47 protein-coding genes (1 of these 47 running past the window's edge) are annotated in these 57,671 nt (G+C 71.9%); 13 read left to right on the top strand and 34 right to left on the bottom strand.

Going from position 1 to position 57,671, the window contains the following annotated elements:
• Positions 1–1,388, top strand: partial view of an MFS transporter gene (locus ACYU96_RS14495; RefSeq protein WP_460754804.1) — the 3' portion only. 109 nt of this gene lie to the left of the window's left edge; only the last 1,388 of its 1,497 coding nucleotides appear in the window; its start codon lies off the left edge, out of view; the stop codon is at positions 1,386–1,388.
• 59 nt (positions 1,389–1,447) lie between these two features.
• The gene (locus ACYU96_RS14490) at positions 1,448–2,632 is read left to right on the top strand and encodes an IS701 family transposase (RefSeq protein ID WP_460754801.1); all 1,185 of its coding nucleotides are present in this window, start codon (positions 1,448–1,450) and stop codon (positions 2,630–2,632) included.
• A gap of 321 nt (positions 2,633–2,953) precedes the next feature.
• On the opposite strand, the gene ACYU96_RS14485 is transcribed toward ACYU96_RS14490, so the two are convergent.
• Positions 2,954–4,900, bottom strand: a complete 1,947-nt coding sequence (locus tag ACYU96_RS14485) for a right-handed parallel beta-helix repeat-containing protein (RefSeq protein ID WP_460754798.1) — start codon at positions 4,898–4,900, stop codon at positions 2,954–2,956.
• 240 nt (positions 4,901–5,140) lie between these two features.
• Complete coding sequence (locus ACYU96_RS14480) at positions 5,141–5,374, bottom strand: PfkB family carbohydrate kinase (protein ID WP_460754796.1); 234 nt, start codon at positions 5,372–5,374, stop codon at positions 5,141–5,143.
• Between the two features lie 15 nt (positions 5,375–5,389).
• Between ACYU96_RS14480 and ACYU96_RS14475 the strand changes: the two genes are divergently transcribed.
• Positions 5,390–5,608, top strand: a complete 219-nt coding sequence (locus ACYU96_RS14475) for a hypothetical protein (protein WP_460754794.1) — start codon at positions 5,390–5,392, stop codon at positions 5,606–5,608.
• 47 nt (positions 5,609–5,655) lie between these two features.
• On the opposite strand, the gene ACYU96_RS14470 is transcribed toward ACYU96_RS14475, so the two are convergent.
• Positions 5,656–10,326 carry a VWD domain-containing protein gene (locus tag ACYU96_RS14470; RefSeq protein WP_460754791.1) on the bottom strand — a complete coding sequence of 1,557 codons (4,671 nt, stop codon included), beginning with the start codon at positions 10,324–10,326 and terminating at the stop codon, positions 5,656–5,658.
• A gap of 189 nt (positions 10,327–10,515) precedes the next feature.
• Between ACYU96_RS14470 and ACYU96_RS14465 the strand changes: the two genes are divergently transcribed.
• Positions 10,516–11,658, top strand: coding sequence for a hypothetical protein (locus tag ACYU96_RS14465; protein ID WP_460754789.1), 1,143 nt, complete (start codon positions 10,516–10,518; stop codon positions 11,656–11,658).
• A 638-nt stretch (positions 11,659–12,296) separates the two neighbouring features.
• Here ACYU96_RS14465 and ACYU96_RS14460 read toward each other — a convergent pair.
• From ACYU96_RS14460 to ACYU96_RS14410, 11 genes are all read right to left on the bottom strand, one after another.
• On the bottom strand, positions 12,297–12,779 hold the full coding sequence (locus tag ACYU96_RS14460; RefSeq protein ID WP_460754860.1) for a tyrosine-type recombinase/integrase: 483 nt from the start codon (positions 12,777–12,779) through the stop codon (positions 12,297–12,299).
• An 18-nt stretch (positions 12,780–12,797) separates the two neighbouring features.
• A complete protein-coding gene (locus tag ACYU96_RS14455) occupies positions 12,798–13,250 on the bottom strand; it encodes a hypothetical protein (protein ID WP_460754786.1) in 453 nt (150 codons plus the stop codon).
• Positions 13,168–13,599, bottom strand: coding sequence for a hypothetical protein (locus tag ACYU96_RS14450; protein ID WP_460754784.1), 432 nt, complete (start codon positions 13,597–13,599; stop codon positions 13,168–13,170). Before ACYU96_RS14450 ends, ACYU96_RS14455 begins: the two co-directional genes overlap by 83 nt.
• Before the next feature lie 255 nt (positions 13,600–13,854).
• Complete coding sequence (locus ACYU96_RS14445) at positions 13,855–14,238, bottom strand: metal-sulfur cluster assembly factor (RefSeq protein WP_460754782.1); 384 nt, start codon at positions 14,236–14,238, stop codon at positions 13,855–13,857.
• A 10-nt stretch (positions 14,239–14,248) separates the two neighbouring features.
• A complete protein-coding gene (gene sufU, locus ACYU96_RS14440; protein WP_460754779.1) occupies positions 14,249–14,740 on the bottom strand; it encodes a Fe-S cluster assembly sulfur transfer protein SufU in 492 nt (163 codons plus the stop codon).
• Between the two features lie 49 nt (positions 14,741–14,789).
• Positions 14,790–16,130, bottom strand: a complete 1,341-nt coding sequence (locus ACYU96_RS14435; protein WP_460754777.1) for a SufS family cysteine desulfurase — start codon at positions 16,128–16,130, stop codon at positions 14,790–14,792.
• Between the two features lie 134 nt (positions 16,131–16,264).
• Entirely contained in the window at positions 16,265–17,035 is a 771-nt protein-coding gene (gene sufC / locus ACYU96_RS14430) for a Fe-S cluster assembly ATPase SufC (protein ID WP_460754774.1), read from the bottom strand.
• A 101-nt stretch (positions 17,036–17,136) separates the two neighbouring features.
• The gene (locus tag ACYU96_RS14425; protein WP_460754772.1) at positions 17,137–17,481 is read right to left on the bottom strand and encodes a non-heme iron oxygenase ferredoxin subunit; all 345 of its coding nucleotides are present in this window, start codon (positions 17,479–17,481) and stop codon (positions 17,137–17,139) included.
• Positions 17,482–17,488: 7 nt separating this feature from the next.
• Positions 17,489–18,739, bottom strand: coding sequence for a Fe-S cluster assembly protein SufD (gene sufD / locus ACYU96_RS14420; RefSeq protein ID WP_460754769.1), 1,251 nt, complete (start codon positions 18,737–18,739; stop codon positions 17,489–17,491).
• Between the two features lies 1 nt (position 18,740).
• On the bottom strand, positions 18,741–20,171 hold the full coding sequence (gene sufB, locus ACYU96_RS14415) for a Fe-S cluster assembly protein SufB (protein ID WP_460754768.1): 1,431 nt from the start codon (positions 20,169–20,171) through the stop codon (positions 18,741–18,743).
• Positions 20,168–21,010 (bottom strand): helix-turn-helix transcriptional regulator, encoded by an 843-nt coding sequence (locus ACYU96_RS14410; RefSeq protein ID WP_460754765.1) that lies wholly within the window; start codon positions 21,008–21,010, stop codon positions 20,168–20,170. Before ACYU96_RS14410 ends, sufB begins: the two co-directional genes overlap by 4 nt.
• 243 nt (positions 21,011–21,253) lie before the next feature.
• On the opposite strand from ACYU96_RS14410, the gene ACYU96_RS14405 reads away from it, so the two are divergent.
• The 6 genes from ACYU96_RS14405 (at position 21,254) to ACYU96_RS14380 (ending at position 29,823) form a co-directional block, all read left to right on the top strand.
• On the top strand, positions 21,254–22,303 hold the full coding sequence (locus ACYU96_RS14405; RefSeq protein ID WP_460754763.1) for an ABC transporter ATP-binding protein: 1,050 nt from the start codon (positions 21,254–21,256) through the stop codon (positions 22,301–22,303).
• Complete coding sequence (locus ACYU96_RS14400; RefSeq protein ID WP_460754760.1) at positions 22,300–23,100, top strand: ABC transporter permease; 801 nt, start codon at positions 22,300–22,302, stop codon at positions 23,098–23,100. The genes ACYU96_RS14405 and ACYU96_RS14400 overlap by 4 nt, the downstream gene beginning before the upstream one ends.
• 226 nt (positions 23,101–23,326) lie before the next feature.
• Complete coding sequence (locus tag ACYU96_RS14395; RefSeq protein ID WP_460754758.1) at positions 23,327–24,961, top strand: S8 family peptidase; 1,635 nt, start codon at positions 23,327–23,329, stop codon at positions 24,959–24,961.
• A gap of 138 nt (positions 24,962–25,099) precedes the next feature.
• Complete coding sequence (locus tag ACYU96_RS14390) at positions 25,100–26,065, top strand: COX15/CtaA family protein (RefSeq protein ID WP_460754755.1); 966 nt, start codon at positions 25,100–25,102, stop codon at positions 26,063–26,065.
• Positions 26,066–26,197: 132 nt separating this feature from the next.
• Positions 26,198–27,160: a hypothetical protein gene (locus ACYU96_RS14385; protein ID WP_460754753.1), complete on the top strand. Its 963-nt coding sequence runs from the start codon at positions 26,198–26,200 to the stop codon at positions 27,158–27,160.
• A gap of 275 nt (positions 27,161–27,435) precedes the next feature.
• The gene (locus ACYU96_RS14380) at positions 27,436–29,823 is read left to right on the top strand and encodes a glycoside hydrolase family 48 protein (protein ID WP_460754750.1); all 2,388 of its coding nucleotides are present in this window, start codon (positions 27,436–27,438) and stop codon (positions 29,821–29,823) included.
• Between the two features lie 81 nt (positions 29,824–29,904).
• Here the strand turns inward: ACYU96_RS14380 and ACYU96_RS14375 are convergent, their stop codons facing one another.
• From ACYU96_RS14375 to ACYU96_RS14325, 11 genes are all read right to left on the bottom strand, one after another.
• Positions 29,905–30,891 carry a hypothetical protein gene (locus ACYU96_RS14375; protein ID WP_460754748.1) on the bottom strand — a complete coding sequence of 329 codons (987 nt, stop codon included), beginning with the start codon at positions 30,889–30,891 and terminating at the stop codon, positions 29,905–29,907.
• Positions 30,892–30,970: 79 nt separating this feature from the next.
• Positions 30,971–31,600 (bottom strand): NUDIX domain-containing protein, encoded by a 630-nt coding sequence (locus ACYU96_RS14370; RefSeq protein WP_460754857.1) that lies wholly within the window; start codon positions 31,598–31,600, stop codon positions 30,971–30,973.
• Between the two features lie 208 nt (positions 31,601–31,808).
• A complete protein-coding gene (locus tag ACYU96_RS14365; RefSeq protein WP_460754744.1) occupies positions 31,809–33,485 on the bottom strand; it encodes a CTP synthase in 1,677 nt (558 codons plus the stop codon).
• An 88-nt stretch (positions 33,486–33,573) separates the two neighbouring features.
• Complete coding sequence (murJ, locus tag ACYU96_RS14360; RefSeq protein WP_460754742.1) at positions 33,574–35,277, bottom strand: murein biosynthesis integral membrane protein MurJ; 1,704 nt, start codon at positions 35,275–35,277, stop codon at positions 33,574–33,576.
• On the bottom strand, positions 35,274–36,161 hold the full coding sequence (locus ACYU96_RS14355; protein WP_460754739.1) for a hypothetical protein: 888 nt from the start codon (positions 36,159–36,161) through the stop codon (positions 35,274–35,276). The genes murJ and ACYU96_RS14355 overlap by 4 nt, the downstream gene beginning before the upstream one ends.
• A 15-nt stretch (positions 36,162–36,176) precedes the next feature.
• Positions 36,177–37,166, bottom strand: coding sequence for a copper transporter (locus ACYU96_RS14350; RefSeq protein ID WP_460754737.1), 990 nt, complete (start codon positions 37,164–37,166; stop codon positions 36,177–36,179).
• A 93-nt stretch (positions 37,167–37,259) separates the two neighbouring features.
• The gene (gene steA, locus ACYU96_RS14345) at positions 37,260–38,459 is read right to left on the bottom strand and encodes a putative cytokinetic ring protein SteA (protein ID WP_460754734.1); all 1,200 of its coding nucleotides are present in this window, start codon (positions 38,457–38,459) and stop codon (positions 37,260–37,262) included.
• Positions 38,460–38,464: 5 nt separating this feature from the next.
• The gene (recN, locus tag ACYU96_RS14340) at positions 38,465–40,258 is read right to left on the bottom strand and encodes a DNA repair protein RecN (RefSeq protein ID WP_460754731.1); all 1,794 of its coding nucleotides are present in this window, start codon (positions 40,256–40,258) and stop codon (positions 38,465–38,467) included.
• Between the two features lies 1 nt (position 40,259).
• Complete coding sequence (locus ACYU96_RS14335; protein WP_460754728.1) at positions 40,260–41,189, bottom strand: NAD kinase; 930 nt, start codon at positions 41,187–41,189, stop codon at positions 40,260–40,262.
• Positions 41,186–42,037 carry a TlyA family RNA methyltransferase gene (locus ACYU96_RS14330; protein WP_460754726.1) on the bottom strand — a complete coding sequence of 284 codons (852 nt, stop codon included), beginning with the start codon at positions 42,035–42,037 and terminating at the stop codon, positions 41,186–41,188. The genes ACYU96_RS14335 and ACYU96_RS14330 overlap by 4 nt, the downstream gene beginning before the upstream one ends.
• A 14-nt stretch (positions 42,038–42,051) precedes the next feature.
• Positions 42,052–42,294 (bottom strand): hypothetical protein, encoded by a 243-nt coding sequence (locus ACYU96_RS14325; RefSeq protein ID WP_460754723.1) that lies wholly within the window; start codon positions 42,292–42,294, stop codon positions 42,052–42,054.
• Between the two features lie 540 nt (positions 42,295–42,834).
• Between ACYU96_RS14325 and ACYU96_RS14320 the strand changes: the two genes are divergently transcribed.
• Positions 42,835–43,185, top strand: a complete 351-nt coding sequence (locus ACYU96_RS14320; protein ID WP_460754720.1) for a hypothetical protein — start codon at positions 42,835–42,837, stop codon at positions 43,183–43,185.
• Positions 43,186–43,241: 56 nt separating this feature from the next.
• Here ACYU96_RS14320 and ACYU96_RS14315 read toward each other — a convergent pair whose 3' ends face one another.
• Positions 43,242–44,243 carry an HAD-IIA family hydrolase gene (locus ACYU96_RS14315; RefSeq protein WP_460754718.1) on the bottom strand — a complete coding sequence of 334 codons (1,002 nt, stop codon included), beginning with the start codon at positions 44,241–44,243 and terminating at the stop codon, positions 43,242–43,244.
• Positions 44,240–45,454, bottom strand: coding sequence for a hypothetical protein (locus tag ACYU96_RS14310; protein ID WP_460754715.1), 1,215 nt, complete (start codon positions 45,452–45,454; stop codon positions 44,240–44,242). Before ACYU96_RS14310 ends, ACYU96_RS14315 begins: the two co-directional genes overlap by 4 nt.
• Before the next feature lie 78 nt (positions 45,455–45,532).
• On the opposite strand from ACYU96_RS14310, the gene ACYU96_RS14305 reads away from it, so the two are divergent.
• Complete coding sequence (locus tag ACYU96_RS14305; RefSeq protein WP_460754712.1) at positions 45,533–46,840, top strand: hypothetical protein; 1,308 nt, start codon at positions 45,533–45,535, stop codon at positions 46,838–46,840.
• A 226-nt stretch (positions 46,841–47,066) separates the two neighbouring features.
• On the opposite strand, the gene ACYU96_RS14300 is transcribed toward ACYU96_RS14305, so the two are convergent.
• From ACYU96_RS14300 to ACYU96_RS14270, 7 genes are all read right to left on the bottom strand, one after another.
• Positions 47,067–48,881, bottom strand: a complete 1,815-nt coding sequence (locus ACYU96_RS14300) for an L-lactate permease (RefSeq protein WP_460754709.1) — start codon at positions 48,879–48,881, stop codon at positions 47,067–47,069.
• Positions 48,882–49,100: 219 nt separating this feature from the next.
• On the bottom strand, positions 49,101–50,471 hold the full coding sequence (locus ACYU96_RS14295; protein WP_460754705.1) for a heterodisulfide reductase-related iron-sulfur binding cluster: 1,371 nt from the start codon (positions 50,469–50,471) through the stop codon (positions 49,101–49,103).
• Positions 50,471–51,886, bottom strand: a complete 1,416-nt coding sequence (locus ACYU96_RS14290; protein WP_460754702.1) for an FAD-binding oxidoreductase — start codon at positions 51,884–51,886, stop codon at positions 50,471–50,473. Before ACYU96_RS14290 ends, ACYU96_RS14295 begins: the two co-directional genes overlap by 1 nt.
• On the bottom strand, positions 51,886–53,400 hold the full coding sequence (locus ACYU96_RS14285; protein ID WP_460754699.1) for an FAD-linked oxidase C-terminal domain-containing protein: 1,515 nt from the start codon (positions 53,398–53,400) through the stop codon (positions 51,886–51,888). Before ACYU96_RS14285 ends, ACYU96_RS14290 begins: the two co-directional genes overlap by 1 nt.
• A gap of 77 nt (positions 53,401–53,477) precedes the next feature.
• Complete coding sequence (gene aceB, locus ACYU96_RS14280; protein WP_460754696.1) at positions 53,478–55,064, bottom strand: malate synthase A; 1,587 nt, start codon at positions 55,062–55,064, stop codon at positions 53,478–53,480.
• A 58-nt stretch (positions 55,065–55,122) separates the two neighbouring features.
• Positions 55,123–55,875 (bottom strand): IclR family transcriptional regulator, encoded by a 753-nt coding sequence (locus ACYU96_RS14275; protein ID WP_460754693.1) that lies wholly within the window; start codon positions 55,873–55,875, stop codon positions 55,123–55,125.
• Positions 55,876–56,008: 133 nt separating this feature from the next.
• Positions 56,009–56,419 (bottom strand): MerR family transcriptional regulator, encoded by a 411-nt coding sequence (locus ACYU96_RS14270; protein ID WP_460754691.1) that lies wholly within the window; start codon positions 56,417–56,419, stop codon positions 56,009–56,011.
• A gap of 64 nt (positions 56,420–56,483) precedes the next feature.
• On the opposite strand from ACYU96_RS14270, the gene ACYU96_RS14265 reads away from it, so the two are divergent.
• Complete coding sequence (locus ACYU96_RS14265) at positions 56,484–57,473, top strand: aldo/keto reductase (protein WP_460754688.1); 990 nt, start codon at positions 56,484–56,486, stop codon at positions 57,471–57,473.
• Positions 57,474–57,671 lie beyond the last annotated feature (198 nt).

Genomic DNA, 57,671 nt, shown 5'->3' with positions numbered 1-57,671 from the left:
ACGAGGGCATCCAGCCGACGACGGACCAGAGCCTCTGGATCCTCGACATCTACGGGTTCGTCGTCGGCTCGCTCCTGATCACCTTCGGCAACGTGGGTGACCGGTTCGGGCGGCGTCGTCTCCTGCTCATCGGGGCGTCGGTCTTCGGGCTCGGGTCGTTGTGCGGTTCGTTCGCCCCGACTCCCGAGATCCTCATCGCCTCCCGAGCGCTGATGGCACTCGGGGGCGCGACCCTGCTCCCGTCCGCGCTGGCCGTCATCAGCGAGCTCTTCGAGAACCCCGTCCAGCGGGCCAGGGCCATCGGCATCTTCGCCGCGACGTTCGCCGCCGGGTTCGTCATCGGTCCGATCGTCGGCGGGCTTCTGCTGAGCCGCTTCTGGTGGGGCTCCGTGTTCCTCATCAATATCCCCGTCGTCGTGGTCTTCCTCTGCCTGGCACCCACGCTCCTCAAGGAGGTCAAGGGAACCCGTCCCGGGAAGATCGACATCCCCAGCGTGCTGCTCTCGGCCGTCGGGCTGCTCCTGGCGATCTACGGGATCAAGCACGCCGCGACCTACGGCCTCGATCTCCTGAGCGGAGCGCTGGTGGTCGCCGGGACCGGCTTGGTCGTCGTGTTCGTCCGGCGACAGCGACGCCTCCCCCGGCCGCTGCTCGAGATCGGTCTCTTCAAGCAGCACGTCTTCGCGGTGGCCATTCTCACCGGACTGCTGTCGCTGTTCGTCTGGTCCGCCGCGGCGTACCTGAGCATGACGTATCTCCAGTCGGTGCTGGGGCACTCGGTTCTCGTCTCGGCCACCCTGGCGGTCCCAGGTGCCGTCGTCCTCACCCTGTCGAGCGTGCTGACCCCGCGTCTGGTCGAGCGGATCGGGGCGCGGAGCGCACTGATCCTGTGCCACTTCTCGATGGCGGCAGGCATGGCGTTGCTGCTGTTCACGAACGAGACCACGGGTGTGCTCTTCTACATCGCCTCGACCGCCGTCGCCGGGATCGGGTTCGGCATCTCGTTCAGCCTCGTCGCGGACACCGCCGTGGGCGCCGTGCCGGAGTCGCGCGCCGGAGCCGCCGGCGCCATCGCCGAGACGAGCAACGAGATCGGCAACGCCCTCGGGATCGCGCTGCTCGGTTCGCTCCTGACGGTGGTCTTCCGGATGACGTTCCCGGGGGACGCGACAGGCATCGCCGAGTTCATCGAGGAGAGCGGGACCACCTCACCGGCGTTCGCGACGGCACAGGCCGCCTTCCTCGACGGGTACCACGTGGTCGCTGCGCTGGCCGGCATCATCTGTGTCGCTCTCGGGCTCCTGGCCGTCCGCTGGATCCCCCGGGACGCCGGCGCCCAGGACGACCCGGCGGCGTCGCAGCAGTCGGTCGACACCGTGAACACCTGACGCCTTCTCGTCCGTCCTGCTGGGAACCCACGATCCGTCGCGTCCTGAGGAGCAAGTCCGTGTCCGATCTGATGAGGCGACCCGCGTATCCGGCCGTGCCCGCCCCCCGCGCCGCGGACGACCGGCACGAGCAGGTTCTGGGCGACCTGGGGCCGGAGGTGTTCGTGTCGCTCGCACGAAGCGACCAGCGCTGCAAGGCCATGCAGTACGTTCGCGCCCTGCTCGCGACGCCGGGGCGCAAGTCCGTGCGCAACATCGCTCGTTCCATCGGTGGCGCGGCAGCCGCCCAGCGCCTGCACCACTTCGTCAACAGCTCTCCCTGGGACTGGCGGCCGGTGCGCCAAGCGATGGCTCGCCATCTGGTGGGCGTCGCGGCACCGCAGGCCTGGGTGATCCGACAGGCCGTGTTCCCCAAGGCGGGAACCAGTTCGGTGGGCGTGGGACGCAGCTACGACCCGGTCCAGGGAAAAGTTCTCAACGCGCAACGGGCATTCGGCGTCTGGTTCGCCTCGGCCACGATGTGCAGCCCGGTCGACTGGCACCTGCTCCTGCCACGACAGCACGTCCCGGCAGCCGACCGGGGCCGCTACGGTCCGGACGGCGCCGTGGCCGAGAGTCTCGCGGAGACTGCCGTGCGCCTGTACGCCGCCACCACCACGGGTCTTCCCCGGCATCCGGTGATCATGGACGCTCGTGGGGTCGAGGCCGAGCTCCTCATCCACGAGCTGTGGGAGCGTGAGTTGCCGTTCCTGCTCCGGATCGACGACGCGCACCGGTTCCGACCCGAGCGCGACGCCCGTCCCGAGCCGGCGCACCTGCTGCTCGCCGCCCGAGACCACCTGCGGCGTCCCGTCACCGCATCACCGGCTCTGCGGCCGGAGACGACGGCCGCCGTCGCGGCCACCCTCCAGGTCCGGGCCGCGGGCGGGAGCCGTCCGGCACGGGCCTCCGGTCCTCTCATCCTGCTCGGGCTCGGACCCCTGGGTGGTCCCTGGCCGGCCAGCGTCTGGGTCACGAACCTGGCCGAGACCTCGCCCGCGGAACTCTATGGGTCGACCCTGCTCGCCGACAGCGTCGACGACGCGTTCATGGAGGCCTGCGTGACCTCCGGACTGCGTGACTTCGCCGGGCGGTCGTTCGGCGGGTGGCACCGGCACGTCACCCTCGCGTCGACCGCGCACACCATCACCACCCTGACCCGTCTCCGGCAGCCGCCCGGGCCTCCGCCGGCCCGGTGGCGGTAGGTCCGGACGCCGAGCCCCCAGTTCCCGGGCGGCGACCTCGTCCTCACGCCGTGGCCGAGCAGATCCGGGACCTGGGGTGCGGCAGCGGATCTCGCGGGCCCCCGCAGTCTTGATCGTGACCACGTGCGCAGACCTCGCACGACCAGCCAAGCGCAAGCCAGAGTCAGTCACTCGTGAGACGAAGATCCTCGGGGCTTCCTCCCGAATGGTGGACACGTCACGGTACTAACCAGCAACCAGCACTGTAGCGGCGATGTGAGCGTTCTCGAGATCGACAGGGGTGCGAGAGCCGGACCACAGACTGCGATCTCGGGGCAGCGGCTACTCGAAGGCCACCTCGGCGCTGTCGTCGATGCGGGTGTTCTCGCCGTTGCCGTGAATCACGTTCTCCACGAGGCGGAGGCCTTCTCCAGCGTCGACACGAATGCCTGCGGTGTTGGCGACCACGAGGTTTCGCGTGACCAGCACATCGGTGGGGATGCCCGCTGCATGACCGTTGTCGCCTGGGTCGACAGCCAGATGGATGCCCCAGAAGGTTTCCGCGTGATTGGCGAGCACGATGTTATGGCGTACCACCGTGCCCGGAGCGTTGCGAATCTCTATGCCGGACCGTACGTGCCCACCACGCCCCTTGGTGACGGTGTTGTGCTCAACCAGGGTGCCCGGCGTGCCGAGCATCAGCAGGATTCCTTCGCGGTTGTTCTTCAGCACGTTGCCGTGGACCCAGTTACCGTGGCCCGCGGCGTCATGCTGCGTGGCGGTTCCACCGGTGTTGCCGAGGGCGATCGCGGCTGCCTGGACATCCTTGATGGTGTTGTGGCGGATCTCGTTGAGGTACTCGTCCTCGCCGTGCAGATCGATAGCGTCGAGGACGCCACCGTCGATGGCGTTGTCGGCGATGAGGTTGTTGTGCGTCCAGTACTGCAGCAGGACGGCGTGACGCAGGTGCGTCCCCTCGAACAGGTTGCCGAGGACCGTGTTGTGCCGGGAATCGTCGGTGTAGGCGTACCGGTCCTTGCCCGCTGTGCCTTGGATGGCGATGCCGTATCCGTTGCCACCGCCGGCCACGCTCGTAGCGTCACGAAAGGTACTGTCGCGCACCGTGACGTCACGGCTCTTCTCGATGCGCACACCCATCTTCTGAAAGCGTTCGACGACGATGTCTTCGAGCCGAACCTGGAGACTGGCGCGAGAGCCGAGGTTCGCCACGACGACACCGTAGGCAGGGCCTCCCCCGGCGGTGGCATCCTGATGGTCGGTGGGCAGGGGGCCGTCGTACGCGGAACTCACGGTAAGATCACTGACCTGCACATCCTGGATGCCGTAGCCGCGCAGCACCTTGCCGGACTGCGTCTGGGGCGTCAGCGCCGACCTGAGGATGGTGCGCACCCCATCCCCACGCAGGTCGATCCCGGACCGCAGTGCCACGTTGGTCGTAGGGTCGGCGGGCTCCGTGGTGAGCAGGTCGTAGGTGCCGGCTGGGAGGTAGACCTCGTCTCCGGGCTGGGCGGCGTCGAGCGCGGCGCGGATCGCGGCCGCATCGTCCCCGCTGTCCGCAGCCGGGTCTGCACCGTGGTCACGCGCGTCCACGGTGCGGCCGGTGACCGCGCCGGGCTCGGCCGGACGGTACTGCGTGCCGTCGGACTCGACCAGCCCGGGCTCGGTCCAGGGCTCCGCGTCCGGATCCGGGGTCGGCAGCAGACCGGTGAGGTCATCAACCACGGCGCCCTGCGGGTTCGGCGGATAGACGCGAACCTCGGTGACGCTGTTCCAGCCCGACGCAGTGTTCCCGTAGCCCAGGTACCGCACGTACCGGGCCTGCGTACCTGTGGTGGCGTCACCGTCAAGAGTCACCGGCTCGAGGTTCGACGACACACCCGAACTGGCCTGGTCCATGGCGGCGAGGTTCCAGGTGGTCCCGTCGGTGGAGAGCTCGACGGTGAAGTGCGACTGTCGCTCGTCGCCCTTGTGCCACGCCACACCGAGATATCCGACCGAACGAGTCTCACCGAGGTCAAGCTGGAGCCACTGGGGCTCGTTCGGGTCAGCGGGGAGGGACGACCAGCGCGTAGCAGGGTCGTCGTCGATCGCGAACTCTGGCAGGTTGCCGTCGCTGCTCAGAGCACGGGCGGCGTGGACGGGCCAGTGTTGGGGCGCGTCGACGACATCGGACTGGACGAAGTAGGCCGACGCGGACGGGAGTGACAGCGCTACGACGGGGCCGCCGAGAAGACTGAGCAAGAGGGCTGTGGCGGACCCCACCGCCACACCTCGTGCAACGATTCGCCATTGGATCATGAAGGAACTGTCCCACTACAGTGCCGAAATGGCAAGAATCTAGATCGAACTGATGCATCGATACACCACATCACGCCGACGACGCTGCCGACGTGTCCGGTCAGCGGGTGACAGGTTCTACGCTGAAGAGCCGGGTGAGGTCGGCGTGCCGAGGAAGGACCTCCCAGTCGCCGTCGCCCGTGCAGGCGGAGGCGCCAACGGTGGTCGCGGTCACCAGGGCGGTCGGCACGTCATGGCCGGCCACGGCGTCGGCGAGGAACCAGCCACGAACAGGTCACCGGTACAGACCGTTTCACGGACGTCGACCGGTACACCCGCCGCTGAGAAGTCACCGTCCTCGCTCGCCGTGACAGCGCCGTCCGCACCGCGCTTGACGACGGCGATCTGGGCACCCGGCTCCCGCAGTTCTCGAGCGGCCGTCGGGACTCGCTCACCATCGGACACGACGGATCACGCTCCGTGCAGCGGTCCCTGCGCCGGGTACCGGTGCTGCCGCCCGAGACGATCCGCACCCTCCCCTTCGGCACCGGTCTCGTCCTGCTGCGCTCGACGCCGCCGATCCTGGCCCGCTTGCGGTCGTGGACCAAGCGTGAGGACGCCGACCGGCTCGCAGCAGGTCGAGCCGCGGCCGAGGTCAGGCTCGGCGGCGTTGGCGCCGATGATGAGGGGAACGCATGAACCGGCGCTGATCAGCCGGTATCGACTCCAGTCAGCCAGTGCGCTCGTCAGATCGGTCGTAGTGCCGTGGGCGCGGCAGTTGCGGCTGTCTGGCTGAGGGTGAAGGAGTAGGTGCCGTCATCGGTGGTTGTGGCTCCGAAGTCGATGGAGTAGTCACCCGGCGGGAGCGTCAGAGTTTTGCCGACTACGCCTGAGGCGACGATATCTCCGGTGGCGTGGTCGACGACCTGGTAGGGACATGGGATGCCGTGGTACTGGTATTGAAGCGTGGTCTCGCTGGTGAGGGTAAAGGTGTACTGGTCGATCGAGGCGATCGTCTCCAGGTTGCCGGCGCCTTCCTCGGGCACGCCGTTGGAGACGGTCGTTCCCAGTTCGTAGGCGAAGACCTGCGGAGCCGGGACCTCGAAGAAGCGGAAGGAGTAGGTGCCATCGTCGCCAGTGCCGAACTCCATGGTGTAGTCCCCTGCCGGGAGGGTGACCTGGTTGTGCGCCCCACCGCGGAAGGCGACCTGCCCATCGGCCTGGTCGATGATCTTGTAGCTGAACGGGAGCTGCGGGCTGATGTATTCGTACTGGAGTGTGGTCTCCTCGGTGAGGGTGAACGAGTACCGGTCGATGGAGGAGACAGTCTCGAGGTTCCCTGCTCCTGCGGCTGGGACGCCGTCGGAGACGGTGGTGCCGAGTTCGTAGGCGAAGGTTTGGGGTGCGGGGATCTCGAAGATCTGGAGGGTGTAGGTCAGCTTGAGCCCGGGTCCAAGCTGGATCACATAGTCGCCGGTGGTCAGCTCGATGCGCTGGTCGATGTTGGATTCGAGCACGACATCCCCGGTCTGTGCCTCGGTGATGACGTAGTCGGTCAGGAACGGGACGTCGATCTGGTATTCGCCCGCCGTGGTGACGCTGAAGTTGTATCGGTCGATCGACGCGACCGTTTCCAGATTCCCCGCGCCCTCGGCCGGGACGCCGTTGGACACCACAGTTCCGAGTTCGTAGTCGAAGGTCTGGGGCTCGGGCACATCGAAGAGGGTGAACCCGTAGGATCCGGCGTATCCGGTGGCCTCGAAGGCGTACTCGTCCGGTGGGAGGGTGAACTGCTGGTCGCCATACCCCTCGGCCATGACGTTTCCCGAACTGAGTGACATCAAGCGGTGGTCAGCGTATCCGGCGGTCCGGTCGTACTGGATCTTGGCGGGCTCGGTGAGGGTGAAGGTGAAGCGGTCAACAGATGCGATCGTCTCCAGCGTTCCTGCCCCTGGACCAGGATCGCCGTCCGTCACAGCGTTGCCGATGGCGTATACGAATGTCTCCGGTTCAGGTACTTCGAAGAGGGTGAATGAGTAGGTGCCCTGGTCGTTGCCGTGACCGACTTCGAAGGCGTAGTCGCCAGCCGGCAGGGTGAACTGCCGATCCCAGGTGCCCTCCATGACGACGTCGCCTGTGACGGCGTCGATGATGCGGTAGTCGAAGAGCTTGAAGACCTCCTGCTCGTACTGCAGCGTGGTCTCATCTGACAGCGTGAACTCGTAGCGGTCGACCGAGGCGCTCGTCTCCAGGTTTCCCGCTCCGGCCGCGGGTTGCCCGTCCGTGACGGTCTCGCCCACCGTGTAGGCGAACGTCTCTGGTGCCGGGACTGGGAACAGGTTGAAGGAGTAGGGGCCCTGCTCGTCACGCTGACCGATTTCCAGGGCGTAGGAGCCGGCTGGGAGCGTGAAGTCGCTGTCGGTGTAGCCATCGCCGACGGCGTCGCCCGTGGCGGTGTCGATGATCCGGTAGCTCATATACGAGCGGAGTCGCTCGTAGTGCAGTGAGGTCTCCTCGGTGAGGGTGAACGTGTACCGGTCGACCGAGGAGATAGTCTCCAGGTTCCCCGCCCCGGCTGCGGGCGCTCCGTCGGTGACGACGTCGCCCGGCGTGTAGGGGAACGACTGTGCTTCGGGCGCCGTGAACAAGTCGAAGCCGTAGCTCCCGGCGCGCGGTTCGCCGTAGGAGCGCCAGGGCGAGACACGCAGTTCGTACTGACCTGCGGACAGTTCTGCGGTCGTGGTCGAGGCGTAGCAGTGGCTCCGGTCGAAGACTTCCTGGCCGGTTGCGGTCTCGATGAGGGTGAAGCTGGCCGTCGCCGTGCACGCGTTCGGGGTGAAGGTCAGGCGGTCGCCCTCACCGACATCGAACACGTAGTGGTCAGCCCCTCCGGCTGAGGAGAACCCGCCCGGGGCCCCTGGTTCGACGCTCAGTGGGAGACCCGCAGTGGTGACGGCTGGTGCGGGCACATCGAGGGCGAAGTCGATGTTGTCCACCCCCACGGCCGTTCCCTGCACGCCTCGGAATCCGGCAGGCTCCATGTCGACCGACAGCGAGGACTGGGCGTGGGCGAGGTGAGCCGACGCGCGGAAGCTCGAGTACGACACCCCGTCGCCAGTCTCGCCTTCGGCCAGCGGCGTGAACGTCCACGCGGAGTCAGCGGGAACCACCGGTGTCCCGTTGTCAAGGTCAACCGCAGCGCTTTCCTGGCCATCGATCTCCAGAACGAGTGACTGCTCGTCCGTGTCTTGCGCGACCGGTCCCATCACATATAGGTCGAAGGCAATGTCCACACCGTCATGTCGTGGCACGCTCGATACGTGTGCCCGGTAGCCGGGAGTGTCGAACACCGGGCCCACGATCGTGGTGGAGCCGACCGTCATGTACGACCGTGCCGAGAAGTTCGAGCCGACAGCCGACTCGAAGGTCTCAGCAAGCAGTCCGTTCTCGAATGAGCGTTGAGACGGGGAATACGGAACGGTGGTCACCAGCGCCGAATCGGCCGCGAAGGACCCGTCCGCGGTCAGAATCACATCCAGGACGCACGCATCGAATGCTGGGCCGGGCAGCACCTCAGCGGCGGTGCAGGTATCGGTAGCCGCGTCGATCGCCGAGTCTGAGAAGTCTGACAGGTCAACGTACTGCTCCGGGAAATCCGGGTCCGCGACTGTATCGGGCGACTCACCCGGGCCGTAGCTGAACAGCGTCGTCTCATCGGTCACCCGCCACGAGTCTGCGAACGGACCATGCAGCGTCTCAGGGGAGGGATTTTCCCCCGCCGGCGTTCCATCGCCATAGACCAGGTCATCGGACGGGTCACCGTTGTTGTTTCCCAGCAGACCGTCCGTCTCCAGACCTTCCGAAGCGAAGACCCGCAGGTTTCGGCCCTTCATCTGCACGATCACGCCCTCGTTCTGGCCGGCGATTACGACGGAGTAGGTCGAGTCATCGCGCACGACCGCTGCCCCGCTGTCCAGTAGCAGAGTTCCGCCATCAGCCGAAAGGGAGACCTCCTGTCCATTGATGTGGACGGTGCCCGAGTCGATCTCGACGTGGTCGTCGGCGATCTCGAAGGCGATCGCGTCCAGCAAGGACACCGAGCCGCCCAGCGGCACATACCTCGCCTGGAAGTTGAGGCCGAGCTCGGGTACCTGCATCAGCTCGAACTCACCCACCGACATCAGGTCGTACGCTCTGCCGTCGAGGGTCACCGTGTGCGGGTCGCCCCAGATCGCCCATGCGCCCAAACCAAGCGCGGCAAGTGCAGCCGCGATCCCTGCAGCCACACCCACCGACATGGCTCCCCCCTCAGCGGCAACCGCCGCGCCCAGGAAGGCGACACAACCTCCCGCCGTACCGGCGCAGAAAGCAACGACGGCGAGGGCAACGACGACAAGCCCGGCGGCAACCGCCGCGCTCACCCAGATCGTTTCCTCATCCGGCACGGGAACAGGCGGGAGCTCGGGCCACGCCGGCAGGTCGTTCAGCTCAGGGTGCCCCTCAAGGAAGTGCTCCCAGAAGTCATCCTTCCCGTCGCCGTCCGCGTCGCGGCCCGGTGCAGGAACGATGCACCCGTCCGCACAGAACTGTGGGATCTCCTCCGGGATGCCTTCGGGCTCCTCAACCTCTTCGCCTCCCTCGTTGCCGCCATCGTCATCGTCGTCACAGTCCCTGACCTTCCGATCAGTCATTTTGAAGAGAAGGACCCCCGCCTGCCCGGGGTAGACGTCGTACCTGTCGATCACCTCGCGCGTCACCCCAGACGCAGCGCAGTCGCTCTCCAGGACCCTGAAAGAGTCCCGGTAGCCCGCCAGGTTCTTCGCAAGGAACGTGCGGTTGTTGGCGCCCCGCGGGAAGTCACGCTCATATCGTTGGACCTGGTCGTTCGCGTCCGCCTCAGCCGCCGCCTTCTTGACCTCGACGACCTCAAGTGGGCCGTTCGGGTCGTCCCGGTCGTAGACGACGACATCCGGTCGCCCGCCCATCGCCGCGCCAGCGGGTTTGGAGTACTTCACCTCCCACTGGATGTCCGGTGAAATCCCTCCGACCGTGGCCGGCTTCCCGTATACCCCGGCGTCGTTCAAGCGCTGGATGTACCTCGCCTGCGCGATCGCCTCATCCTGAGTCCCCGATCCCTTCTTGCACTCCGTCCGGCCGTACAGTGCATCCGGGAGGGCGGCCTTCGCGGAGTTGAAGCAAGTGGCCAAGAGCTGGCCCCTGCTGCGCCGCATCAGCTCAGCAACGCATCGCTTGCCGCTCACCGGCACGATCGACGCATCGTTCGGCGGGCAGTCCACCGCGGTGGCAGCCTCAGCAGAGGCGCCGTTGAGCATCCGGGAGATCGCAGCCTCCTCAGCCGACGTCAACCCGTCGTCGCGTTCGACCGCCGGGCTGACCTGAGCGGACGTGACCACCACGGCCACAGCAGCCAAGCCAGTGACAAACCCTCGCAGGGCAGGAACCAGACGCAAGACGATCTCCCGACATGTACGGCTTGCAGCGATTTGAGCAGACCGTAACAGTCACGCTAGACGCTGCGAAAGGATGAAATCGGGCATGCCGCGTCAGGCTGGACCCGTCCCACCAGATCAGGTTCGATGGGCCACATGGGCGTAGACGTGCACTGGGATTCCATCGATCGGGCCTGGAACGACGACCCTGTGGAGTTCTCCTTCGAGTTCCAGCCCTCCCCTGCGGGGCCCCGGCCGGCGAACCTTGACCCCTTCCTCGCCTGTTCAGATCTGATCGAGGAGCTCAACGACGAGGCCGAGGACCAGTGGGAGGACGACGCACCGTTTGTGGAGGACACCGCCGACACGCCGACAGGCGGCGTCATCGCCTTGATGAACACCGCCGGCGAAGGCGTAGAGATACGAACCTGGCTCACCCGATACGCTCAACGCCTGACCGATCAAGGATGGACCGGCCAGATTCGCGGAACCCACAACCCCCAGCCCCCAGCCTGGAGCAACCAGCCAGAGCAGATCGGGCACGCCCTAGGAGCCCTTCTCCGGCTCAACCCGCACCCCGGCAGCGGCACCTTCCCCTATGGAAGCGATGTAGCTGCCGAGGACCATGCCGCCCTGATCGACGTCGCGGACCTGGTCGACGCCCGCTCCCCCGCACCTCTTGCCTACATCGGCAGGGGCATATTCAGGTCGCCCGCCCCGCAAACACACCGCGGCGCCGCGTGGATCGATGCTGCCGCACGCGCCCCATTCACTAGCCTGACCTGGATCAACGAACTCACACTCTCCGTCGCCAGAGCGCGACTCACCCCGGGCGCCAGAGCGTCCATCACCCTCGCCTCAGCGACCGAACCCTGGCGAGCACGACTCGACGTCCTCACCCAGATCCTCACCCTGCTCGGCCCCCGCCTCGAATACGGCGTGACCCGCACCTGCCATCCGCTCTCAGGCCCGTCCGAGGCACCTCCAGCGGTCCGGTCCGGCGAGAACGTCTCGACCGAGGACCTGGACATCGCCCGCAACTACGTCCTGGACGCCGCCGGCATCCAGGTCCTGACCGGAACCCACCTGGCCAAGACCCGCGACCTGTCCGCGTGGACCCTCACCGATCTGGGGAACGACCGCCACTTGGTCCAGCACCCCGACCCGGAAGCCTGGTACGCCAACGAGCTCCCCGACCCCGGCGTCCAGGCCGCCGCACGACACGACTTCGGCGACCTCATCCTCACCGAGGAGACCTTCAAGGCGCTCCGCCCTCCGACAAGGCAGCAACCCCGATAGTGGCAGCTGAGCAGGACCGGTCGAGCAGAAGGTAGCGATCGGTCGCTGATGCCGACGCAGGAGTCACACCTGACGTGTAGGAGCGCTGGCCTACAGCCGGTGCGTGACCGTCAGGAGTGTCGCGATGGCCCTCGCCCCCACGGCTGCGGCCGGTCGTCTGACCTGCGGTCGTTGGCTGCACAGGCCTGCAGATGGCGTCGTCCGCGTCTGCGGCTGCTGCGATGTCAACGCGAACTACATCGTTCGACGGACCAACAAGCTTGCCTTCCGCCATCGGTCCGACAACGGCACGCCCCGAAGCGGGCCAATCGTCCTCAGATGCGTCCTGCCCTGCGCCGCCCGCGCCGCCGAGACGGCGTGAACGGGGCCGTCATGGACGAGAACCTGTCCCCACGCCACGACTCCGAGGCGGAAGCATCGGGCTGATCCGACGCCAGCGCCCCGGATGCCGAGAGCCTTCTGGACGCCTACCTGGCGAATGCTTTCGCGCACCCTGGTGACGTAGCAGCCCTGCACGACGACGGCGACGAGGATTTCGACGACGTCGGGAACGCCCCCATTGTCATCGTCGCAGTTCTCCCCGGCGGCGCGGGCGGCCGCCCTCACCTCGCAGGTGTACTCGCGACGCCCAGCGCAGGTCACTGGAGTCCCCGTGGGCCGCAGCCCTGCCGACCATTCGCCGCCCCATCGTCGCGGGTCTCGGCTGCACGGCGCAGGCGCCGCTCGGCCAGTTCGTCCTGGAACACTGTCCCGATCTTCTCGGCGAGCGCGTGCCGTCGCTCCTCGTCCCCGACGTGCTGGTAGTGCAGCACGATCGTCGGGTTGGCATGCCCAGCGATCGCCAACAGTTCCGCGACCGTCGCCCCGGTACGCGCGGCCCACGTCAAGGCCGTATGCCGCAGGTCATGAATGTGCAGGCCGTCCAGCCCGACCTGCTCACGAACGACCTGCCAGTTCCGCTCCACCACCGACGCATGCAGCGCCCCGCTACGCTTCGCAGGGAACACCATCCCGTCCTCCCCACGCCCGGCGAACTTGGTCAAGTGCTCCCTCAGGATCGGCACCACGAACGACGGGATCGGCACATCTCGGACCGACTTCTTCGTCTTCGGCTCGCCGATCTCGTTGTACCGCCCCGCCTATTTGTTGTTGGCCGCGGTGCCTCGCACCTTCACCACCGCCCGGGCCGGATCGGACAGGTCGAGGTGGCGACGGCGCAACGCGCGCAGCTCCCCGTTGCGCAGTCCCGTGGTCACCGCCAGCGGGACCATCGCCTGCAGATAGTCGGGCAGCAGTTCCGTCAGGCGCCACATCTGCTCCGGCGTGAGCACCACCGGCTCGTGGATCGCCTCGTACTGCAGCCCCCGCTTCACCTTCGCCGGTGACGCGTCCAGCAGCTCGTGTTCGACTGCGTCGTTCAAGATGGAGGACAGCACCTGATAAGCCGAGAACAGGACTCCCCGCCCGTCGTTGTTGCCCTTGTACCCGTTCGCCTTCCGGACCTTCGCCTCAGCATCCGCTGTCGCCGCCAGGCGCGTGTACCAGTTCGCCACGTCCAACCGGGTCAGCTCCGCCAGCGGGATGTGGCCCAACTCCGGCAGGATCCGCTTCTCCAGCGACCGCTTGTACCGAGTTCGTCGACGGCCGCAGCTTCTTGTTCGCCACCGACCGCTCGGCCCACGCCGCCAGCGTGATCGCCCGCCGCTCCGCCCGCCGCGCCTCGCGCTCCCGCACCTTCGGCGGCTTCCACTCGCCCCGATCGATGAGGATGCGCTCATCGTTGAGCCACGCCTCGGCCGCCATCTTGTCGCCGAACGACCGACCGTGCTTCTCCGTGTCCGGGCCGACATACCGAGCCCGCCAGCTCGTGATCGCGCCGGTCACAGCACTCTTGCGCGACTCCAGCAGGCCGAACGTACGACGGGGGTTCTTGCTGGCCATCGGTGGGTCCTCTCCGCCCACCAAGGTGTCCCCGCCACGCCACCGTCCCCCGTGGGACTTCGAGACACCCACACATGGCCGGGAAACGCCCCGCCACCTGCGGGAGCATCCCCGATCCCGTGGGACTCCAGTGGGACTTCGGATGGCCCCAAGAGGCCACCCGAGTCCACTCCGGTCCCGCAGGACCAACAGAGAACCAGCAGGTCAGACGGCATCCCCCCAGCTCAGGAACCTACCGCCCGACCCCACCACCTCTCAGACGTTGAACCCCAACATCCGCAGCTGCTCTTTCCCCTCGTCCGTGATCTTCTCCGGACCCCACGGCGGCATCCACACCCAGTTGATGCGGTGGCCGGTCACGATGCCCTCCAGGGCCTGCGCGGACTGGTCCTCGATCACGTCGGTGAGCGGGCAGGCCGCGGACGTGAGGGTCATGTCGATGTTGGCGAAGCTGTTCTGGTCGAGCTGGACGCCGTAGATGAGGCCCAGGTCGACGACGTTGATCCCCAGCTCCGGGTCGATGACGTCGCGCAGCGCCTCCTCGACGTCGGCGACGTTCACGGGCGCGCCGCCCGCGGCCGGTGCCGCCTCGGTCTCCGGAGCCTGCTGCTCGACGTCGGTCGTGGTTCCCTCGGTCATGTCTGTCACCTCAGTCGTTGGTGGCCGACGCGCCGCTGCGCACCAGCGAGTCCTTGAGCGCTGCCCAGCCGAGCAGCGCGCACTTGATCCGGGCGGGGTACTTCGACACCCCGGTGAAGGCGGTGGCGTCGCCGAGGTCGTCCTCGGCGGTCTCGTCGCCGAGCCCCTTGCCGCGGGAGCCCATCAGGTCGTGGAACAGCGCGTCGAGGCGCGTGACCTCGTCCAGCGGCTGGTCGCTGACCAGGTCCGTCATCACGGACACGGATGCCTGCGAGATGGAGCAGCCCTGTCCCTCCCAGGAGACGCCGGCCACGCGCGCGGGCACGCCGTCGGCCCCGGGCACGACGTCGACCCGGAGGGTGACCTCGTCCCCGCAGGTGGGGTTCACCTGGTGCGACTCCCCGTGCAGGTGGTCGCCGCCGACGGCGACGAGCCCCCGGCCCACGGGATGCTTCGCGTGGTCCAGGATCACCTGTTGGTACATCTGCTCGAGCGAGCTCACGCCTGCCCCTTTCCGAAGTTCTCGTCCACCGTAGCGCGCGGCCCGGTCGTCATTCCGCTCCGAAGAACGCGCGGACCCCCGCCAACGCTTCCCGGAACGCCTCGACCTCGTCGAGCGTGGTGTACACCGACGCCGAGGCGCGCGCCGTGGCGGCGATCCCGAACCGGCGGTGCAGCGGCTGCGCGCAGTGGTGCCCGACCCGCACGGCGATGCCGGCGTCGTCCAGCACCTGCCCGACGTCGTGCGCGTGCACGCCGTCCACCACGAACGACACGGCCGCGACACGGTCCGGCAGCCCCGCCTCCGGGCCCGCGGAGTCTCCGAGCAGCCCGACCGACGCCGGGCCGACCACCCGCACGCCCGCCAGGTCCGCGATCTTCAGCAGCTCCGTGGCCAGCTCGGCCTCGTGCGCGGCGACCGCGTCCATGCCGAGCTCGCGCAGGTAGTCCGCGGCGGCGCCGAAGCCGACGGCCTGCGCCACCATCTGCGTGCCGGCCTCGAACTTCAGCGGCGGCGGGGCGAACGTCGTGGCCTCCATGGTCACGACCTCCACCATGGACCCGCCCGTCGTCACGGGCGGCAGCGCCTCCAGCAGCTCGTGCCGCCCGTACAGCGCGCCCACGCCCGTGGGCCCGAGCGTCTTGTGCGCGGAGAAGACCGCGAAGTCGACGTCGAGCGCGTGGAGGTCGACCGGCCGGTGCGGCACCGACTGACAGGCGTCCAGCACCGTCAGCGCGCCCACCGCGCGCGCGGCCGCCACGATCCGGGCGACCGGTGTCACGGCGCCGGTCACGTTGGACACGTGGGCGAAGGCCACCACCTTGGTGCGCTCGTTGACGAGCCCGTCAAGGCCGCTCAGGTCGAGGCGGCCGTCCTCCCCCACCGGGATCCAGCGGAGCGTGGCGCCCGTGCGGGCGCTGAGCTCCTGCCACGGCACGAGGTTCGAGTGGTGCTCGGCCTCGGTCACGAGGATCTCGTCGCCCGGGCCGAGCCGGAACCGCTCGGCCGCGGGACCCCCGCGCCCGAGCGTGGCGTGCTGCATGCCCGTGGCCACGAGGTTGATCCCCATCGTGGCGCCGGGCGTCCACACGATCTCGTCGGCGCGGACCCCCACCAGGGCCGCGACCTGCTCGCGCGCGTGCTCGAACGCCTCGGTGGCCTCTTCCGCGAGCGCGTGGGCGCCGCGGTGCACGGCAGCGTTGCGCTGCTCGTAGAAGTCGACCTCGGTGTCCAGCACCACCTGCGGTTTCTGGGAGGTGGCCGCCGAGTCGAGATAGACCAGCGGCCTCCCGTCCCGCACGGTCCGCCCGAGCAGCGGAAAGTCCGCCCGGACGGCGATCAGCTCGGCGGGCGTGAAGGTGCGCCCGACCCCAACTTCAGTGCTGCTCATGACCTCTCCTCGACACCGCTGGTCTCCCGGCGGGATCCCCGCCGACTGGTGCGGTCGGTCCTTCTGTGGGTGATCGGCAGTTTGAACTGCCGATCACCCACAGAAGGACCGACCGCGACGTCGTCCGGCCGCCGTCAGACGGAAGCCGGGGCCGCCGCGCCGACGTACTTGTCGTAGCCCTCTTCCTCCAGGCGGTCCGCGAGCTCCGGGCCGCCCTCCTCGGCGATGCGGCCGTCGACGAAGACGTGCACGAAGTCCGGCTTGATGTAGCGCAGGATGCGCGTGTAGTGCGTGATGAGCAGCACGCCGATGTCCGTGTTGTCCTTGGCGCGGTTCACGCCCTCGGACACGATGCGCAGCGCGTCGACGTCGAGACCGGAGTCGGTCTCGTCGAGGATCGCGAAGTGCGGCTTGAAGAGCTCCATCTGCAGGATCTCGTGGCGCTTCTTCTCGCCGCCGGAGAAGCCCTCGTTCACGGAGCGCTCGGCGAAGGCGGAGTCGATGCGCAGGTTGCCCATCGCGTCCTTGACCTCCTTGCCCCAGGTGCGGAGCTTGGGGGCCTCGCCGTCGATGGCGGTCTTGGCGGTGCGCAGGAAGTTCGCCACGGACACGCCCGGCACCTCGACCGGGTACTGCATGGCGAGGAACAGGCCGGCGCGGGCGCGCTCGTCGACGCTCATGGCGAGGACGTCCTCACCGTCCAGCGTGACGGTGCCGGAGGTCACCCGGTACTTCGGGTGGCCGGCGATCGCGGAGGCGAGCGTGGACTTGCCGGAGCCGTTGGGGCCCATGATGGCGTGGGTCTGGCCGGACTCGATGGTCAGGTCGACGCCCCGCAGGATGGGCTTGGGGCCTTCCTTGGTCTCGACGCTGACGTGCAGGTCGCGGATCTCGAGGGTGGACATCTGTGTTCTCCAGGTTCTGACGGAAGCTTGTGTGCTGACGGCGGCGGTCGCAGCGGGGGCTGCGGGCCGCGATGCGCTCTTGCCGGTGCTCGCGCGGCGGTTCAGGCCGGTGTCTTCTGCTCGTCGATGTCGACGAGCACCTTGTCGCCCTCGACGTTCACGGGGTAGACGGGCACCGGGCGGATGGCGGGCAGCTGGACGGGCTGGCCGGTGCGCGCGTCGAACTGCGAGCCGTGCAGCCAGCACTCGACGAGGCAGCCCTCGACCTCGCCGTCGGACAGCGACACCTGCCCGTGGGAGCAGATGTCGCTGAGGGCGTGGTAGTCGCCGTCGGCGTCCCGGACGAGGGCGACGGGGACAGGCGCCCCGTCGACGCCGTCGAGTTCGACGAGCATGGCCTCCTCGGGGGCCAGGTCGTCGGTGAGGCACGCGGTCTGGAAGGTCACCGGCGGATCACTCCACCTCTGCGGCGCCTGCCGCCTCGCCCGTGATGACGCTCATGGACTTCTCGAGCTCGGACTCGATGGAGGCGATGAGGCGCTCCTCGACGGACTCGACGCCGATCTCCTGGATGAGCTCGGCGAAGAAGCCGCGCACCACGAGGCGGCGCGCGTCGGTCTCGGGGATGCCGCGAGCCATCAGGTAGAAGAGCTGCTCGTCGTCGAACCGGCCGGTCGCGGACGCGTGGCCCGCGCCGTCGATCTCGCCGGTCTCGATCTCGAGGTTCGGCACGGAGTCCGCCCGCGCCCCGTCGCTGAGGACGAGGTTGCGGTTGAGCTCGTACGTGTCGGTGCCCTCGGCCTCGGCACGGATGAGCACGTCGCCCACCCACACGGCGTGCGCGCCCTCGCCCTGCAGCGCGCCCTTGTAGGTGACGCGGGACTTGCAGCGCGGGACCGCGTGGTCCACGAAGAGCCGGTGCTCCTGGTGCTGGTCGGCGTCGGCGAAGTACAGGCCGACCATCTCGACCTCGCCGCCCTCGCCCGTGAACTCGGCGTCAGGGGTGACGCGCACGACGTCGCCGCCGAACGTCACCACGACGTGCTTGAGCTTCGCGTCGCGGCCGATGCGGGCCCGGTGGCTGGAGGTGTGCACGGCGCCGTCGGCCCAGTCCTGGACGGAGACGACGGTGAGCTGCGCGCCGTCGGCGACGTCGATCTCGACCGTCTGGTTGAGCGTGGCGACGCCGGCGTGGTCGATGACGACGACGGCCTCGGCGTGGTGCTCGGCACGGACCAGCACGTGGGCGGCAGAGGCGGTGCCCGCTCCGGTGCCGTCGAACCGGACGGAGGTGACGTCGGAGGCGACGGCCTCGGCCGGCACGGTCACGACGGTGGCCTGCTCGAACGCGGTCCAGGCGGTGACGCCGGTGCGGTCGCCGGGCTTGCCGGCGCGCCCGAGGCGGGCGTCGTCGCGCCCGACGGTCTCGGTCTTCACCTCGGGAGCGGCGTCCACGGTCACCCGCACGCCGGAGCCGTCCGCGCCGGCGGTCGCGAGACCGCCGTCGAACAGCGGCTGGATGCGGGCGACCGGAGAGAAGCGCCACTCCTCCTCGCGCCCGGTGGGCACGGGGATGTCGTCCGGGGAGAACGAGGTGAGGCGCTCGGCGCGGGAGCCCTGGGGCTTGGCGCCGAGGCCGTGGGCATGGGCGCCGTCGGCCACCGCGCGGGAGTGGTCCGTGGTCAGATCAGTGGTAGCAGTCATGTCAGCCGACGGAACCTTCCATCTGGAGCTCGATGAGGCGGTTGAGCTCGAGCGCGTACTCCATGGGCAGCTCGCGCGCGATGGGCTCGACGAACCCGCGCACGATCATCGCCATGGCCTCGGTCTCGTCCATGCCCCGGGACATCAGGTAGAACAGCTGGTCCTCGCTCACGCGGGACACGGTGGCCTCGTGGCCCATGGACACGTCGTCCTCGCGCACGTCCACGTAGGGGTACGTGTCGCTGCGGGAGATCTGGTCCACCAGCAGCGCGTCGCACAGCACGTTGGACGCGCTGGCGCTGGCACCCTCCAGGACCTGCACGAGGCCGCGGTAGGACGTGCGACCGCCGCCGCGCGCCACGGACTTGGACACGATGGACGACGACGTGTGCGGCGCGGCGTGCACCATCTTCGCGCCGGCGTCCTGGTGCTGGCCCTCGCCCGCGAAGGCGATGGACAGCGTCTCGCCGCGGGCGTGCTCGCCCAGCAGGTAGATCGCCGGGTACTTCATGGTGACCTTGGAGCCGATGTTGCCGTCGACCCACTCCATCTGGGCGCCCTCGGCGGCCGTGGCGCGCTTGGTGACCAGGTTGTACACGTTGTTCGACCAGTTCTGGATCGTCGTGTAGCGCACACGGGCGTTCTTCTTCACGACGATCTCGACGACGGCCGAGTGCAGCGAGTCGGACTGGTAGATCGGCGCGGTGCAGCCCTCGACGTAGTGCACGTAGGAGCCCTCGTCCGCGATGATCAGCGTCCGCTCGAACTGGCCCATGTTCTCCGTGTTGATGCGGAAGTAGGCCTGCAGCGGGATCTCGACGTGCACGCCCGGCGGCACGTAGACGAACGAGCCGCCCGACCACACGGCCGAGTTCAGCGCGGAGAACTTGTTGTCACCGGCGGGGATGACGGTGCCGAAGTACTCCTGGAAGAGCTCCGGGTAGTCCCGCAGACCCGTGTCGGTGTCGACGAAGATGACGCCCTGCTGCTCCAGGTCCTCGCGGATCTGGTGGTACACGACCTCGGACTCGTACTGTGCGGCGACCCCGGCCACGAGGCGCTGCTTCTCCGCCTCCGGGATGCCGAGCTTGTCGTAGGTCTGCTTGATGTCGTCGGGCAGGTCCTCCCAGGAGGTGGCCTGCTTCTCCGTGGAGCGCACGAAGTACTTGATCGCGTCGAAGTCGATGCCCGACAGGTCCGAGCCCCACGACGGCATCGGCTTCTTGTCGAACAGGCGCAGCGCCTTCAGGCGCTGCTTGAGCATCCACTCGGGCTCCTTCTTCAGCGCCGAGATGTTGCGGACGACGTCCTCGTTCAGGCCACGCCTCGCGGCCTCGCCGGCCGCGTCGCTGTCGCGCCAGCCGTACTCGTAGCCGCCGATCGAGGCGATGATCTCCTCGTCGGTGCGCTGATCCTGTGTCGGTGCACTCATCGTGTTCCTTCGGTGGTGGGGATCGCTGGCAGGGGGATGTTCGTGGTGCAGGCGTGCGCTCCGCCCGCGATGGTCGCCAGGCGCTGCACGTGCGTCCCGAGCAGCTCGGTGAACGCGCGCGCCTCGGCCTCGCACAGCTCGCCGTGCTCCTCCGCCAGGTGCTGCACGGGACAGTGCCCCTGGCAGAGCTGGACGGCGGGCACGACACCGCCGACCGCGGCCGCGGTGGGGTCGTCCGCGCCGGGGACGTCCCCGGACAGTGTCGCCGCTGCGGGCACGGGCCGCACGGAGGCGGCGTATCCGTCCTCGCTCAGCAGCGCCGCGAGCCGGGCCGCCCGTCCGGCGACGCCGGACCGGCCGCCGTCGGTGGCGCCGGCCTCGGCGGCGTCGAGCCGCTGGGCGTACCGGCGCACGACGGCGTCGTAGCGCTCGCGCGCGAAGGCCGCCACGGCGGCGTCACCGCCCTGGGCACGCAGGTGGCGTAGCAGGTCGGCGGCGATCTCGTGGTAGCCGCCGGCCAGCTCGGACTGCCCGCCGTGGGTGACGACGTAGTGCCGCGCGGGCCGGCCACGACGTGCCGGGCCGGGCTGGCCCTCGTGGACCTCGATGCGCCCCTCCTCCTCCAGGAGGGTGAGGTGGCGGCGCACCGCCGGGGCGGTGAGCCCGAGGGCGGAGGCCAGGTGCGCGGCGGTGACGGGTCCGTCGGAGGCGACGAGCTGGAGCACGTGGCGCCGGGTGGTCCCGTCCGTCTCGTGCGGGTGCCCGGGGTGCGCGGCCGGCGTGGGCCGCACGGCGGCGGGTCGCCGCCCGACGGCGGGCGCGGGTACCTGTGTGGTCATGTCACCTCCCGGGTGGTCAGGCCGACTGTCGTGCCGGCTCCCGGCAACGTGGCCGGTGCGGTGCGCGGGTGGTGGGGCCTTTCGGTACCCCGGTCCAGCTCGTCGCAACGCTTTAGGGAACATCCTTGTTCCCTAAATGGCGCTTGGCAAGGAAGGTGAACCTCAGAAGGGTCCGGATCGAGGCGAAGATCACATCAACCGCCGGACGCCGGCGGCCCCGGGGGCACGTCCTAGGATGGCCCGGTGACCGTCTCCCCGCCCGCGCCCGGTGGCCACGCCGCCGTCGAGGTCCGTGGCCTCGTCAAACGGTACGCAGGGCGGGCCGTGGTCGAGCACCTCGACCTGACGGCGCACGCCGGCGCCGTCACCGCCGTGCTCGGCCCCAACGGGGCCGGCAAGACCACCACCGTCGAGTGCTGCGAGGGGCTGCGCGCGCCCGACGGCGGCACGGTGCGCGTCCTCGGCCTCGACCCGACCGCCGACGCCACCGCCCTGCGGCCCCGGGTGGGCGTCATGCTGCAGGACGGCGGGCTGCCCTCCGGGGCGCGCGCCGGCGAGGTGCTGCGGCACGTCGCCGCGATGTACGCCGCCCCGCGCGACATCGGCGAGCTGTCCGCGCGCCTCGGCATCGGCAGCTTCGCCCGCACCGGGGTGCGGCGGCTGTCCGGCGGCCAGCGGCAGCGGCTCGCGCTGGCGTGCGCCGTGGTCGGGCGCGGCCAGGTGGTGTTCCTCGACGAGCCCAGCGCGGGCATGGACCCGCAGTCCCGCCGCGCCGTGTGGGACCTGGTCCGGGAGCTGCGCGCGGACGGCGTCGCCGTCGTCCTGACCACCCACCTCATGGACGAGGCGGCCGACCTCGCCGACCAGGTCCACGTCGTCGACCACGGCCGCGTCATCGCCGCCGGGACCGTCCCGGAGCTCCTCGCGCACGACGACCCGCACGGTCCGACGACGGCCGCCCGGGTGCGCGTCGAGGCCCGGCCAGGGCTCGACGCGGACGGGCTGGCCAAGACGCTCGACATGGTGAGCGAGTCCTCCGGCCGACCGGTGGGCGAGACCGCGGGCCCCGCGAGCCCGGCCGCCGCCCCGGCGGCCGGACCGGCCGGGGCCCGCTGGCGCGTCGCCGAGAGCGAGCCCGGCGTCTACGTGGCGGACGGGCCCGTGGACCCTGCCGCGCTCGCCGCCGTCACCGCCTGGCTGGCCGACGCCGGCGCGCTCGCCCGGTCCGTCACGACCGGCGGGCGCACCCTGGAGGACGTGTTCCTCGACCTGACCGGAAGGCACCTGCGGTGAACGACACCCCCCGCCCGGCCGGAACCGCACGGACCTCGACCGCCACCACCCGACCCGCTGCCGCGCCGCAGGCACGACGCGTGCTGGCGCAGGCCGCGTTCGAGGCCCGGACGCTGCTGCGCAACGGCGAGCAGCTGCTCGTGTCGCTGATCCTGCCGGTGCTCGTCCTCGTCGGGATGGCCACGGCGCCGTTCATCGGCATCGCCACCGCCGACGTGACCCGCATCGACTTCGCCACCCCGGGGGTGCTGGCGCTCGCCGTCGTGTCGAGCGCGTTCACGTCGCAGGCCATCGCCACGGCCTTCGACCGGCGCAACGGCGTGCTGCGCCTGCTGGCCACCACGCCGCTCGGGCGGGGCGGGCTGCTCGCGGGCAAGGCGCTGGCCGTGCTCGCGGTGCTCGGCGTGCAGGTGGTGGTGCTGAGCGTGGTGGCGGTCATGCTCGGCTGGTCGCCCCACCCCGCGGGGATCGTCCCGGCGGGGCTCGCCCTGCTGCTCGGGTGCGCGTGCTTCACGGCGCTGGCGATGCTGCTGGCCGGGACCGTGCGCGCCGAGGGCGTGCTGGCGGTGGCCAACCTCGTGTGGATCCTGCTCGTGGTGGGCGGCGGGCTCGTCGTCCCGCCGGACCGGCTCGGGCCGCTCGGCCCGCTCGCCGCGGTGCTGCCGTCCGGCGCGCTGGGCGAGGCGGTGCGTGGTGCGCTGCTCGACGGCGGCCTGCCGGGTGGCCCGCTGCTCGTGCTGGCCGGCTGGACCGTGGCGGCCTCGCTCGCCACGGCGCGCTGGTTCCGCTGGAACTGACCGCACGGCACGCCGTCGGCGACGACCGCACAGGGCCGGTTCCACCGAGCCGACGGACAGATCTTTTTTCATCCCATACGCGGCCGTTATGACCTATTTGTAAACGGGCAATCCCGCCATAGCCCTACGATTTCCCTTGATGTAAACCTATGCTTCTTTTGACCGATGCGGGACCTCACGGCACCGCATACCGATTCCGGAGAACCCGGACACCGGGAGGCATACCATGAAGCGCGTCACCCCACACGACGTCAGCTCGCACCGCACCGCCCGCGCGAGACGATGGGCCGCCACCGCGGCCGGGCTCGCCGTCGTCGCCGCACCGGCGCTGGCCGCACCCAGCATCGCGAGTGCGGCAGCGCCCGTGAACGACAAGTCGCAGATCATCGCGGCCGACTCCCCCGACGCGATCGACGGCGAGTACATCGTGGTGCTCGACGAGTCCGAGGTCGGGACCCAGCAGGTCACCGGCAAGGCCCACGGCCTGGTCAAGAAGTACGGCGGCGAGGTCAAGAACTCGTACAAGACCGCGGTCCGCGGGTTCAGCGCGAAGCTGTCGCCCGGCCAGGCGAACAAGCTGAGCCAGGACCCGGCCGTCGCGTACGTCGAGCAGAACCAGGAGGTGCACGCCACCGGCACGCAGGCGCCGACCCCGTCCTGGGGCCTGGACCGCGTCGACCAGCGCGACCTCCCGCTGGACGACTCGTACACCTACCCGAACACCGGCTCGGGCGTCACGGCGTACATCATCGACACCGGCATCCTCACCACCCACCAGGACTTCGGCGGCCGCGCGACGCACGGCACCGACACGGTGGACGGCGACGGCGACGCCACCGACTGCGCCGGGCACGGCACCCACGTGGCGGGCACCGTCGGCGGGTCCTCCTACGGCGTGGCCAAGGACGTCGACCTCGTCGCGGTCCGGGTGCTCAACTGCTCCGGCTCCGGCACCTACGACGGCGTCATCGCCGGCATCGACTGGGTCACCTCCGACCACGGGGCGGGCGAGCCCGCGGTGGCGAACATGTCGCTGGGCGGCGGCTTCTCCCAGGCCGTGAACGATGCCGTGGCCACCTCCATCGCGGACGGCGTCACCTACGCGCTGGCCGCGGGCAACGACTACGGGGCCAACGCGTGCAACACCTCCCCCGCCTCGACACCGGAGGCGATCACCGTCGGCGCCACCCAGAACAACGACGCCCGCGCGTCGTACTCGAACATCGGGACCTGCCTGGACCTCTTCGCGCCGGGCACGAACATCACGTCGGCCTGGTACACGTCGTCCTCCGCGACGAACACGATCTCCGGCACCTCGATGGCGACGCCGCACGTCGCCGGCGCGGCGGCCCTCGTCGCGGCGGCCAACCCGGGGTACACGCCCCAGCAGGTCCGCGACCAGCTCGTCGCGGACGCCACCACCGGCGCCGTCTCGAACCCGGGCTCCGGGTCGCCCGACGCCCTGCTCTACGTCGGCGACGACCCCAACACGCCGCCCGACCCGGACCCCGAGCCGGAGCCCGGCTGCTCCGGGAGCAACGCCGACGACGTCGCCATCAACGACAACTCCACCTCCGAGTCGTCGATCGCCATCGCGGACTGCACGGCCCCGAGCGGCACGGCCACGGTCGACGTCGACATCGTCCACACCTGGGTCGGTGACCTCACGGTCTCGCTCGTCTCCCCCGACGGCACCGTCTACACCCTGCGAGAGCGGTCCGGCGGCAGCGCGAACGACATCGACGAGACCTACACGGCCGACGTGAGCGGCGAGGCGCCGGACGGCACCTGGGCGCTGCGCGTGCAGGACTCGGCGTCGCTGGACACCGGCTACATCGACGCCTGGAGCCTCGCGCTCTGACGTCGCGGCGCCGGGTGGCGCACCAGGACGCGCCGCGCGCCGGTGACGTCCCGCGCCCCCACCCGGCGTGACCAGCACCACGTACGACGGCGGTCGTCCGCAACCCGGGCGGCCGCCGTCGGGCACTACCGTGGTGGCGTGAACGCGCCCGACACGCTGGACACCCCCGCCGAGACGCCGGACGGCCCCGCCGCGCGAGGCGCGGGCCTCCTGGCCCGCCTGCGCCGCTGGACCCCCGCGATCCTGGTCGCGAACGTCGTCGGCCAGATCGGCATCATCGTCACCGGCGGCGCGGTCCGCCTCACCGAGTCGGGCCTGGGGTGCTCCACCTGGCCCGAGTGCGAGCCGGGGCAGTTCACCCCGGCGTTCCACGAGGCCACCACCCTGCACCCGTACATCGAGTTCGGGAACCGCACCCTGACCGGGGTGCTCGGGATCATCGCGCTGGCCGTGTTCCTGGTCATGATCTCCGACACCTCCCGGACGCGGGGCTACCGGCTGCTCGGGCTGGTCCCCGGGCTCGGCGTCATCGCGCAGGCCGTCATCGGCGGCGTGGTCGTGCTGCTGGACCTGCACCCCGGCTGGGTGTCCCTGCACTTCGGGGTGTCCGCCGTGCTGGTGGCCCTCTCGCTGTACCTGCTGCACCGCAGCGGCGAGGGAGACGGCACGCCACGCGTCGTCGTCCCGCCCGCCGCGCGCGCCCTGGCCGGGGTGCTGGGCGTGCTGACGGCCGTCGTCGTCGTGCTGGGCGTGCTGACCACGGGGGCCGGGCCGCACTCCGGGGACGCCGAGGTCGGGTACCGGCTGGCGCTCGACCCCGCCGTGATGTCGCAGTGGCACGCGGCCGCCGTGTGGGCGTTCCTGCTGGTGCTGGCCGGGTACCTGGTGGTGCTGCACCGCACCCCCGCGAGCGCCGACGGGACGGTCGGTGCGGCGCGCCGGGGGGCCTGGCTGCTGGTCGGCATCACGCTGGCGCAGGGCGCGGTCGGTTACGTGCAGTACGCCTCGGGCCTGCCCATCCTGCTGGTCGGTCTGCACATGCTGGGCGCGGGCCTGCTCGTCGCGGGGGCGGCGCGGGTCGTGCTCACGACGCGGGTCCGCTGACGCCTCCGTGCCGGGGCGGGGGCCGGATGCGGTCCCGGGGCGCGCGCCGCCCGGTTTTCCGTCCGGGATGTCCGGGTCCGCTGTAGGGTGGGAAGGACCTTGCGGGAGACAGAACCACATGCGCGGAGCACGATGACGGACACGGCCGGTCCCACCACCCCCGAGACACCCGGTGGGGGGCGTGGCGACGAGCGCCTGGCCCGTGCCGAGGAGCTCACGCAGCTCGGCCAGGACGCCGGGCCGACGCCGCAGGACTCCGGCGCGGGCGGCAGCCCCGGCCCCCGCAGCAGCTACTGGCCGGTGGTCACGGTCGTGCTCCTCTTCGCGGCGGCATGGACTCCCGTCCTGCTGACGCTGCTGCGGACCGGGATCGACCCGGACCCGTTCGCCTTCCACACGAACAACGTGTTCTGGGTGCTCACCACGGTCGGCTCGGGCGCGACGCTGACGCTCGCCGTCGCCGCGGCGGGCCTGCCCGCACGAGCCGGTGGCGCGACGGCGCTCCGGGTCGCCGCGACCGTGGTGGTCGGCGCACAGCTCGTCGTGCTCGCCGTCATCGCGGTCATCCAGATCGTCAAGGACGCCCGCGCCTCGGTGATGACCGAGACCGTCGTCACGATCGTCGCGGTCGTGCTGGCGGGCGTCGCCGTCGTCCTCGCGGTGGGGAGCGCACGGTCGGCCCGCCGTACGGACGCGGCCGGCGGCGGCTCCGCCCCGAGCCGGGCCCCGACGGTGGGGCTGGCCTGCGTGCTCGTGGGCCAGGTGGTGCTCGCCGTCGCGACCACGGCCCGGTTCCCCGACGAGACCGGCTTCTACGTCGCCACGCTCCTGATCAGCACCTTCACGTCGCTGGCCTCGCTGACCGGGCTGTGGCTCGTGTGCCGTCCGGCCCGCGGGGCCGCCTGGGCGGGTGCCGGGACCCTGTGCCTGCTGGCCGTGCTGTCGCTCGGTTCGCTGGTCAACGTGTTCGCCCTGGCCGACCTGCCGGTGTCGCACCGCGTGGTCGAGACCGCGCAGTACGTGCTGTACGCGACGGGTGCGGTGGCCGCGCTGCTCGCGGCACGCGCGACGGGACGCACGGCCCCGGCGCGCTGACGGGTCCCCGCACGCCGCCGGGGCCCCGCGCGCGCCGCTCCGGTGCGCGCGTCTCTCGGCGCTCCCCTCCGGTCGCGGACGGCATGCCGTCCGGCGCGCGAAACGCTTAGGCCCGTTGCCGCTGCGGTGCCGCAGCGCGGACCGTCGTCCCTGCGCCCGCACCGTCGCGGGCGCTGCGCCGACGGCGCAACGACCCAGGAGGGCGTGCAATGACCCGAGAATCGAACCGGAGGCGATGGCGGCGTTCCGCCGTGGCCGTCGGCACACTCGCGGCAGTGGCGTTCGCCACCGCCGGCGCGACGGCCGCGACGAGCACCGGCCCGGCGGCCGACGTCGGACAGGCTTCCACGACCGAGGAGGCCGGCGCGCTCGCCGGGCCGTACGGCGACCGCTTCCTCGAGATGTACGACAAGATCCACGATCCCGCCAACGGCTACTTCTCGCCGCAAGGCATCCCGTACCACGCGGTCGAGACGGTCATGGTCGAGGCGCCCGACTACGGGCACGAGACCACCAGCGAGGCGTACTCGTTCTGGCTGTGGCTGGAGGCGTCGTACGGGGAGCTCACGGGTGACTGGGCGCCGTTCAACGAGGCGTGGGACACGCTCGAGGCGTACATGATCCCCACCACGGAGAACCAGCCGACCAACGGCGCCTACGACGCCGGGTCGCCGGCGACCTACGCGCCGGAGCACGGGCACCCCAGCGAGTACCCGTCGCAGCTCGACAGCGGTGTGCCGGTGGGTTCCGACCCGATCGCGAGCGAGCTGAGCAGCACGTACGGCACCGACGAGATCTACGGCATGCACTGGCTCGCCGACGTCGACAACGTGTACGGCTTCGGTGCGGCGCCGGGCTCCTCGGAGCTGCTCGGCCCGGACTACGAGGGCACGAGCTACATCAACACCTTCCAGCGCGGGTCGCAGGAGTCGGTGTGGGAGACGATCCCGCAGCCGTCGATCGACGACTTCTCCTACGGCGGGCCGAACGGCTACCTCGACCTGTTCACGGACGACGAGCAGTACGCCCAGCAGTGGAAGTACACGAACGCCCCGGACGCCGACGCGCGCGCCGTGGAGGCCGTGTACTTCGCCAAGCAGTTCGCGGAGGCCCAGGGCGCCGAGGGGCAGATCTCCGGCACCGTGGACAACGCGTCGAAGATGGGTGACTACCTGCGGTACTCGCTGTTCGACAAGTACTTCAAGCAGCCCGGCTGCGAGTCGCCGTCGTGCGCGGCGGGGAACGGCAAGGACTCCGCGCACTACCTGCTGTCCTGGTACTACGCGTGGGGCGGCGCCCTAGACACGTCGGGCCCGTGGGCCTGGCGCATCGGGTCGAGCCACGCGCACTTCGGCTACCAGAACCCGATGGCGGCGTACGCGCTGTCGAACGACGAGGACCTGATCCCGGGCTCGGCGACGGCGCAGCAGGACTGGGCCGAGAGCTACGACCGGCAGATCGAGTTCTTCCAGTGGCTGCAGTCGTCCGAGGGCGGCATCGCGGGCGGCGCGACGAACTCGGTGGGCGGGGACTACTCCGCGCACCCGTCCGGCGCGTCCACGTTCTACGGCATGGCCTACGACGAGAAGCCGGTGTACCACGACCCGCCGTCGAACCAGTGGTTCGGCATGCAGGGCTGGGGCGTCGAGCGGATCGCGCAGATCTACCACGAGACCGGCGACGAGCGGGCCGAGGACATCCTGTCCAGGTGGGTGCCGTGGGCCATCTCCGAGATCACGGTCACGGAGGACTCGTGGGAGGTGCCGTCGGAGCTCAGCTGGAGCGGCCAGCCGGACACCTGGGACCCGGCGGACCCGGGCGACAACTCCGGCCTGCACGTCGAGGTCACGGGCCACGGGCAGGACGTCGGCGTGGCCGGCGCGATCGCCAAGACGCTGACCTACTACGCGGCCGCCTCGGGCGACCAGGAGGCTGCCGACACGGCAGCGGCGCTGCTCGACGCGATCTACGAGCAGAACACCGACGACCTGGGCGTGGGCACCGTGGAGACACGCAACGACTACAGCCGGTTCGACGACGTCTACGAGGGCGGCAGCGGCGACGGCATCTACGTGCCGGCCGACTGGAGCGGCACGTACCCGAACGGCGACGAGGTCTCTCCGGGCGTCTCGTTCCTGGACATCCGGTCGTTCTACGAGGACGACCCCATGTTCGCGGAGGTCCAGGAGCATCTGGACGGCGGCCCGGCGCCGGAGTTCACGTACCACCGCTTCTGGGCCCAGACCGCGGTGGCGACCGCCTTCGCGGAGTACGACCGTCTGATCGCGGACCCGCGGGACCCGGGCCCGGACCCCGACCCGACCGATGACCCCACGGACGAGCCGACGGACGACCCCACCGGTGACCCGACGGACGCCTGCGAGGCCACGCTCACGGTGACGAACTCCTGGAACGGCGGCTTCCAGGCCACGGTCCGGGTCACGGCGAACGAGGCGATCTCCGGCTGGTCGACGTCGTTCGACCTCAGCCCGGCGACGTTCACACAGGGTTGGAACGCCGAGTTCAGCACGTCAGGGTCGCAGGTGACGGCGTCCGACATCGGCTGGAACGGGACGTTCTCCGAGGGCGGATCCACGGAGTTCGGCCTCATCGGCAGCGGCTCCCCGCCGTCGTCGACCGCGGCCTCCTGCACCGCGGACTAGGAACGGCGCACCGGACCGGCAAGCGGTCCGGGCACAGCGCGGGTGGGCGACGCCTGACACGGGCGCCGCCCACCCGTGCGATCAGATCTCCGGCATCGCCGACTCGACCGGCGGGGCCACGTCGAGGTCCACCGGCGGGGGCGGGACGACGGACGCGCCACCCAGCGCGCGGGTGCCGACCACGCCCGTGGCGAAGTTCGCGTGGCACTGCGGGCAGTACCACTCGGGCGTCGGGACCGGCACGTCGAAGCCGCCGTACACGACGTCGTGCTGCAGGTGCATCTCGTCGTGGATCGCCTCGTTCCACACGATCCGCTTCGCGGTACCGCGCGCGTGGCAGGACGGGCAGGACGGCCGCATCCGGGCCCGCTGGGCACCGATGGCGTGCGGGTGCAGCAGCTCGTGGCACGGGTCGCAGACCAGGAACGTGTCGGTGATGAGCCGACCCAGGTCACGCGGGGCCGCGCTCTCCTTGCTGGCCGCGCGGGCGCCGTCGTCGTGCGGGCGCAGCTCCATGACGTCGACGAACTGCTCGCACGAGTAGCAGCGCTCCTCGTGCCGCAGGTCGGCGCCGGTGATCACGCGGTGCCCGAGCAGGCGCAGCACGTGCAGGTTCGGCGAGAGGCGGCCGGTCTCGCAGTCGCCCGCCTCGAGCGTGCCGGAGGCGCCGTTGCGGAACTGGCCCGCGATGCCGTCCAGCACCAGCCGCGCGTGCTCCTGCGGCAGCCAGCCGGACGAGCGCGCGTACGCCGAGGCACCGTTGAACAGGTCGTCCCAGAGCACGGGCTTGTCCGGCCCGAACAGCTCGTCGGCGATCCAGTCCTCGCCCTGCGTGGTGCCCATCAGCTCCACCGACGCGACGATGCCCGGGTCGGAGCCCACGACCGTCACCACCACGTCACCGCGCTGCGGGCCGTCGGCCCCGCGCGGCAGCAGGTGCTCGTTGCCACCGGTGGCGACGGCCACGGCCTCGCGCAGCCAGTCCTCCGACCAGTTCAGGTACACGGAGGGTACGAGCCACGCGGGCAACGACGAAACAGGGGGAAGCATGTCCGGTTCGCTGGTCACCGCGGAAGGGTAGCGCAGGCCCGGGCTCCGGTTAAACCCGTCCCGCGCTCCGCCGCCGCCCTCCGCCGCCGACCGAGGGTCAGTTGCGGCGGTACTCCCACGGGGACGTCACGGGGCGCAAGGTCTTCCAGGAGCTCGCCCGGCCGATCGCCGCGGCCAGGATGCCCGACACGGTCGGGCCGTTGTGCAGGCGGCCCGCCAGGGCGAGCGCCGCGGCCTCCTCCAGCGGGACGGGCATCGCGACCATGTCGGCCTCCTCCGCCTCCCGCACGTGCCGCTCGGACTCGGGCACCGACGTCAGCCCGCGTGCCAGGTAGACGCGCACCGCCTCGTTGCTGCCGCCCGGTGTGGGCAGCAGGTCCAGCAGCACGTCCCAGCGGTCCGCGCGCACGTCCGCCTCCTCGGCGAGCTCGCGCGCGGCGGCGACGTGCGGGTCCTCGCCGTCGATGTCCAGCAGGCCCGCCGGCAGCTCCCAGAGGAACGCTCCCACGGGGTGCCGGTACTGGCGCAGCAGGAGGACGTGGTCGTCGTCGTCCAGCGCCACGACGACCACCGACCCCGGATGGTTCGTGTACTCCCGCCGCACGATGCCGGCCGCCCCGAGGTCCACCTCGTCGACGGCGAGGTCGACGATGCGCCCCTGGAACGGCAGGTCGAGGCGGCGCGCCGGACGCGGTGCCACCACGTCGACGACGAGCCCGCCGGTCAGCGCACCGCCCGCCGCGTCGTCCGGCCGGTCCGGGACCGGGGACGACGCCGGGACCGGGGACGGCCCGGGGGCGTACGACGACGCGCCACCGTACTCCCCCGGGCCCGCGTACGACTCGCGGTCCGGCAGACGGATCGGCTCCGTGTGCGGGAAGCGCTCGACCGGGTCGAGCCGTTCCGTGTACTCAGTTCCCAACAGCTCCACCAACTCAGGCGCCCTGACGCTCGAGCGCAGCCGCGACGAGTCCCGCGAACAACGGGTGCGAGCGTGTGGGGCGGGACTTGAACTCCGGGTGCGCCTGGGTGGCCACGTAGTAGGGGTGGACCTCGGCCGGAAGCTCGACGAACTCCACTAGTGTACCGTCCGGGCTGGTCCCCGAGATCAGCAGGCCCGCCTCCTCGAGCCGGCCGCGGTACGCGTTGTTCACCTCGTACCGGTGGCGGTGCCGCTCGGCGACCCGCTCGGTGCCGTACGCCTTGGCGGTCACCGACCCCGGCACGAGGTGTGCGTCGTAGGAACCGAGACGCATGGTGCCGCCCAGGTCCCCCGCGCCCTCCACGATGGCCTTCTGCTCGGTCATGGTCGCGATCACGGGATGGGACGAGTCCGGCGTGAACTCGGTCGAGGACGCGTCGTCGAGCCCGAGCACGTTGCGGCCGTACTCGATGACCATCGACTGCAGGCCCAGGCAGATGCCGAGGGTGGGCACGAGGTTCTCGCGCGCCCAGCGCAGCGCCCCGACCTTGCCGTCGATGCCGCGCACGCCGAAGCCGCCCGGCACCAGCACGGCGTCGACCCCCTCGAGGGACGACTCGGCGCCCGCCGGCGTGCTGCACTCGTCCGCGGCGACCCAGCGGACGGTGACCTTGGCGTCGTTGGCGAAGCCACCGGCGCGCAACGCCTCGGTCACCGACAGGTAGGCGTCCGGCAGGTCGATGTACTTGCCCACGAGCGCCACCTCCACCGTGTGCCCGGGGCTGTGCACGCGGTCCAGGAGCTGCGCCCAGCCGTCCCAGTCGACGTCGTGGAACGGCAGGTCGAGGCGGCGCACCACGTACGCGTCGAGCCCTTCCGCGTGCAGCACGCGGGGGATGTCGTAGATGCTCGGCGCGTCGACGGCGTTGACCACGGCCTCGTTCTCGACGTCGCACATGAGCGCGATCTTGTTCTTGACCGGCTCCGGCACGACCCGGTCGGCGCGCAGCACGATCGCGTCCGGCTGGATCCCGATGCTGCGCAGCGCGACCACGGAGTGCTGGGTGGGCTTCGTCTTCAGCTCGCCGGACGGCCCGATGTACGGCACGAGCGAGACGTGCAGGAAGAACACGTTGTCGCGGCCCAGCTCGTGGCGCACCTGGCGCGCCGACTCGAGGAACGGCTGCGACTCGATGTCGCCCACGGTGCCGCCGACCTCGGTGATGATGACGTCCACGTCCTCGGACGCCTGCTCGCGCATGCGGCGCTTGATCTCGTCGGTGATGTGCGGGATGACCTGCACGGTGTCGCCGAGGTAGTCGCCGCGCCGCTCCGTCGCGATCACGTGGGAGTACACCTGGCCGGTGGTGACGTTCGAGGACGCCGGCAGCTCCACGTCGAGGAACCGCTCGTAGTGCCCGATGTCGAGGTCGGTCTCCGCGCCGTCCTCGGTGACGAACACCTCGCCGTGCTGGAACGGGTTCATCGTCCCCGGGTCGACGTTGAGGTACGGATCGAGCTTCTGCATCGTGACCCGCAGGCCCCGGGAGCGGAGGAGCCGCCCGAGCGAGGAGGCCGTGAGCCCCTTGCCGAGCGAGGATGCGACACCACCGGTGACGAAGATGTGCTTCGTCGTCGCGGAGCGGGAGCCGAGGCGGTTCAGGGGCTGTCTGTTCAGGGGATCGACCACGGAACTCCAGCCTACCCGTCATCTGCCGGTCTGCCCGGGGAAAACCTGGGAAGAACTCGGGTAGTTCATGTCACACCGGTGCCCCGCGTCAGTCGCGGGCTGCTCCCCGGCCGGGCAGCAGCCCGCGGAGCCGCGCGCGCAGGCCGGCGTCGGCCAGCGCCGCGACGGCAAGCACGAGAACGGCCGCCACCAGCCCGGCGACCAGGCCGGAACCGAGCGCGAGAAAGAAGTCGGGCAGGACGAACTCCCGCTCCCCGTCGGCGTTCACGCCGTAGGTCGGGTCGACCTTCCAGGCGCGAGGCCGCAGCAGGTAGGCGGCGATGTGCCCGGCGAAGGCGCCGAACGCGGTCCCCGCCACGAGCGCCGCCCCCGTCCGGCCCGTACCCGCGAGCGCCGTGGGCCCGAGGTGCCGGCGCACGGCGGCCAGCAGCCCGGCCCCGGCGACGGTCATGCCGAGGGTCCCGGCGGCGCCGAGGGAGCCGAGCACGAGGGCCGGTCCGGGTCCTGCCGGCCCGCCGGGGGCGGCTGGGGAGCCGAGCCAGGCCCACGCGGCGAGCAGCCCGAGCGCCATGACGCCCCAGCCGGTGGCGGTGGTGGCGACGGCGGCGCGTCCGCGGTCGACGGCGTAGAGCGCGCGGGACAGGTGCAGGACGAGCGCGTGGCCGACCAGCCCGGGCGCCATCCAGGCGAGCGCCGAGGCCATGCCGGGGGCGTCGCCGGTGACGATGAGGTCGAAGACGCGCTCGACGGCGGGCGCCGCCGCGACGAGCGCGGCGACGCCGGCCGCGGTGACGATCAGGAGGGTGCGGGTGGTGCCGGCGACGAGGTCGCGCAGCTCGTCGCGGCGTCCGGCGGCGACGTGCTCGGTGAAGTGCGGGAAGGCGCTGGTCGCGATGGGGTACGCGAGGACGGCGTACGGCAGCAGGTACACGTTGTACGCGTACAGCCAGGTGGTGTACCCGCCGAGGTCGGTGGCGACCTTCATGACGACGAGCAGCGCGACCTGCTGGGCGACGAGCGCACCGAGGCCGGCGAAGGCGAGGTGCGCGGCGCGGCGGCCCTCGCCGGCGGGGAAGCGCAGCGTGGGGCGGAGCCGGAGCCCGGTACGCAGCACGGGGACGACGAGCGGCAGGGCGAGGGCGACGACACCCGCGGTGATCCCCCAGGCGAGCCAGTCGAGCGCGCGGGCGGAGATCTCGGCGAGGTCCTGCTCTCCGGGCCGGCCGAGCTGGGCGCCGTAGCCCCAGTAGACGCCGATGACGACGAGGCTGGAGACCAGCGGGGAGAACGCGGGCCAGAAGAATCGCTTGTGCGCCTGCAGGATGCCGCCGAGCACGACGGCGATGCCGTACAGGGGCACCTGGACGGCGAACACGCGCAGGAAGGCGGCGACGACGTCGGTCAGCGCGGGGTCGTCGAGCAGCCAGGCGGCGACGGGCCGGGCGAGGAGCGCCATCAGCGCCCCGGCCGGGACGAGGACGACGAGCGTCCAGCCGAGCAGCGCGGACGCGGAGCGGGACGCCTGCTCGCGGTTCGCGGCGGTCCCCTCGGCCGTGTCCGCGCCGCGGCTGAGCGGCCCGGACACGAGCGGGACGACGGCGCCCGCGAGGGCCCCGCCGGCCGCCACCTCGAACAGGACGTTGGGCAGCAGGTTCGCGGCGTTGAAGGCGTCGGTGAGGGACCCGTTGCCGACGGCGGCCCCCTGGGCCAGCCAGCGGCCGAACCCGACGATGCGGCTCGCGAGGGTGACCAGCGTGACGAGCAGGGCTGCCCGCGCGAGGCCTGACCTCATGAAGGGTCGGCCGGCCGGCGTCCCAGCATGTCGATGCGGTCCAGCCACGGCGTGGTGCGGATCACCTGCGAGAAGCTCACCTTCTCGGACGCGAGGGTCAGGCCGACGACGCCCGCCAGTGCGGCGAGCCGCACCGCGCGGGGCGCACCGAACGCGACCTGCGAGCCGACGAGCGCGCCGAGCGCGTTCGCGCCGCCGTCGCCGAGCATGTCCTGCTCGCCGAGGTCGGCGGGGGCGGCCACGGCCCCGGCGCCGAGCAGCGCGCCGGTCATGGCGCCCGTGCCGGGCACGCCGCGCGTGACGGCCCCGGCGGCGAGGCTCGCGGCGGCCCCGGCCTTGAGCGCGCGCCCGGGACGCAGGTCGAACAGGTTCAGGAGGTTCGCGGTGCCGGCGATGAGCGCGCCGTTGATGCCGACGTCGACGGTCCGGCCGAGCGCACCGCCCCGGCGCGGGGTCCCGGCCGCGGCGGCCACCAGCCCGGCCGTGCTGATCCCCAGGATCTTGAGACCTCCGGTGGTGACCTGTCCGCGCGAGAGCGCGCCGAGGTGGCCGCGCAGTCCCTTGGTGGCGTGCTCGGGCTCCTCGGCGACGTCGTCGATCACGCCGAACGCGGCCGCCGCGGCGGTGGCGAACGCCGTCGGGCCGGCAGCGGGACCGCCCGCGGCGACCACGCCGGCCACGAGGCCGGCCGCGACGGCCGGGCCCTCCAGCAGGCTGAGGGGTTCGCCGCGGTGGTTCGTCCGGGTCCACGCCTCGGGCGTGGCGACCTTCTCGTGCACCCGCTTCAGCTCGCCCGTGCGCACCGCGGTGTCCAGCCGTCCGCGCGCCCACGCCGTCGTCGCTCCCGCCGCCAGTGCCGCGACGGCGAACCGAAATGCTCCCATGACCCGTCCTTCTGCCTACTCGTCGGGGACCGGCGGGATCACCGAGGTGTCCGACTCCGGCCCGTAGTGGTCCACGTCCCCGCGCGCGTCCGCCGCGAGCGCCAGGGGCACGGTGATCTTGCCGGGCAGCGACGCCACGTCGCTGACGGTGGTCAGCTCGCCCGCGAGGTCGTCGTCGGCCCGGACGCGGCTGACCGGCTCGTCGCCGTCGGTCGCGGGACCGGCGAGCACCACCGCTCCGGCGACCTGGCTGACGCTCCCCGCGACCGACGTCCACACGTCGCCCACGTGGCGTGGGCTCGCGGGCTCGGCGCTGGCGGTCTCCTCGCCGGCGGCCTCCTGGTCGGCGAGCTCCTCGTCGGTCATGGGCGTCTCGGCCAGGAGGACGACGTCGGTCGCGGGCCCGCTCTGCTCGTCCGCGGTCCGCAGCAGGCCGAAGGTGGCCAGCTGCTGTTGCAGGTCGAGCGCGGTGTCGCTGCGGGCGCCCGTGGAGTCCACGCCGGTGAAGGACAGCGTGACGGCGGCGGCGAGCGTGGCCACGGGGTCGTCCTCGTCGGTCTCGACGCCCGCGTCGGCGAGGGTCCCGCGCAGCCCTTCCGCGACGGTGGTCTGGGTGGACTCCTCCTCCGGGAGGGTCCACTCGAGGGGCAGCTTCGCCTGGACGACGACCTCGGCCCCGGCGGTGCCGAGCTGGTCGACGACGCCGGAGCGCACCCCGGAGGACACGTCGCCCAGGCTGACCACGGCGACCCGGCGGCCGGTGAGGGCCCCGTCCAGGAGGCGGGGTGCGGCGGCGGTCAGGAGCCCCTCGTCGGCACCCAGGCTGGCGGTCGTGTCGTCAAGCTCGGCGCGCAGCTCGTTGCGTTCCTCGCGCAGGGTGTCGACCTGCCGGGTGAGGGTCTCGCCGAGCGCCCCCTGGAGCGGCCCCGCCCCGAGGATGATCCCGACCGCGAGGGCGAGGAACACCGAGATGAGCGAGACGAGGTGGTAGCGGAAGTCGATCACGAGGGGCGAGGGTCCTTCTGTCTGTGCGCGGGCGGCAGGTAGGGGCTGCCGTCCGCCGTAGCGGAGGTGAACGGTGGACGGGCTCGGTGACGGTCAGCCGCCGAACAGGCTACCCACCCATGACCAGAGGTCGTCGAAGCGCGCGCCCAGGATGCCGAAGAACGTCTGCCCGGCCGATGTCGCGCCGAGCGCGGCCAGCACGGCGGACACGCCCGCGAGAGACAGCAGTGTGAGCTGGGTGTTGGAGATCCGGGTGCGGTACAGCCGGGAGACGCCCTTCGCGTCGATGAGCTTGCCGCCCACCCGCAGCCGGGTCAGGAACGTGGACGCCATCCCGGCGCGCCCCTTGTCGAGGAACTCGACGAGGGTGGCGTGGGTGCCGACGGCCACGATGAGCTCGGCGCCCTTGTCGTCCGCGAGGAGCATCGTGATGTCCTCGCTGGTCCCCGTCGCGGGGAAGACCACGGGGTCGACGCCGAGCTCCCGCACCCGGTCCAGGCCGGGCGCCTTGCCGTCGCGGTAGGCGTGCACCACGACCTCGGCGCCGCTGGACAGCGCGCTGTCGGAGACGGAGTCCATGTCCCCGACGATCAGGTCGGGCTTCCAGCCCTCGTCGATGATCGCGTCGGCGCCGCCGTCGACGCCGATGAGGACCGGGCGGTTCTCCTTGACGTACGAGCGCAGCATCGCGAGGTCCTCGCGGTAGTGGTAGCCGCGTACGACGATGAGCACGTGCCGGCCGGCGACCGGGGTGCGGATCTCCGGGACTCCGACGCCGTCGAGCAGCAGGTCACGCTCGCGGCGCAGGTACGTCATGGTGTTCTCGGCGAAGCGCTCGATCTCGACCGACAGTCCCTCGCGGGCGGCGGTCAGCGCCTCCTGGAGGGATGCGACGGTCTGCCGCTCGCCCTTGGCGACGACCTCGCCGGCGGCGACCACCTGGCCGTCGACGATCTCGAGCGGCGTGCGCTCCTCGAGGGCCATGACGGCGGGCCCCAGGTCGTCGATCAGGGGGATGCCGGCCTCCAGCAGGATGCTGGGGCCCGTGTTGGGGTACCGGCCGGAGATCGAGCGGGCGGCGTTCAGGACGGCGGCCGGCCGCGCGGCCACGAGCGCGTCGCCGGCGACGCGGTCGATGTCCACGTGGTCGATGACGGCGACGTCGCCCGGAGACAGGCGGCCGGTCAGCTCCTTGGTCCGCGTACCGACGCGTGCGGGTCCGGTGACAGGGCCCTCGGGGTCCGTCCGCGGCGCCTCGTCGGGCCTGCCGGTCCGGGTCAGGATGAGCTTCATCCGCCTTATCGTCCCACGACTGACGACTCCAGGAGCTCCAGGGCGTGCCGGCGCGCGGTCTCGGAGTCGTCCTGGCCCGAGAGCATCCGCGCGAGCTCGACGACACGGCCCTCGTCCGTGACCTCCCGCACACCGGTGACCGTGATCATCCCGTCGTCGGAATCGGCGTCGTCGCTGGTCGAACCACCTGTCTCGGCGGTCGACTTCGTCACCACGAGGTGGGCGTCGCCGAACGCGGCGACCTGTGCGAGGTGCGTCACGACCACCACCTGCGTGGTGCGGCCGAGCTGCGCCAGGCGGCGGCCCACCTCGACCGCGGCCCGTCCGCCGACACCGGCGTCGACCTCGTCGAACACGAACGTCCGCCGCAGCGCCGCGGCGTCGCCGTCCGTCCCGGTCTCCGCACCGCCGGAGGCCGCCTGCTTGTGCGGCGACGTGGCGAGCGCCACCTCCAGGGCGAGCATCACGCGGGACAGCTCACCGCCCGAGGCGCCCTTGCCCAGCGGGCGTGGCGGGGCACCCGGGTGCGGCACGAGCAGCATCGTGACCTGGTCCGCCCCGTACGGGCCGAGCGCCTCGGCCTCGCCGACGGTGACCTCGAGGTGCGCGCCGCCCATCGCGAGACCGTGCAGCTCGGTGGTGACGGCGTCGGCGAGCTGGGCAGCACCCGTGGTGCGCGCCTCGGTCAGCACGCCCGCCAGATGGTCCAGCTCCTCGTCCAGCTCCGCGACGCGCTGCCGCATGGACTCCAGGCGGTCGCCGCCGTCGTCCAGGTCGAGGAGCCGCAGTCCGGCGTCGCTCGCCCACTGCAGCACGTCGTCGATCGTCTCGCCGTAGCTCCGGGTCAGGCCCGTCAGCTCGGCCATGCGCGCGTGCGCGGCCTCCAGGCCTCCCGGGTCGGCCTGCAAGTCGTCCAGGTAGGCGGCGACGTCGGTGGCCAGGTCGTTGATCAGGTAGCCGACCTCGGCGAACCGGGTCGCGAGCTCGCCCAGGGCCGGGTCGGAGGGCGCCCCGCCCTCCAGGGCGCGGCGGGCGGCCTCGACCAGCGCGATCGCGTTCTGCTGCGCACCGGTCTCGTCCTCGCCGGCCATCGCCTGGTGCGCCTCGCCGGCCGCGACGCGCAGGCCCTCCGCGTTGGACAGCCGCTCGATCAGCGCCGCCAGCTCGGTGTCCTCACCGGCCTGCGGCTCCACCCGCTCGATCTCCTCGAGCCCGATGCGCAGCAGCTCGACCTCGCGCGAACGCTCGGCGGCCTTCGCCTCCGACCCGGTGATCTCCGCGAGCAGCCCGGTCCGCTCCGACCAGGCGGTCCGGTACTCGGCGAGCACCCGCTGGTGGACGGGGCCGGCGAAGTCGTCCAGCGCGTCGCGCTGCTTGGCGCTCGTGCGCAGCCGCAGCTGCTCGGCCTGACCATGGACGGTGACCAGGTCGTCCGCGATCTCCGCGAGCACGCCCTGCGGCACGGCGCGGCCGCCGAGGTGGGCGCGGGAGCGGCCGTCGGCGATGGTGCGCAGCACCACGACGGTGCCGTCGTCCTCGAGCTCGCCGCCCGCCTCGTCCACGCGTGCCCGGGCCGTCGGGTGGCCGGACACCCGGATCCTGCCCTCGACGGCGGCCCGGTCCGCGCCCGGGCGCACCGAGCGCGGGTCTGCCTTGCCGCCCATGAGCAGGTTCAGGCCCGTGAGCACCATCGTCTTGCCCGCGCCCGTCTCACCGGTGATGACGGTCAGCCCCTCGGACAGGGGCACGCGGGCGCCGCGGATGACGCCCAGGTTCTCGATAGCGATCTCCTCGAGCACGTCACTCCTCACCCCGCTCGAAAGTTTGTCCGGATGTATCAGACCGTACCGCCCGCTCGCGCCAGCCCGCGACGGGCAGGTCGAACTTCGAGACGAGCCGGTCGGTGAACGGCGCCTGGTTCAGCCGCGCGAGCCGGATCTCGCCGGACCGCTGCACGAGCACGTTCGACCCCTGCGGTACGTCGATGCGCCGCCGGCCGTCGCAGGTGAGCACGCCCGGCACGGCCGACGTCGGCAGCACCCGCACGCCGATCTCGTTGCGCGGGCCCACCACCAGGGGGCGGGCGAACAGGGCGTGCGCGCTCAGCGGGACGAACAGCACGGCGTCGACGTCCGGCCAGATCACCGGTCCGCCGCCGGAGAACGCGTGCGCCGTCGACCCGGTCGCGGTGGACATCACCACGCCGTCGCAGCCGAACGACGACAGCGGCCGCCCGTCCACGCTCACCCCGACCTCCAGCATGCGCCCGCCGAGACCCTTCTCGATCGTCACCTCGTTGAGCGCCCAGCCGGAGAGCACGTCGCCGCCGTCAGGCAGGTGCACGTCGACCCCGACGCACGCGCGCCGCTCGACCGTGTAGTCGCGCGCGGCGAGCCGCTCCACGGCCGCGTGCAGGTCCTCGCGCTCCGACTCCGCGAGGAAGCCCACGTGCCCGAGGTTCACGCCGAGCAGCGGCACGTCGGTGCCGCGGGTGAGCTCGGCGGCCCGCAGGATGGTGCCGTCCCCGCCGAGCACCATGACGAACTCGGCCTCCGCGATGCCCTCGCGCAGCCGCGTGGTGTCCATGTGGTCGCCGAAGTCCTCGGTGAGGGCGTCGTCGTGCAGCGAGGGCGAGAACCCGGCCGCCTTCAGTTCGTGCACCGCCTCGGTGGTCGCGGCGACGGCGGCGGGCCGCCCGCCGTGCGTCACGAGCAGTACGCGCCGCGTCATGCCTGCTCCCGCTCGTCGTGGTCCGGAGGTACGGGGACGACGGCGGCAGAGACCGCCGCGGCCAGCTCACGGCCGTCAGCGGCGGGGGCGCCGTCGCCGGTCGCGAGCCACACGAAGAACTCGCGGTTCCCGCTCGGGCCCGGCAACGGGCTCGGGACGATCCCGCGCAGGCGCAGCCCGGCGTGCTCGGCGGCCCGGACGACGGAGGTCACCGCGTCGGCGTGCAGCGCCGGGTCCCGCACGACGCCACCCCGCCCGAGCCGCTCGCGCCCGACCTCGAACTGTGGCTTGACCAGCAGCAGCGCGCTCCCGCCCGGCCGCAGCACCGCGGCGACCGCGGGCAGCACGAGGGTGAGCGAGATGAAGGAGAGGTCCCCGGTGACGAGGTCGGGCGCGCGGTCGAGGTCGGCGGGCGCCAGCTCGCGGACGTTCCTGCCCTCGACGACGGTGACCCGCGCGTCCCGCCGCAGCCGCTCCACGAGCTGCCCGTGCCCGACGTCGATCGCCACGACGTGCTCCGCGCCGCGGCGCAGCAGCACGTCCGTGAACCCGCCGGTGGACGCCCCGAGGTCCGCGCACCATCTGCCGGAGATCCGAGGGCCCGCGGCGTCCAGGACGTCGAGGGCGCCCGCGAGCTTCAGCCCGGCACGGGAGGCGTACTCGGCCTCGCCCGCGTCACCGGGCGACACCGTGACCTCGTCGTCGCCCGCGACCGCCGTCGACGGCTTGGCGACCGGCAGTCCGCCGACCGAGACCCGGCCGGACGCCACGAGCTCGGCGGCGTGCCGCCGCGAGCGTGCCAGGCCGCGCCGGACCAGCTCGGCGTCCACGCGGGCCCGTGCTGTCATCACCGCCACCACCGTCAGGCGTCACCGCTCATGTGTGTGCGCAGCGCGTCGTGCACGTGCTCGAACCGCGCCACGTGCTCGCCCGTCGGGAGGTCCTCGAGCCCGTCGAGGGCCGTCAGGGCACGCTCCACGGGACTCTCCGGGCCGGGCGCCGCGAGACCGTCCGCCGGCCCGGCACCGATCACGGGCGCACCGGCGAAAGCCTGCTCGTCCGCGTCCCAGCCACCGCCGGACACGACCTCGTACGAGTCGGTCACTCGATCCCCTTCTCCACATCGGACTGGAGTGCTGCGACAACACGGTACCTGCAGTACCTGGCGCGCCCCGTCAGGCACGCTCGACCGGACCGACGCGGCGCGCGGCGCCGCACCTCCCGGCTCCCGGCTCCCGGCTCCCGGCTCCCGGCTCCCGGCTCCCGGCTCCCGGCTCCCGGCTCCCGGCTCCCGGCCGGCGCCCTACCGCACTCGGGCCTCCGGAGACCAACCGAAGGCCCGCCGAAAAAAAGCGGTGGCAACGCGCCGGAATTGCTTGACGTACCGGCGTCCACGCCCCTAAATGAATGCCGACGGGCGTCCGTCGGTGTATGCCCAGGTCACCGCCGAGATCCCACGGCACACGGCTGACCTGCGGCGGAACCGCCAAGAATTCACCGAGTGTTGCCCTGTCGGTGCGCCCCTGATGCCCCTACGCTCGGTCATTGCAACGGCCGCCCGCAATCCCCGTGAGACATCCCGAGAAGATATGGAGAGGGAGAGACGTTGGCCAAGCCCCAGATCACCGTCCGCCACTGGCAATTCTTGCGATCCTTAGCACGGCACGGCAGCATCGGCAGCGTTGCCAGGAACGAGCATCACTCCGAGACGGTCGTCCGACGGCACCTGAAGGACCTCTCCCGCGCCTGCGCCGTGGAGGTGGTCGACACCAGCGACGGCGTCGCCCGCGTCACGAGCGCCGGGATGCTGCTGCTGGACCGGTTCGCGCCCATCCACGACGACCAGGAGTTCGTGCAGGACCGTCTGCAACGGCTGCTGACGCTGCGCGAGTCCGACCTCATCTTCGAGGAGGTCATGGCCCGCACCGTCCGTTCCCGACACCACGGCCCGTTCCACGCGGCACGGCCCGTCCCGGACAGCACGGTCCGTTCCTGACCTCGGACGGGTGCACGGTACCGGCCGGTGCCGTGTACCCCGTCCGAGCGGACGCGTCACCCCTGGACGTCGAGGTCCGGCACGTGGGTGACCGCCTCGCCGGTGTCCGCCGCCGCCCAGGACGCCGCGCAGGCCGCACGCACCAGGTCGATGCCCTCGCCCGTCACCGGACGCAGCACGCCGTCCGTGACCTGGGCGGAGGCGGCACCGCACACCCAGACCACGCCGTCGCGCACCGGCTCCGGGTGCGGCTCCAGCAGGGCGCGCAGGTCGGCCCCGAGGAACGACGGCCGCTCCCCCGGCCCGGCCAGGACCGCGTCCCGCGCGGTCGACACGCCGGTCAGCACGTGCAGCCCCGGGTAGCCGGCGGCACGCGCTCCGGCCAGGTCGGTGTCCAGCCGATCCCCGATCACGAGGGGACGTGAGGCCCCGGACCGCTCGACCGCCATCCGGAACATGTCCGGCCCCGGCTTGCCCGCACTCGACGGCGTGACGCCCGTCGCCGCGGACACCGCGCCCACGAGCGCACCGTTGCCGGGCGCGAACCCGCGCGCCGTCGGCAGCGACATGTCGAGGTTGCTCGCCACGTGCCAGGCACCGCGCCCGACGGCGTACGCCGCCTCGGCCAGGTCCTCCCACGCCAGCCGCGGGGCGTACCCCTGCGCGACGGCGTCCGGGGCGTCGTCCGCCGACGACACCGCCTCGAACCCGGCGGCCTGAACTGCCGTGACCAGGCCCTTGCCGCCCACGACCAGCACCTTCGCGCCGGGCTCCAGCCGCGTGCGCAGCAACGTGGCGCACGCCTGCGCGGCGGTCATCACCTCGTCGGCGTCGGTCGGGATGTCCAGACCGGTGAGCTGTGCGGCGACCTCCTCCGGCTCCCGTGACGCGTTGTTCGTCACGAAGACCAGCGGCATGCCGCCGTCCCGAGCCGCGGTCAGGCTCGTCGCGGCATGGTCGATCGGCAGGTGCCCGCGGTAGGCGACGCCGTCGAGATCCACGAGAGCGAGGTCGTACGCCTCGGCCAGCGGCGCCGGGCTCCCGATCAGCCCGCTCATCCGGCGGTCCCTCCGGCGGCGCCGCCCTGACCGGGCGCGGCCGCGTCCGGCCGACCGGGCTCCGCGGCGGCCGGGCTGTCGGCGCCGGTGTCAGGGCCGGCGTCCTGGCCGTCCGCCGCACCGTCTGCGACGTCGTCCGCGTCGGTGCTCGGCGCCGTGCCGTCGCTGTCCGCGTCGTCGATCCCGGCTTCCGCGAGGATCTCGGCGACCTCCGCCTCGACCTCCGCGTCCGACGGCTCCGGAACGTCGGCCGGGATCTCCCCGTGCGGAGGCTCGGCCTCGGCGGCGACGGCACCCGTGTCCGCGGACCGAACGTCGTCGGCGGGAGCCTCGCGGTCCTGCGCGATCGTCCCGTGGTCCACGGCTGGTGCGGGGTCCTCGGCGGCCTCGACCCCCGCGTCCGCCTCGTCAGCGAGTTCCTCGTCGCCGTCGCGGTCGTACCCGTGGTCTCGGCCGGCATCACCGTCGCGGCCGTCCGCCGCGTCCACCTGGTCAGCGGGTTCCTCGCCGTCGCGGTCGGCATCACCGTCGCGGTCGCCGTCGTCCTCCGCGTCCGCTTCCTCGTCGTAGACGTCGTAGACGACGACGTCCTCGTCCGGTTCCGCGACGCCGGTGGCTCGCGCCAGCGCCTCGGGGTCGACACCGGCCAGCACCGCCTCGGCCTCCTCGTCCCGGCCGGCGCTCTCCAGCGCGACGGCTCGAGCCTGGAGGACACGCAGCCCGAGGTCGCCGGGCGCCTCGCCGGCGGGGATCTTGTCGAGCACAGCCAGCGCGGCGTCGTGCTCGCCCAGGTCGCTGCGCGCGCCCGACACCACGATCGCCAGCTCCGTGCGCCCGTCCGCGTCGAGGGTCTCGGCCTCGGGCGTCGCCGCGAGCGCGATCGCACGCTCGGGCCGGCCGAGCCCGCGCTCAGCGTCGGCCATGAGCGGCAGGTGCTCCGAGCTGCCGTTGAGCCGCCGGACGGTGCGCAGCTCACGCAGCGCCTCGGCGAAGCGGCCGGTGCGGTAGGCGGTCAGCCCGGCAGCCTCGCGCACGACGTCGATCCTGCCCGCCCGGCGCACCGCCGCCTGGGCGTGCAGATAGGCGGTCTCCGGGTCGATGTCGAGCAGGCGCCCGGCCATGATCAGGTGCAGTCCGACCCGCTCCGCGTTGTCCTTGGTCAAGCCGCGCATCCGGCCGCGCGCGTCGCGGTCGAGCTGGGCGATCGACACGTCCTCGGCGATCTCCGGGTCCGGGACGCGCTCCGCGCGGTCGTCCCGCCGCTCGTCACGGAAGTCCCGGGCGCCGTCATGACGGTCGCCGCGGCCGCCACCACGGTCGTCACGGCGCGGACCACGGTCGTCACGGCGGGGCCCACGGTCGTCCCGGAAACCCCGGCGGTCGTCGCCACGGGATCCGCGGTCGAACCCGCTCCGGCGGTCGCCGCCGTGCCGGTGGTCCCCCCGTGCCCCGCGCTCGTCACGCGCCCGGTCGTCCCTGCGGAACCCGTCCCGCCGGTCATCGCGCTGGGAACCGTCCCGACGATCCCCGGGACCACCCCGGTCGTCACGGCGCGGACCACGGTCGTCACGCTGCGGGCGGCCACCAGGACCGCGGTCGTCACGGCGCGGCCCGCGACCGTCGTCGTAGCGACGCTGCGGCCGGTCGCCGGACCCGCGGTCGTCCCGCCCGAAGCCGTCCCGACGATCCCCGGAACCGCCCCGGTCGTCACGGCGCGGACCACGGTCGTCACGGTGCGGACGGTCGGCATGGCCACGGTCGTCCCGACGGGGGCCGCGATCGTCGCGCTGCGGACGGTCGCCGCCGCGGTCGTCGTCACGCCGCGGTCCGCGATCACCGTCGTACCGACGCCGCGGACGGTCACCGCCCCCACGGAACCCGCCGTCCCGCCGGTCACCGTCACGACCCTCGTACCCACCGCGCCGATCGCCGTCGCGCCGGAACCCGCCGTCCGGGCGATCGTCCCGGGCCGCGTGCCCGCGCTGGTCGTCCCGCCGTCGGTCGCCGCCGAAGTCACGCCGGTCCCCGGGTCCCCTGTCGTCCCGGCGCGGCCCGCGACCGTCGTCGTAGCGACGCTGCGGCCGGTCGCCGGACCCGCGGTCGTCTCGCCGGAAGCCGTCCCGACGATCCCCAAAACCGCCCCGGTCGTCACGGCGCGGACCACGGTCGTCGCGCTGCGGACGGTCGCCGCCGCGGTCGTCGTCACGCCGCGGTCCGCGATCACCGTCGTACCGACGCCGCGGACGGTCACCGCCCCCACGGAACCCGCCGTCCCGCCGGTCACCGTCACGACCCTCGTACCCACCGCGCCGATCGCCGTCGCGCCGACCGCCCTCACCGCGCTCGTCACGGCCCCGGTCGGATCCGGAGTCGCGCCGGGGCCGGTCACCGTGCCCCCGGTCGTCCCGGCGGGGGCCCCGATGCCCCTGGCCGTGGCGGTCGGGTCGGTCGTCCTCGCGGTCGTTCCCCTGCTCACGGGGCGAATCGTTCACTATGGTCCTCTCAACGGCAGATGCAGGCCTATTCTCCCACGTGCCCCTCCCGCCGTCCCCGCTCAACCCCATCTCACGGATGTGATCCACGTCGTCCGCTACTGACTCGCGTTCATCAGGGGATCGAATCCATTCAAAGCGTCCCTTGGGGTCTGTCAGACCCTGGTGAACCCATCCCCAATAGCGGCCACCTGCGCACCGGGGCGGGGCGGGGCGGGGGCAGGGGTGGGGTGGGGCCGAGGCGGGGCGGGGCGGGGGCAGGGGTGGGGTGGGGCCGAGGCGGGGCGGGGCGGGGCGCGCCACCCGGGGCGCCGGGCCCCACCCCGCGCGGTCACGTCCGCAGACGGACCACGTCCGGGTTCCAGGTGTCCTGCTTGCGGACCAGCCGCACCGCCGTGAGAACCAGCGCCGCGATCACGGCCAGCAGCAGGAACAGGCCGGAGCTCAGCCCGAAGCCGAAGATCCACAGGTATCCCACCGCGCCGGTGGTGAGGCAGTAGTAGACCATCGGGATCACGGTCTTCCGGATCAGGTCCCCTTCCCGCCCGACGAGCCCGACGGTCGCCGACGCCGCGACGATGTTGTGGATCGCCACCATGTTCCCTGCCGCGCCGCCGACCGCCTGCAAGGCCGCGACCGTCTCCGGCGAGGACGCGCCGATGTTCTCCCCGGTGGCGAACTGGAACTGGGCGAACGTCATGTTGGACACCGTGTTGGACCCGGCGACGAACGCGCCCAGTGCCCCGATGAACGGCGCGAACAGCGGCCACTGCGACCCGCCGAGGTCGGCGGCGGCCTGCGCCAGGGTGATCGGCATCGAGTCGAGGCCGGCCCCGTTGAGGTCGGGCCCGGAGTTGATGAAGATGCGCACGAGCGGCAGCGCGAACACCAGTGCCACGGCCGCGGCGCCGAGCTGGCCGCCCGCCACCTTCCACGACGCGGCGATCTGGTCACGCTTCATCCCGTGCAGCACATAGGTGATCAGGCAGGCGAGCAGGAAGATCGCGCCGGGCGAGTACAGCAGGTCCATGTTCTGCCCGATCCCGGTGCCGAAGATGTCCTGGACCTCGAGCACGGCGGGACCGGTGAGGAACTCCTTGATCGCGGGAATGTTCCGCGTGATCAGGAGCAGCGCCGCCACCACGAGGTACGGCGTCCAGGCGAGCGGGAGCGACATCTTCTTCGTCAGGCCGGCGGCCTCCTTCGCCGGGTCGACGGTCCCCATCCACCGGTCGGACCAGCGCTCCCGCGGCGGGAAGTCCCACACGTCCTTCGGCATGAGGAAGCCCTTGGACGACGTGAACATCACGAGCACCAGGCCGACGAACCCGCCGAGCAGCGCCGGGAACTCCGGCCCGAGCAGGTATGCCACCGCGAGGTACGGCACGATCATCGCGAGCGCCGCGTAGACGGCGAACGGCCAGACGGCGAGCCCGGCGCGGAAGCTGCGCTTCTCGCCGAAGAACCCGCACATCATCGTGACCATGAACAGCGGGATGAGCACGCCGGCGACAGCGTGCAGCGTCGCGACCTGGGTCGCGGTGTGCGCGACGAAGCCGAGGTGGTCGAGCCCGAGCTCGGCCTCGCGGGCGGCGACGCCGGCCACGGGCTGCCCGTCGGCGTCGGCCAGGCCGGTGCCGAGGCCGGTGAGCATAGGGGTGCCGACGGCGCCGAAGCTGACGGGCGTGGACTGGATGACGAGCCCGGCCATGACGGCGGCCATGGCAGGGAAGCCGAGCGCGAGCAGCAGGGGCGCGACGACGGCGGCAGGCGTGCCGAACCCGGCGGCGCCCTCGATGAACGACCCGAAGAGCCAGGCGATGATGATCACCTGGACGCGCCGGTCGGGGCTGATCGACGTGAAGCCGGCACGGATCGAGGCGAGAGCGCCGGACTTGGTGATGGTCTCGAGCATCAGCAGTGCGCCGAAGATGATCCAGAGCAGCCCGATCGCGATGAGCAGCCCCTGGACCACCGACGCGGCGATGGTCACGACGGGCATCTGCCAGGCGGTCAGGGCGACGACGATGATGACGACGAGTCCGACGGGCATGGCGTTCCGAGCGGACCAGCGCAGTCCGATCAGGAGGGCGCCGACGACGAGGATGGGGAGGGTTGCCAGAAGCGCGAGTACGCCGAGGTTCATGGGTGGCTCCAGGTCCGGCATCGTTGCCGGGTAGATCCGTACCGTTTTCACATGTCGGAATTATCAATCCATGTAGCGGTATGAACCTAGCACCACAGCACCGCTGACGGGAGCCCCCTGAGCCGGGCTTCTCCCGGCCGTGCCCTCACCCGTCCCGCACGTCGTGCCGTCGTCCCGCACGTCGTGCCGAGTCTCCCGCCGTGGTGTCCCTGCCGTCCCTCACGCCGTACCGGGCGCCACCGCCCCGGGCCCGACCAGGGCGTCGCGCCCCACCCCGCGCAGCGACACGTCCAGCACCTGGATCAGGTGCGCCGCGGCCATCGGGCGCCCGTCCCGGCCCAGCGCCGCGGCGATCTGCATGGAGCACCCGGGATTCGACGTGACCAGCAGCTCCGCGCCCGTCGCGGCGACGTTCGCCGCCTTCCGGTCTCCCAGCTCGCGCGCCGGTTCCGGGTTGGTCAGGTTGTAGATCCCGGCCGACCCGCAGCACATGTCCCCCTCCGCGATCTCCCGCACCGTCAGCCCGGGTATCGCGGCCAGCAACCCCCGCGGCTGCGAGCGCACCCGCTGCGCGTGGGACAGGTGGCAGGCGTCGTGGTACGCGACGGTCACGTCGACCGGGTAGCGCGGCGCCACGGGTCCGAGCTCGTCCAGGATCTCCGAGACGTCCCGCACCGTCGCGGCGAACTCGGCCGCCCGGAGGGCGTAGGCCGGGTCGTCGGCCAGCAGGTCCGCGTACTCCTTCATCGTGGAGCCGCAGCCGGCGGAGTTCACCACCACCCGCTCCACCCCGGCGTCCGAGAACGCGTCCACGAGCGCCCGCGCGTAGTCGAGACCTTCGGCCTCGCGCCCCGAGTGCACGGACAGCGCCCCGCAGCATCCCTGCTCAGCGGGGACGACGACGTCGCACCCCTCCGCCGCGAGCACCCGCACCGTGGCGGCGTTGACCCCGGGGAAGAACTCCCGCTGCACGCACCCGAGCAGCATCCCGACCGTCGTCCGCCGCGTGCCCGACGCCCGGGTCAGCGGCGCCACCGGCTCGCGCGGCGCGATGGGCGGTGCCACGGACTCCATCGCCTCCAGCGTGGGCGAGACACGCGCCAGCAGCGGCCGCACCAGCCGCGACAGCCCGCTGCGCTGGTACAGCGCCAGCAGCGGTCGCACGGCCCGCAGCCGCCGCGGGTGCGGGAACAGCGCGAAGATCCCCGCCCGCACCAGTCGTTGCCACCGCGTCCGGTGCCCCGACCCGCGCCGCTCCACCTGCGCCCGCGTCGCCTCGACGAGCTTGTCGTACTGCACGCCCGACGGGCAGGCGGTCACGCACGCCATGCACCCCAGGCACGCGTCGACGTGCTGCACCAGCGACGCCGACATCGGCTCCCCCTCCAGCCCCTGCTTCATGAGGTGGATGCGCCCGCGCGGCGAGTCCATCTCCTCGCCCCACAGGGTGTAGGTGGGGCACGCGGGCAGGCAGAACCCGCAGTGCACGCAGTCGTCGACGAGCTCGCGCGACGGCGGGCGGTGCCCGTCGAACGCCCCGACGCGACCGGCGTCGAACGCCCCGAGCAGGTCCGGCTTCGTCTCGCTCATCAGATTCCTCCCACGAACCGCCCGGGCGCGAGGTTCCGCCCGGGATCCAGCCGGTGCTTGACCGCCCGCATCAGGTCGAGCCCGCCCACGGGCCCCCACACGTCCACGGCCTCGCGCACGTCCCGCGGTGCCCGCAGCACGGTCACCGTCCCGTCCCGCGGCGAGGCCGCGACCCCTCGCAGCTCGCGGACGACGGCGGCCACCGCGGCGGCATCGCGCCCACCGTCCCCCGCCCGGCCCGCGCCGGCCGGGGCAGCGCCGGCCGGCGCGGTGGCGCTGTCCCGGCGGGCGCCGACCGGCCCGCCGACGGCGACGTGCAGCACGCCGGCCGCGCTGCCGCGCAGCGCGACGCCGACCCCGTGCGCCTCCTCCGCGTCTCGTGCCGTGGCCAGCAGCCCGGCCACTCCCGTGAGCGTCGCGGTCGCCCTGGCGAGGACCGGGGTGCCGGGGCGGCCCGCACCCGGCCCGTCGTCGGGCAGCAGGCCCCACCAGGCGGGCGGCTCGGTCCGCACGTCGCCGCCGGTCAGCAGGGCCGCCTCCCGGGCACGCCGCACGACGGCGGCCTCCTGGCCCTCCAGCAGGACCGCGACGGTGGCCTCGCCGGAGCCGGCCGGCCGGTCGAGCTCCACGGCGGCGGGCGCGAGCTGCGAGGTGACCACGTCCCGGGCGCGCGCCGCGACGTCGGGCAACCGGCCGCTCGCGACCACCCAGAGGCGCGCGGGCCGGACCGGGTGCAGCCGGAACGCGGCCCGCACTATCACCCCGAGCGTGCCGTACGAGCCGGTCATGAGCTTGGCCAGGTCGTATCCTGCGACGTTCTTGACGACCTTGCCCCCGCTCGCGGCGACCGTGCCGTCGGCCAGCACCACGGTCGCTCCCAGGACCAGGTCCCGCAGCGCGCCGCGCTGGAGGCGCCGGGGACCGGACGCACCGGTCGCCAGCGCGCCGCCGACCGTCGACCCACCTGCGAGCCGCGTGGGCGGGAGGTCGACGACGAGCTCCTGCCCGGCCGCGCCCACGATCCCCAGCAGCTCCTCGACGGGCAGGCCGCCCTCGGCGACCACGACGAGGTCCCCGGCACCGTGCTCGACGAGCCCGTCCAGCCCGGTCGTGTCGAGGATCAGGTCGGCCCGCTCGGGCGGCGCGGCCCAGTCCAGCGCCGTCCCGGCGCCGCGGGCCACGGTCGCCAGACCCTGTGACCTGGCCTCGGCCAGCACGGCGGCCACGCCCGCGGCGGACGTCGGCCGCGCCACGACGGCGGCGGGCACGCCGTCCACGACGTCGCCAGGCCCCGCCTCACGCACCCCGCCGGCGGCATCCACCGGTCGCAGCACCTGGGCCAGCCGGTCCAGGTCCGGCGGGCCGCCCTGCCCGGCCCCGGCCCCGTGCCGGGGCGCCTGGTCGTGCGCCGTCATCAGAACACCTCCGCCACGCCGGTCGCGGACAACGGATGCTCCCCCTGCTTCCGCCCGGGGCGCTCCCCGCACAGGCGTGGTGTCGGGAAGACCTTGCCGGGGTTGGAGAGCGTCTCCGGGTCGAAGGCGCAGCGCACGGCCTGCATCACGGCGAGGTCGTCGGCGGTGAACATGCGCGGCATGTGCTTCGCCTTGTCCGCGCCGACGCCGTGCTCCCCGGTGATGGAGCCGCCGTGCTCGAGGCACAGGTCGAGGATCCCGCCCGCGACCTCCTCGGCCCGCTCCACGGCGCCGTCCTGCGCTCCGTCGAACAGCACGAGCGGGTGCAGGTTGCCGTCCCCCGCGTGGAACACGTTCGCCACCCGCACCCCGGCGTCGTCCCCGAGCTCGGCGATGCGCCGCAGCACCTGCGGCAGCGCGGTGCGCGGGATGACGCCGTCCTGCACGATGTAGTCGGGGCTGATCCGCCCCACCGCGGCGAACGCGGACTTGCGCCCCTTCCAGACGAGCGCCCGCTCGGCGTCGTCGGCGGCGACCCGGACCTCGAACGCGCCGCTGGCCTCGCACAGCCGCACGACGTCGTCGAACTCGCCGGCCACGTCCGCCGCGTGCCCGTCGAGCTCGGCCACGAGCACAGCGCCCGCGCCCGCCGGGTAGCCGCAGTGCACCGCCTCCTCGGCGGCCTCGATCGCGAGGGCGTCCATCATCTCGATCGCGGCGGGAATCACCCCGGCCGCGATGATCGCGGAGGTCGCGGCGCCGGCGTCGTCGACCGTGCGGAACGCGGCCAGGATGGTGCGGACCTCCTGCGGCAGCCGCGTGAGGCGCACCGTGGCCGAGGTGACGATGCCGAGGGTGCCCTCGCTGCCCACGAGCGCGCCGAGCAGGTCGTAGCCGGGCGGGTCGGGCGCCTTGCCACCGATCTCGACGAGCGCGCCGGCAGGGGTGACGAGGTCCAGCCCGGTGACGTGGTTGGTGGTGAACCCGTACTTGAGGCAGTGCGCGCCGCCGGAGTTCTCCGCGACGTTCCCGCCGATCGAGCACACGGACTGGCTCGAGGGGTCGGGCGCGAAGTAGTGCCCGTCAAGGCTTGCCACACCCGTGAGCTGCAGATTGATGACCCCGGGGTCGACGACGGCACGCTGGGTGGCCGCGTCGATCTCGCGGATGTCGCGCATCTGCGACATCACCACGAGCACGCCCTCGGAGTGCGGCAGCGCCCCGCCGGACAGGCCCGTGCCCGACCCGCGCGCCACGAACGGCACGCGATGCGCGGCGCAGGCCCGGACGGCGGCGGCGACGTCGTCCGCACCCCGCGCCAGGACGACGAGTCCCGGCACCACGCGATAGGCGGCGAGCCCGTCGCACTCATACGTCCGCCGGCGCGCGTGGTCCGTGATGACCTGCTCGCCCCGGAGCACCGCGCCCAGGTCGGCGGCGACGGCCCGGAGCCGGCCGTCGGCCGTGCTGTCGGGTGTGCCGTCAGGTGTGTTGTCGGGTGTGCCGTCCGGCATCGCAACCTCCTCGTTGCTCACCACGATGGAGGACGCCGGCCGCACGACCGGCGTCGTCCATCATGCACGGTCCATGGTCACTCCATACGACGGTACGCCGGGAGCGTGAGGAAGTCGGCGTACTCGTCGGCGACGGCGACCTCGAGGAACGTCTGCTTCGCCGCCTCGTAGTCCGCGGCGTCGCCGGGCAGCTTCGCGATCTCCTCCGCGACGATCTCGTGCACGAGCTCGGTGGTGACCGTGCGGCCCGTGTCCGCGAGCGTCACGGCGTTGTGCAGCCACTGCCACACCTGCGAGCGGGAGATCTCGGCGGTCGCGGCGTCCTCCATGAGGTCGAAGATCGCCACGGCGCCGAGTCCGCCCAGCCAGGCACGCAGGTACTGGATGCCGACGGACACGTTGTTCCGCAGACCGGCCTCCGTGACGTCGCCCGGGGTCGCGGCCACGTCCAGAAGCTGCTCGGCCGTCACCTCGACGTCGTCGCGGGTGCGGTCGATCTGGTTCGGCCGCTCGCCGAGGACGTCGGTGAAGACCTCCTTGCACAGCTCGACCATGCCGGGGTGCGCCACCCAGGAACCGTCGAACCCGTCACCGGCCTCGCGGGTCTTGTCGTCGCGCACCTTGGCGAACGCCGTGGCGTTCGCCTCCTCGTCCTTGCTCGGGATGAACGCCGCCATGCCGCCGATGGCGTGCGCGCCGCGCTTGTGGCACGTCCTGACGAGCAGCTCCGTGTAGGCGCGCATGAAGGGGACGGTCATCGTCACGGCGTTGCGGTCCGGGAGCATGAACTCGGTACCGCGCGTCCGGAACGACTTGATGACCGAGAACATGAAGTCCCAGCGGCCCGCGTTCAGGCCGGCGGAGTGGTCCCGCAGCTCGTAGAGGATCTCCTCCATCTCGAAGGCTGCCGGGTAGGTCTCGATGAGCACCGTGGCGCGGATCGTGCCCTGCGGGATCCCGAGGTAGTCCTGCGCCAGGACGAACGCGTCGTTCCAGAGCCGCGCCTCCAGGGAGGACTCGATCTTCGGCAGGTAGAAGTAGGGGCCCTGGCCCTTGGCGAACTGCCGCAGGCCCGCCGTGGCGAGGTACAGCGCGAAGTCCACCAGCGAGCCCGACGTCTCCCGCCCGTCCACCAGGAGGTGCTTCTCCGGCAGGTGCCAGCCGCGCGGGCGCATGACGATGGTGGCGAGCTCGGCGTCCGGCTTGAGCGCGTACGTCTTGCCGTTCTCGGCCGTGAAGTCGACGGTGCGGTTGATCGCGTCGAGCAGGTTGAGCTGACCGCCCACCACCGACGTCCACCGCGGGGTGTTCGCGTCCTCCTGGTCCGCGAGCCACACCTTGGCGCCGCTGTTCAGCGCGTTGATCGTCATCTTGCGGTCCGTGGGTCCGGTGATCTCCACCCGGCGGTCCACGATGCCGGGGGCGGGGTCCGCGACGCGCCACGAGTCGTCCTCGCGGATGCTGCGCGTCTCCTCGAGGAAGCCCAGGGTGCCGCCGTTCGCCAGGTGCTCGACGCGGCGCTCGCGCGCCTCCAGGAGCTCGAGCCGGCGGTCCGCCAGCTCGCGGTGCAGCCTGACGAGCAGCTCCAGCGCGGCAGGGGTGAGCACCTCCTCGTACCGCTCGCCGATCTCGCCGGTGATCTCGATGCCGTCCGGAGTCTCCACGTCGACACTCTCCTTGCTTTTCCGATATGCGGAAGTTGATGTCCTGATCGTGGAAAGTCTAGCGCCCCGCGAGCCGGTCGCCCACCTTCGCCGCCTCCTCGCGCAGGACGGGGACGGCGTCGTCGGCGAACTCCGGCGTCACCCGCGCCGCCGGGCCCGACGCCGACAGCGCCGTGGCCAGGGGCGCTCCCGGGACCGCCACCGCGAAGCAGCGCACGCCGATCTCCTGCTCACCGTCGTCGATCGCGTACCCGCGCTCGCGGATCCGGCCCAGCTCGGCGACCAGTGCGCCGACATCGGTGATGGAGTGCTCGGTGGCGGCCGGCAGCCCCGTGCGCTGCGCGATCTGCCGGACCTGCGCCTCGGGCAGCGCGGCGAGCAGCATCTTCCCCACACCGGTGCAGTGCAGGTGCACCCGGCGCCCCACCTCGGTGAACATCCGCATGGAGTGCGTGGACGACGCCTGCGCCACGTACACGGCCATCTCGTGGTCGAGCATCGCGAGGTTCGCGGTCTCGCCGAGCGTGGCAGCGACCTGTTCGAGAGAAGGGCGGGCGACGGCCCCGAGCTGCTTGCCGGCAGCGTCCGCGAGTCGCAGCACGCCCGCCCCGAGCGCGTACCGCCGCGACGGCATCTGACGCGCGTACCCCCGCTGTACCAGGGTGCGCAGCAGCCGGTGGATCGTCGGCAGCGGGAGCCCGCTGCGTTCGCTGAGCTCGCTCAGGGTCGCGTCGCCCCCGAGATCCGTCATGATCTCGAGCAGGTCGATCGCCCGCTCGACGGTCTGCACACCGCCGGTGCTGCTTGCCACGTGAGGCCTCCGGTCTCCGTCGACTGATCGTTCGCGGAGATGCCCGCGGACCAGAACCAGGATTCCACAGCCTGGAACCGGCCTCTTCGCGGCAAGGTACTGCCGGGAGACGGCAGGGGCGGCGGCGCGGCCGCTACTCGCCGGCGCGTTCCCGCTCGGCCGTCGTGGCGCCGTTGGCGAGGTACCAGCCGATCTTCTCCCGCAGGCGCCGCTGCTGCGCGACCAGCAGGTCCACCTGCTCCTGGACACGGTCGTCGTGGGCCTGCAGGAGCGCGAGGCGTTCGTCCATGGTGGACGCGTCCAGGCACAGCTCGGCGTAGCGCTTCAGGTCGGCGATCGACATGCCCGTGTCACGCAGGCACCGCACCAGTGCGAGCCAACCGAGGTCCGCCTCGGTATACGTCCGGCGTCCGCCGGGTGTGCGCGCGATCGGTGTGAGCAGGCCCTCGCGCTCGTAGTAGCGCAGGGTGTCGATGCTGAACCCCGACTCGGCCGCGGCCTCCGCCGGGGTGTAGCCGGTCCGTGCGTTCGCGGTCTCCGTCATGTGTCCATCATGCCGCTCCACCCGCCCTTGACCTGGAGCGGGCTCCAGGTACGACGCTGCTGCCATGGACACGATGAACCTGGCCCTCGGGGCCATGAAGTTCGGCACGACCGTCGACGAGCCCACCGCGTTCCGCCTGCTCGACCAGTTCGTCGACGCCGGCGGCACCTGGATCGACACCGCCGACTGCTACGCCTTCTGGGACAGCGGCTCCGGCTACGGCGGCCAGAGCGAGGAGGTGCTCGGCCGCTGGCTCGCCGCCCGGCCCGGCATGCGGGACCGCGTCCGGATCTCCACGAAGTTCGGCGCCGAGCCCGTGACGGCAGGCAGGTGGCCGGCGTCGCGCACCGGCCTGGGGCGCACGGCGGTACGCACCCAGCTCGAACGCAGCCTCGGACGCCTCCGCACCGACCATGTCGACCTCGCCTGGGCACACATGGAGGACCGGACGGTCCCCATCGAGGACGTCGCCGACACCCTCTCCAGCCTGTCCGACGACGGTCTCGCCGGACGTCTCGGCATGTCGAACCACCCTGCGTGGCAGGTCGCGGCCGCCCGGGCACAGGCTCTCGGACGGGGCGCCACGCCGGTGAGCGCCCTCCAGCACAGCTACTCGTACGTGCACCCGCGGCCCGGCACGCCGAGTGCGGAGCACCGGTTCGGGTTCCTCGACGACGAGCATCTCGATCTCGCCGCCACCGACGGCCTCGAGATCTGGGCGTACACGCCGGTCCTGTCCGGCGCGTACGACAACCCCGCCAAGGCCGTCCCTGAGGTGTTCGACCACCCGGGCACGACCCGCCGCCTCGCCGCGCTCGCCGCGGCCGCTGAAGGCGTCGGCCTCACGCGCGGCCAGACGGTGCTGGCGTGGCTCGCCGGCCACGACCCCGTGGTCCGTCCGATCCTCGGCGGCAGCAGGCCCGAACAGCTCGAGGCGGCAGTCCTCGCGGTCAGGACCGTCCTGCCCGACGACGTCCGCGCGAGCCTCGACGCCGTCGAGCCGCTCACGCCGGCGCTGGACGAAGACCGCGTGCCGGAACGCGAGGTGGGGTGAGGTTCGGGGTGCTGGCTGGGGGTCTGTCTGGCCTGGGGCAGCACGATGGGCCGGAGCCCCTTGTACCGGTTGTGGTGCAAGGGGCTCCGGCCCGTGTGTGCGAGGCGCGTGTGTGTGAACCGCGTACGTAAATGGAGGAAGCCCTCAAACTGGTGTTTGAGGGCTTCCTGTGAAGTGGGGTCCGGCGGCGTCCTACTC

It is taken from the genome of Myceligenerans cantabricum (genome assembly GCF_054777735.1).
Note: the sequence above shows the minus strand (reverse complement) of the source record. Positions and strands in the feature narration are given on the sequence as shown.

Excerpts from the sequence above, each read along its gene's own strand:
- ACYU96_RS14295 (WP_460754705.1), bottom strand. The coding sequence starts at position 50,471 with ATGAGCGAGACGAAGCCGGACCTGCTCGGGGCGTTCGACGCCGGTCGC.
- ACYU96_RS14285 (WP_460754699.1), bottom strand. The coding sequence starts at position 53,400 with ATGCCGGACGGCACACCCGACAACACACCTGACGGCACACCCGACAGC.
- sufB (WP_460754768.1), bottom strand. The coding sequence starts at position 20,171 with ATGAGTGCACCGACACAGGATCAGCGCACCGACGAGGAGATCATCGCC.
- ACYU96_RS14445 (WP_460754782.1), bottom strand. The coding sequence starts at position 14,238 with ATGACCGAGGGAACCACGACCGACGTCGAGCAGCAGGCTCCGGAGACC.
- sufC (WP_460754774.1), bottom strand. The coding sequence starts at position 17,035 with ATGTCCACCCTCGAGATCCGCGACCTGCACGTCAGCGTCGAGACCAAG.
- ACYU96_RS14450 (WP_460754784.1), bottom strand. The coding sequence starts at position 13,599 with ATGGCCAGCAAGAACCCCCGTCGTACGTTCGGCCTGCTGGAGTCGCGC.
- ACYU96_RS14335 (WP_460754728.1), bottom strand. The coding sequence starts at position 41,189 with ATGACGCGGCGCGTACTGCTCGTGACGCACGGCGGGCGGCCCGCCGCC.
- ACYU96_RS14395 (WP_460754758.1), top strand. The coding sequence starts at position 23,327 with ATGAAGCGCGTCACCCCACACGACGTCAGCTCGCACCGCACCGCCCGC.
- ACYU96_RS14300 (WP_460754709.1), bottom strand. The coding sequence starts at position 48,881 with ATGAACCTCGGCGTACTCGCGCTTCTGGCAACCCTCCCCATCCTCGTC.
- ACYU96_RS14435 (WP_460754777.1), bottom strand. The coding sequence starts at position 16,130 with ATGAGCAGCACTGAAGTTGGGGTCGGGCGCACCTTCACGCCCGCCGAG.
- ACYU96_RS14410 (WP_460754765.1), bottom strand. The coding sequence starts at position 21,010 with ATGACCACACAGGTACCCGCGCCCGCCGTCGGGCGGCGACCCGCCGCC.
- ACYU96_RS14290 (WP_460754702.1), bottom strand. The coding sequence starts at position 51,886 with ATGACGGCGCACGACCAGGCGCCCCGGCACGGGGCCGGGGCCGGGCAG.
- ACYU96_RS14330 (WP_460754726.1), bottom strand. The coding sequence starts at position 42,037 with ATGACAGCACGGGCCCGCGTGGACGCCGAGCTGGTCCGGCGCGGCCTG.
- ACYU96_RS14270 (WP_460754691.1), bottom strand. The coding sequence starts at position 56,419 with ATGACGGAGACCGCGAACGCACGGACCGGCTACACCCCGGCGGAGGCC.
- sufD (WP_460754769.1), bottom strand. The coding sequence starts at position 18,739 with ATGACTGCTACCACTGATCTGACCACGGACCACTCCCGCGCGGTGGCC.
- steA (WP_460754734.1), bottom strand. The coding sequence starts at position 38,459 with ATGAAGCTCATCCTGACCCGGACCGGCAGGCCCGACGAGGCGCCGCGG.
- murJ (WP_460754742.1), bottom strand. The coding sequence starts at position 35,277 with ATGAGGTCAGGCCTCGCGCGGGCAGCCCTGCTCGTCACGCTGGTCACC.
- ACYU96_RS14305 (WP_460754712.1), top strand. The coding sequence starts at position 45,533 with ATGACGGTCGCCGCGGCCGCCACCACGGTCGTCACGGCGCGGACCACG.
- ACYU96_RS14385 (WP_460754753.1), top strand. The coding sequence starts at position 26,198 with ATGACGGACACGGCCGGTCCCACCACCCCCGAGACACCCGGTGGGGGG.
- ACYU96_RS14355 (WP_460754739.1), bottom strand. The coding sequence starts at position 36,161 with ATGGGAGCATTTCGGTTCGCCGTCGCGGCACTGGCGGCGGGAGCGACG.
- ACYU96_RS14465 (WP_460754789.1), top strand. The coding sequence starts at position 10,516 with ATGGGCGTAGACGTGCACTGGGATTCCATCGATCGGGCCTGGAACGAC.
- ACYU96_RS14265 (WP_460754688.1), top strand. The coding sequence starts at position 56,484 with ATGGACACGATGAACCTGGCCCTCGGGGCCATGAAGTTCGGCACGACC.
- ACYU96_RS14315 (WP_460754718.1), bottom strand. The coding sequence starts at position 44,243 with ATGAGCGGGCTGATCGGGAGCCCGGCGCCGCTGGCCGAGGCGTACGAC.